This window comes from Burkholderia sp. MSh2 (assembly GCF_000731655.1).
Lineage (GTDB): Bacteria > Pseudomonadota > Gammaproteobacteria > Burkholderiales > Burkholderiaceae > Burkholderia > Burkholderia paludis.
The window spans coordinates 1-43,936 of the sequence record NZ_JPGM01000077.1; the positions used below are offsets into that span (position 1 = coordinate 1).

At 66.5% G+C, this 43,936-nt stretch carries 41 protein-coding genes; 25 read left to right on the forward strand and 16 right to left on the reverse strand.

What is annotated here, in order from left to right; genetic code table 11:
* Positions 1-271 precede the first annotated feature (271 nt).
* On the forward strand, positions 272-1,528 hold the full coding sequence (icd, locus tag GQ57_RS33165; protein WP_031398502.1) for an NADP-dependent isocitrate dehydrogenase: 1,257 nt from the start codon (positions 272-274) through the stop codon (positions 1,526-1,528).
* A gap of 278 nt (positions 1,529-1,806) precedes the next feature.
* Entirely contained in the window at positions 1,807-4,035 is a 2,229-nt protein-coding gene (locus GQ57_RS33170; protein WP_031398501.1) for an NADP-dependent isocitrate dehydrogenase, read from the forward strand.
* Between the two features lie 111 nt (positions 4,036-4,146).
* Here GQ57_RS33170 and GQ57_RS33175 read toward each other — a convergent pair whose 3' ends face one another.
* Positions 4,147-4,371 (reverse strand): hypothetical protein, encoded by a 225-nt coding sequence (locus GQ57_RS33175; RefSeq protein ID WP_031398500.1) that lies wholly within the window; start codon positions 4,369-4,371, stop codon positions 4,147-4,149.
* A gap of 639 nt (positions 4,372-5,010) precedes the next feature.
* Here GQ57_RS33175 and GQ57_RS33180 point away from each other — a divergent pair.
* Positions 5,011-6,618 carry a multicopper oxidase family protein gene (locus GQ57_RS33180; protein WP_031398499.1) on the forward strand — a complete coding sequence of 536 codons (1,608 nt, stop codon included), beginning with the start codon at positions 5,011-5,013 and terminating at the stop codon, positions 6,616-6,618.
* A gap of 182 nt (positions 6,619-6,800) precedes the next feature.
* On the opposite strand, the gene GQ57_RS33185 is transcribed toward GQ57_RS33180, so the two are convergent.
* Complete coding sequence (locus tag GQ57_RS33185; protein ID WP_006478030.1) at positions 6,801-7,004, reverse strand: cold-shock protein; 204 nt, start codon at positions 7,002-7,004, stop codon at positions 6,801-6,803.
* 545 nt (positions 7,005-7,549) lie between these two features.
* Here GQ57_RS33185 and clpS point away from each other — a divergent pair.
* From clpS to GQ57_RS33200, 3 genes are all read left to right on the forward strand, one after another.
* A complete protein-coding gene (gene clpS, locus GQ57_RS33190) occupies positions 7,550-7,864 on the forward strand; it encodes an ATP-dependent Clp protease adapter ClpS (protein WP_006398529.1) in 315 nt (104 codons plus the stop codon).
* Positions 7,861-10,161 carry an ATP-dependent Clp protease ATP-binding subunit ClpA gene (clpA, locus tag GQ57_RS33195; protein ID WP_031398498.1) on the forward strand — a complete coding sequence of 767 codons (2,301 nt, stop codon included), beginning with the start codon at positions 7,861-7,863 and terminating at the stop codon, positions 10,159-10,161. The genes clpS and clpA overlap by 4 nt, the downstream gene beginning before the upstream one ends.
* Before the next feature lie 103 nt (positions 10,162-10,264).
* The gene (locus tag GQ57_RS33200) at positions 10,265-11,644 is read left to right on the forward strand and encodes an amino acid permease (protein ID WP_031398497.1); all 1,380 of its coding nucleotides are present in this window, start codon (positions 10,265-10,267) and stop codon (positions 11,642-11,644) included.
* An 87-nt stretch (positions 11,645-11,731) separates the two neighbouring features.
* On the opposite strand, the gene dut is transcribed toward GQ57_RS33200, so the two are convergent.
* The 5 genes from dut to GQ57_RS33225 form a co-directional block, all read right to left on the reverse strand.
* Positions 11,732-12,178: a dUTP diphosphatase gene (gene dut / locus GQ57_RS33205; protein ID WP_031398496.1), complete on the reverse strand. Its 447-nt coding sequence runs from the start codon at positions 12,176-12,178 to the stop codon at positions 11,732-11,734.
* A gap of 52 nt (positions 12,179-12,230) precedes the next feature.
* Positions 12,231-13,442, reverse strand: a complete 1,212-nt coding sequence (coaBC, locus tag GQ57_RS33210) for a bifunctional phosphopantothenoylcysteine decarboxylase/phosphopantothenate--cysteine ligase CoaBC (protein WP_031398495.1) — start codon at positions 13,440-13,442, stop codon at positions 12,231-12,233.
* A 67-nt stretch (positions 13,443-13,509) separates the two neighbouring features.
* Entirely contained in the window at positions 13,510-14,010 is a 501-nt protein-coding gene (lspA, locus tag GQ57_RS33215) for a signal peptidase II (protein WP_031398494.1), read from the reverse strand.
* 3 nt (positions 14,011-14,013) lie between these two features.
* Positions 14,014-16,851 carry an isoleucine--tRNA ligase gene (gene ileS / locus GQ57_RS33220; protein ID WP_031398493.1) on the reverse strand — a complete coding sequence of 946 codons (2,838 nt, stop codon included), beginning with the start codon at positions 16,849-16,851 and terminating at the stop codon, positions 14,014-14,016.
* 101 nt (positions 16,852-16,952) lie between these two features.
* Complete coding sequence (locus GQ57_RS33225) at positions 16,953-17,945, reverse strand: bifunctional riboflavin kinase/FAD synthetase (RefSeq protein WP_031398492.1); 993 nt, start codon at positions 17,943-17,945, stop codon at positions 16,953-16,955.
* 122 nt (positions 17,946-18,067) lie between these two features.
* On the opposite strand from GQ57_RS33225, the gene purN reads away from it, so the two are divergent.
* The 6 genes from purN (at position 18,068) to nadC (ending at position 25,090) form a co-directional block, all read left to right on the forward strand.
* Positions 18,068-18,730 (forward strand): phosphoribosylglycinamide formyltransferase, encoded by a 663-nt coding sequence (gene purN / locus GQ57_RS33230; protein WP_031398491.1) that lies wholly within the window; start codon positions 18,068-18,070, stop codon positions 18,728-18,730.
* A complete protein-coding gene (locus GQ57_RS33235; protein WP_031398490.1) occupies positions 18,727-19,989 on the forward strand; it encodes an RsmB/NOP family class I SAM-dependent RNA methyltransferase in 1,263 nt (420 codons plus the stop codon). The genes purN and GQ57_RS33235 overlap by 4 nt, the downstream gene beginning before the upstream one ends.
* 18 nt (positions 19,990-20,007) lie before the next feature.
* Positions 20,008-21,390, forward strand: a complete 1,383-nt coding sequence (locus GQ57_RS33240; protein ID WP_031398489.1) for a mechanosensitive ion channel family protein — start codon at positions 20,008-20,010, stop codon at positions 21,388-21,390.
* A 217-nt stretch (positions 21,391-21,607) separates the two neighbouring features.
* The gene (locus GQ57_RS33245; RefSeq protein ID WP_031398488.1) at positions 21,608-22,804 is read left to right on the forward strand and encodes a DesA family fatty acid desaturase; all 1,197 of its coding nucleotides are present in this window, start codon (positions 21,608-21,610) and stop codon (positions 22,802-22,804) included.
* 205 nt (positions 22,805-23,009) lie between these two features.
* Positions 23,010-24,146 carry a quinolinate synthase NadA gene (nadA, locus tag GQ57_RS33250; protein WP_034200092.1) on the forward strand — a complete coding sequence of 379 codons (1,137 nt, stop codon included), beginning with the start codon at positions 23,010-23,012 and terminating at the stop codon, positions 24,144-24,146.
* Positions 24,143-25,090: a carboxylating nicotinate-nucleotide diphosphorylase gene (gene nadC, locus GQ57_RS33255; protein ID WP_425321990.1), complete on the forward strand. Its 948-nt coding sequence runs from the start codon at positions 24,143-24,145 to the stop codon at positions 25,088-25,090. Before nadA ends, nadC begins: the two co-directional genes overlap by 4 nt.
* A 91-nt stretch (positions 25,091-25,181) precedes the next feature.
* Here nadC and nadB read toward each other — a convergent pair whose 3' ends face one another.
* The 4 genes from nadB to radC all read right to left on the reverse strand — a co-directional run bounded on the left by nadB (position 25,182) and on the right by radC (position 28,358).
* Positions 25,182-26,768 carry an L-aspartate oxidase gene (gene nadB / locus GQ57_RS33260; RefSeq protein WP_034200089.1) on the reverse strand — a complete coding sequence of 529 codons (1,587 nt, stop codon included), beginning with the start codon at positions 26,766-26,768 and terminating at the stop codon, positions 25,182-25,184.
* Positions 26,769-26,928: 160 nt separating this feature from the next.
* Complete coding sequence (gene rpmG / locus GQ57_RS33265; protein ID WP_006478046.1) at positions 26,929-27,096, reverse strand: 50S ribosomal protein L33; 168 nt, start codon at positions 27,094-27,096, stop codon at positions 26,929-26,931.
* Between the two features lie 17 nt (positions 27,097-27,113).
* The gene (rpmB, locus tag GQ57_RS33270) at positions 27,114-27,347 is read right to left on the reverse strand and encodes a 50S ribosomal protein L28 (RefSeq protein WP_004186391.1); all 234 of its coding nucleotides are present in this window, start codon (positions 27,345-27,347) and stop codon (positions 27,114-27,116) included.
* A 237-nt stretch (positions 27,348-27,584) separates the two neighbouring features.
* Positions 27,585-28,358: a RadC family protein gene (gene radC / locus GQ57_RS33275; protein WP_031398484.1), complete on the reverse strand. Its 774-nt coding sequence runs from the start codon at positions 28,356-28,358 to the stop codon at positions 27,585-27,587.
* Between the two features lie 135 nt (positions 28,359-28,493).
* Here radC and GQ57_RS33280 point away from each other — a divergent pair, with 135 nt between their 5' ends.
* The 8 genes from GQ57_RS33280 to GQ57_RS33315 all read left to right on the forward strand — a co-directional run bounded on the left by GQ57_RS33280 (position 28,494) and on the right by GQ57_RS33315 (position 35,704).
* Positions 28,494-28,949 (forward strand): FKBP-type peptidyl-prolyl cis-trans isomerase, encoded by a 456-nt coding sequence (locus GQ57_RS33280; protein WP_031398483.1) that lies wholly within the window; start codon positions 28,494-28,496, stop codon positions 28,947-28,949.
* A gap of 2 nt (positions 28,950-28,951) precedes the next feature.
* Positions 28,952-29,932: a 4-hydroxy-3-methylbut-2-enyl diphosphate reductase gene (gene ispH / locus GQ57_RS33285; protein ID WP_031398482.1), complete on the forward strand. Its 981-nt coding sequence runs from the start codon at positions 28,952-28,954 to the stop codon at positions 29,930-29,932.
* 269 nt (positions 29,933-30,201) lie between these two features.
* Positions 30,202-30,879 carry a hypothetical protein gene (locus GQ57_RS33290; protein WP_034200090.1) on the forward strand — a complete coding sequence of 226 codons (678 nt, stop codon included), beginning with the start codon at positions 30,202-30,204 and terminating at the stop codon, positions 30,877-30,879.
* A gap of 211 nt (positions 30,880-31,090) precedes the next feature.
* Entirely contained in the window at positions 31,091-32,041 is a 951-nt protein-coding gene (locus GQ57_RS33295; protein ID WP_006488946.1) for a branched-chain amino acid ABC transporter permease, read from the forward strand.
* An 18-nt stretch (positions 32,042-32,059) separates the two neighbouring features.
* Positions 32,060-33,229, forward strand: coding sequence for an ABC transporter permease subunit (locus GQ57_RS33300; protein ID WP_031398480.1), 1,170 nt, complete (start codon positions 32,060-32,062; stop codon positions 33,227-33,229).
* A 24-nt stretch (positions 33,230-33,253) separates the two neighbouring features.
* Positions 33,254-34,030, forward strand: a complete 777-nt coding sequence (locus GQ57_RS33305; protein WP_031398479.1) for an ABC transporter ATP-binding protein — start codon at positions 33,254-33,256, stop codon at positions 34,028-34,030.
* Positions 34,030-34,746 carry an ABC transporter ATP-binding protein gene (locus tag GQ57_RS33310; RefSeq protein ID WP_031398478.1) on the forward strand — a complete coding sequence of 239 codons (717 nt, stop codon included), beginning with the start codon at positions 34,030-34,032 and terminating at the stop codon, positions 34,744-34,746. The genes GQ57_RS33305 and GQ57_RS33310 overlap by 1 nt, the downstream gene beginning before the upstream one ends.
* 286 nt (positions 34,747-35,032) lie before the next feature.
* Entirely contained in the window at positions 35,033-35,704 is a 672-nt protein-coding gene (locus tag GQ57_RS33315; RefSeq protein WP_031398477.1) for a DUF2278 family protein, read from the forward strand.
* 18 nt (positions 35,705-35,722) lie between these two features.
* Here GQ57_RS33315 and GQ57_RS33320 read toward each other — a convergent pair whose 3' ends face one another.
* The 3 genes from GQ57_RS33320 to GQ57_RS33330 form a co-directional block, all read right to left on the reverse strand.
* The gene (locus tag GQ57_RS33320; protein WP_031398476.1) at positions 35,723-36,181 is read right to left on the reverse strand and encodes a GNAT family acetyltransferase; all 459 of its coding nucleotides are present in this window, start codon (positions 36,179-36,181) and stop codon (positions 35,723-35,725) included.
* A 13-nt stretch (positions 36,182-36,194) separates the two neighbouring features.
* Positions 36,195-37,379: an acetylornithine transaminase gene (locus GQ57_RS33325; protein ID WP_031398475.1), complete on the reverse strand. Its 1,185-nt coding sequence runs from the start codon at positions 37,377-37,379 to the stop codon at positions 36,195-36,197.
* Between the two features lie 285 nt (positions 37,380-37,664).
* A complete protein-coding gene (locus tag GQ57_RS33330; RefSeq protein WP_031398474.1) occupies positions 37,665-38,696 on the reverse strand; it encodes a CDP-6-deoxy-delta-3,4-glucoseen reductase in 1,032 nt (343 codons plus the stop codon).
* A gap of 110 nt (positions 38,697-38,806) precedes the next feature.
* Between GQ57_RS33330 and GQ57_RS33335 the strand changes: the two genes are divergently transcribed.
* Complete coding sequence (locus tag GQ57_RS33335) at positions 38,807-39,844, forward strand: NAD-dependent epimerase/dehydratase family protein (protein ID WP_031398473.1); 1,038 nt, start codon at positions 38,807-38,809, stop codon at positions 39,842-39,844.
* Here GQ57_RS33335 and GQ57_RS33340 read toward each other — a convergent pair.
* Both GQ57_RS33340 and GQ57_RS33345 read right to left on the reverse strand, forming a co-directional pair.
* Complete coding sequence (locus GQ57_RS33340; protein WP_031398472.1) at positions 39,827-40,015, reverse strand: hypothetical protein; 189 nt, start codon at positions 40,013-40,015, stop codon at positions 39,827-39,829. The two genes, GQ57_RS33335 and GQ57_RS33340, sit on opposite strands and share 18 nt — an antisense overlap.
* A gap of 105 nt (positions 40,016-40,120) precedes the next feature.
* The gene (locus GQ57_RS33345; RefSeq protein WP_031398471.1) at positions 40,121-40,837 is read right to left on the reverse strand and encodes a pseudouridine synthase; all 717 of its coding nucleotides are present in this window, start codon (positions 40,835-40,837) and stop codon (positions 40,121-40,123) included.
* Positions 40,838-40,954: 117 nt separating this feature from the next.
* Between GQ57_RS33345 and copC the strand changes: the two genes are divergently transcribed.
* The 4 genes from copC to GQ57_RS33365 form a co-directional block, all read left to right on the forward strand.
* The gene (gene copC, locus GQ57_RS33350) at positions 40,955-41,329 is read left to right on the forward strand and encodes a copper homeostasis periplasmic binding protein CopC (RefSeq protein ID WP_031398470.1); all 375 of its coding nucleotides are present in this window, start codon (positions 40,955-40,957) and stop codon (positions 41,327-41,329) included.
* A gap of 57 nt (positions 41,330-41,386) precedes the next feature.
* The gene (locus GQ57_RS33355; RefSeq protein ID WP_031398469.1) at positions 41,387-41,902 is read left to right on the forward strand and encodes a DinB family protein; all 516 of its coding nucleotides are present in this window, start codon (positions 41,387-41,389) and stop codon (positions 41,900-41,902) included.
* Positions 41,903-42,065: 163 nt separating this feature from the next.
* A complete protein-coding gene (locus GQ57_RS33360; protein WP_031398468.1) occupies positions 42,066-42,839 on the forward strand; it encodes an SDR family oxidoreductase in 774 nt (257 codons plus the stop codon).
* Positions 42,840-43,026: 187 nt separating this feature from the next.
* Positions 43,027-43,936, forward strand: a 910-nt coding sequence (locus tag GQ57_RS33365) for a LysR family transcriptional regulator (RefSeq protein WP_034200091.1), incomplete at its 3' end; no start/stop codon positions are given.

Here is a 43,936-nt window from a genome sequence, read left to right on the forward strand (position 1 = left end):
GGGCGGCTGCCCGGCGCCGCGGGGCGCGGGGGCGGGCGGTCTATGGCAAATGGCGGAATCTTAATGCATAATACGGAACGGCAAGTCCTCTGTCTTATATAAGACATAAGTGGGGTCTTGATACGCAGCGCCGCGGTTCACGCCGAAGTGCCCGATTGGGGCGCTAGAATAGCGGCTCGCTGTTGCCGTCACGGGGTGGCCATGCCGCGCCCCCGCCGCGCGCGCAGTTTCGACCAGCATCACCTGCTCAGCCACGTCACTGGAGTCGATCATGCCGTATCAGCACATCAAGGTTCCGGAGGGCGGTGACAAGATCACCGTCAACAAGGATTTCTCGCTCAACGTTTCCGATCAGCCGATCATTCCCTATATCGAAGGCGACGGTACGGGCTTCGATATCACGCCGGTCATGATCAAGGTCGTCGATGCGGCGGTCGAGCATGCCTACAAGGGCAAGCGCAAGATCCACTGGATGGAGATCTTCGCGGGCGAGAAGGCGACGAAGGTGTACGGTCCGGACGTGTGGCTCCCGGACGAAACGCTGCAGGTGCTCAAGGAATACGTGGTGTCGATCAAGGGGCCGCTCACGACCCCGGTCGGCGGCGGCATCCGTTCGCTGAACGTCGCGCTGCGCCAGGAACTCGACCTGTACGTGTGCCTGCGCCCGGTCCAGTACTTCAAGGGCGTGCCGTCGCCGGTGCGCGAGCCGCAAAAGATCGACATGGTGATCTTCCGCGAGAACTCGGAAGACATCTACGCGGGCATCGAATGGGCCGCGGGTTCCGAGCAGGCGAAGAAGGTCATCAAGTTCCTGCAGGACGAGATGGGCGTGAAGAAGATCCGCTTCCCGGAAACCTCGGGTATCGGCGTCAAGCCCGTGTCGACCGAAGGCACCGAGCGTCTCGTGCGCAAGGCGATCCAGTACGCGATCGACAACGATCGCAAGTCGGTCACGCTGGTGCACAAGGGCAACATCATGAAGTTCACGGAAGGCCTGTTCCGTGACGCCGGCTACGCGCTCGCGCAGAAGGAATTCGGCGGCGAGCTGATCGACGGCGGCCCGTGGATGCGCGTCAAGAACCCGAAGACGGGCAACGAGATCGTGATCAAGGATTCGATCGCCGACGCGTTCCTGCAGCAGATCCTGCTGCGCCCGGCCGAATACGACGTGATCGCCACGCTGAACCTGAACGGCGACTACATCTCCGACGCGCTGGCCGCGCAGGTCGGCGGCATCGGGATCGCGCCGGGCGCGAACCTGTCGGATTCGGTCGCGATGTTCGAGGCGACCCACGGCACGGCGCCGAAGTACGCGGGCAAGGATTACGTGAACCCCGGTTCCGAGATCCTGTCGGCTGAAATGATGCTGCGCCACCTCGGCTGGACGGAAGCGGCCGACACGATCATCGCCGCGATGGAGAAGTCGATCCTGCAGAAGCGCGTCACGTACGACTTCGCGCGCCTGATGGAAGGGGCGACGCAGGTGTCGTGCTCCGGCTTCGGCGAAGTGCTGATCGAGAACATGTAAGTCCCCTTCCGGGGTGGGCCGGCGCAGTTCCGGCCGCCCCGGCGCCTACTGCCGGCGCCGGGGCGTTTCGTGGATGGCAGGTTTGTTGGCAGGGCGGTCCGGCATGCGGGCCGCGGCGCCGCACGGCGGCCGGGAGCCCCTGCAAGGTAGAACATGACGGCCCTCGCAACACCATCGCCCGGTTAAGCCGGCGCCCCTTTCGCGACCGACCCGGTCGCTCCCCGCCGGTTATCCGCCGGCGCTCCTCAGTCCCATTTTCACGTAGCAACGCATCGACCATGTCCACTTCGCCCAAGATCATCTACACCCTCACCGACGAAGCGCCGGCGCTCGCGACCTATTCGCTGCTGCCGATCGTCAAGGCCTTCACGCGCTCGTCCGGCGTCGCCGTCGAAACGCGCGACATCTCGCTCGCCGGCCGCATCGTCGCGGCATTCGCGGACGTTCTGCCGCCCGAACAGAAGGGTTCCGACGATCTGGCCGAGCTGGGACAGCTCACGCTGAAGCCGGAAGCGAACATCATCAAGCTGCCGAACATCAGCGCGTCGGTGCCGCAGCTCAAGGCCGCGATCGCCGAACTCCAGGCGCAGGGCTACAAGCTGCCGGCCTATCCGGAAGATCCGGCGACGGACGAAGAGAAGGCCGTCAAGGCGCGCTACGACAAGATCAAGGGCAGCGCGGTGAACCCGGTGCTGCGCGAAGGCAACTCCGACCGCCGCGCGCCGCTGTCGGTCAAGAACTACGCACGCAAGCATCCGCACAAGATGGGTGCCTGGAAGGCCACGTCGAAGGCGCACGTCGCGCACATGAGCGAAGGCGATTTCTACGGCAGCGAGAAGTCGGCGCTGATCGCCGATGCCGGCAGCGTGAAGATCGAACTCACGACGGCCGACGGCGCGAAGAAGGTGCTGAAGGAAAAGACGGCCGTCAAGGCCGGTGAAGTGATCGACGCATCGGTGATGAGCCGCAACGCGCTGCGCAGTTTCATCGAAGCGCAGATCGCCGACGCGAAGGCGCAGGACGTGCTGTTCTCGGTGCACCTGAAGGCGACCATGATGAAGGTCTCCGATCCGATCCTGTTCGGCCATTTCGTATCGGTGTTCTACCGCGACGCGCTCGCGAAGCACGCGGACGTGCTGGCGCAGGCCGGTTTCAACCCGAACAACGGCATCGGCGACCTGTACGCGCGCCTGAAGGACCTGCCGGCCGACACGCGCGACGCGATCGAAGCCGACATCAAGGCCGAATACGCGGCGCGCCCGCGCCTCGCGATGGTCAACTCGGACAAGGGCATCACGAACCTGCACGTGCCGAGCGACGTGATCGTCGACGCTTCGATGCCGGCGATGATCCGCGAATCGGGCGGCATGTGGGGCCCGGACGGCGAACTGTACGACGCGAAGGCCGTGATTCCGGATCGCTGCTACGCAGGCGTCTACCAGGCCGTGATCGAGGACTGCAAGCAGCACGGCGCATTCGATCCGGTCACGATGGGCAGCGTGCCGAACGTCGGCCTGATGGCGCAGGCGGCCGAAGAATACGGCTCGCACGACAAGACCTTCCAGATCCCGGCGGACGGCGTCGTGCGCGTCACCGACGAAGCCGGCAACGTGCTGCTCGAGCACGCGGTCGAAGCGGGCGACATCTGGCGCATGTGCCAGACCAAGGACGCGCCGGTGCAGGACTGGGTCAAGCTCGCGGTGAACCGCGCACGCGCGACCGGCGCACCGGCCGTGTTCTGGCTCGATCCGGCGCGTGCGCACGACGCGCAGATCATCGCGAAGGTCGAACGCTACCTGAAGGATCACGACACCAACGGTCTCGACATCCGCGTGATGACGCCGGTCGAAGCGACGCGCTTCTCGCTCGAGCGCATCCGTGCGGGCAAGGACACGATCTCGGTCACCGGCAACGTGCTGCGCGACTACCTGACCGACCTGTTCCCGATCATGGAACTCGGCACCAGCGCGAAGATGCTGTCGATCGTGCCGCTGATGGCCGGCGGCGGGATGTTCGAAACGGGTGCGGGCGGTTCCGCGCCGAAGCACGTGCAGCAGTTCGTCGAGGAAGGCTTCCTGCGCTGGGATTCGCTCGGCGAATTCCTCGCGCTGGCTGCGTCGCTCGAACACCTCGGCCACGCGTACCAGAACCCGAAGGCGGTCGTGCTCGCGAAGACGCTCGACCAGGCAACCGGCAAGTTCCTGGACGAGAACAAGTCGCCGGCGCGCAAGGTCGGCGGCCTCGACAACCGCGGCAGCCACTTCTACCTGTGCCTGTACTGGGCGCAGGCGCTGGCCGAGCAGACCGAGGACGCCGCACTGAAGGAGCAGTTCGAAGGCGTCGCGAAGGCGCTGTCCGACAGCGAAGCGCGTATTCTGGAAGAACTGGCGGCGGCGCAGGGCAAGCCGCAGGCGATCGGCGGCTACTACCGTCCGAACGTCGACCTGACGAGCCAGGCGATGCGCCCGAGCGCGACGCTGAACGGCATCGTCGACGCGGTCGCCTGACGCAGGCCGCGCGCGCGAGCGCGCCACCGCGGCGGGCGTGACGGCCCGTCGCCCGTGACAAAAGAAAACGCCCCGGCTGCCCCGGGGCGTTTTGCGTTGCAGGCTTGCCATTCAGACGTGAACGATTTCCCAGTCGGCGATTTCGTGCGGCACTTCGAGCGTCGCCGTGTCCAGTTCGGACAGTTGCTCGCAGTCGCCGCGGGAGATGTGGTCGGCCGCCACTTCGGGGCACGAGAACGCGCCGAGCAGGGCGTTGCCGAACGTCGCTTCCCAGCCGCCGTTACCCGGCAGGATGTAGAACGACCCGAGCGCTGAACCAAAGCGAAATCCCTTCATTTCCGTTCTCCCTTTCTGATCACAAGCGATTCTGTTGTGCCGTCGTGGCCCGACTGGCTGCTTGCGCCGGGTTCCGTATCGAACGTCGTGGCGAAGCGTCAGTGCATGGGACAAAGTCTACGTCCGGGCCCCGGTCGGATGGTGCGCGTAGAGTGCCTTCTCGAAAGAAAAATTTGTGTTTAAAAACAATGCATTATGTTGTGCGTTTTGTATTGCGGAACGATTTTTGGCATCGCGAAACAGGAATTTTGTGCCCTGCACCACGAATTTTTACAACGCAGAGACTTGTTCCGCATCGTGAAATATTGGCCGATTTGACGACGGGTGACGCGATCTGTGCCTGCGCGGGGCCGCACGGCAGGGGGCCGGCAATCGAAGGGAGGCTGCCAAGGACGTGCGCGTCACGGCGGCGTTGGCGGGCGCAGGGCGGGGCGCCCTGCGTGTCGAAGCCGGCTGAATCCGGCGGGTGCCGCTGCCCTGCGACGTATCGCCGCCCTCCGGGTGGCGGCGTATCGGGACAAGGGGCTGCAGTTATGATGACGCGGGCATCGGGTTTCGCGTCGCGCACCGGCATGCCAGCCGGCCGGCGCGGGCGTCGCGGCAGCCGCGCGACGCCGCATGGATAACGAGGATCGATTGATGATACGGAGAACCTTCCTGTCGTACGCCGTCGGCGTCGCAGCTGCATCGCTGTGGGCGCGCAGCGCGTGGGCGCAGCATGCCGGTCATGCGGGCATGGCCGGTATGGATTCGATGGACGACATGGCAGGCATGCCGAGGATGTCAGGGATGTCGGGTCACGCGCAGCATGGCAAGCCGGCACCGGCCGCGCTCGCGGCCGCCGATGCGTTGCCGGCCGGCGCGCCGCTTGCGGGGTTGCGCACGCTCGCGAACGAAAGCAGCGAGCCCGGTACGTTCCGGGCGACGCTGGTGGCGCAGCCCGTGGCGCGCCCGATGCTGCGCGGCGCACGGCCGACCACGTTCTGGCAGTTCGGCGAGGGTGCGCAAGGCCCCGTGGTCGGTCCGCTGATCGACGTGCGCGAGGGCGACACAGTCGAGATCAGGTTCGTGAACATGCTGCCGCAGCCGTCGACGATTCACTGGCACGGGCTGCCCGTGCCGCCCGATCAGGACGGCAATCCGTCCGATCCCGTCGCGTCCGGGGCGTCGCGCGTGTACCGCTTCACGCTGCCGAAGGGGAGCGCCGGCACCTACTGGTACCACCCGCATCCGCACATGATGACGGCCGAACAGGTGTTCCGCGGGCTGGCCGGCCCGTTCGTCGTGCGTGCCGCGGACGATCCGCTCGACGGCTGGCCCGAGCGCCATCTGTTCGTGTCGGACCTGAAGCTTGCGCGTAACGGCACGATTGCGCCGAACGACACGATGGACTGGATGAACGGCCGCGAGGGCCAGTTCGTGCTGGTCAACGGCGCGCGCCGGCCCCGGATCGATGTCGCCGGCGACGAGCGCTGGCGCCTGTGGAACGCGTGCAGCGCGCGCTACCTGCGGGTCGCGTTCGACGACGGCCGCCCGTTCGAGCACGCGGGCACCGACGGCGGGCTGTTCGACGCGCCGCGGCGCGTCACGTCGCTGCTGATTGCGCCGGGCGAGCGGGCGGAACTGCTGGTGCGCGCCGGCGATCGCGCGTCGCGCGCGGTGCTGCAGGCGGCCGAATACGACCGCGGCAAGATGGCGATGTCGCACGACGATGGCCACGGCAGCCTGCCGCCCGACCCGGCGCTGGCGCTGGCCGACGTCGCGTTCGCGCCCGCCGCCGCGCGTGCGCTGCCCGCCACGCTGCGCACGGTGCCGCCGCTCGGCGAGCCGGTTGCGCGCAAGACGGTCGCGTTCGGCGAGGAAATGGACATGGCCGCGATGATGAAGGGCGCGCCGCACGGCCGGCCGGCCGGCATGCGTTTCACGATCAACGGCGCGACCTACTCACCGCACCGCGCGACGCTGACGAGCCGCCGCGGCGACGTCGAGCGCTGGGAGATCCGCAATGCCACCGACATGGATCACCCGTTCCATCTGCACGGTACGCAGTTCCAGGTGATCGAGCGCGCGTCGGACGGCGCGAGTACGGCCGAGCCGTTCCGCGCATGGCGGGATACCGTGAACGTGCGCAGCGGCGAAACCGTGTCGATTCTCGTCACGCAAGACATGCCCGGCGAACGCATGTTTCATTGCCACATTCTCGAACACGAGGATCTCGGCATGATGGGCACGCTGAAGGTCGTGTAACGACGTGACGATTTTGTTTCACATGCCGGATGAGTATCCGATCTGCGCGCATGACAACACAATACGTGTTCAATTATCGGGATTGAACGAAAAGGCTGGCCAATCGATAATCGATTGGCCAGCCCGAAAAAAAAGAAACCCGGCGCAATGCGCCGGGTTTCTTCGTCCGATATCCGATGCCTTTATGCGGCCTGGATGTTCGACGCTTGCTTGCCCTTCGGTCCTTGAACGACGTCAAAGCTCACCTTCTGGCCTTCCTTCAGCGTCTTGAAGCCATTCATGGTGATAGCCGAGAAGTGCGCAAACAGATCCTCACCGCCCTCGTCGGGAGTGATGAAACCGAAGCCCTTCGCGTCGTTGAACCACTTAACGATACCAGTTGCCATTTCCTACTTCCCCTGTCACACAGTCGCTGCTACTTACCACGAGCACGCTCGAAAAGCTAAACGACCGGAAAATGCAGCCGTTCCCCCCTCACAAGCTCACCTCGGCCTCTTTCATTTTGCCGACTGGCAAATTGAAAAAAGTGCCAGCTTGATTGTTGGCGCTCTTTATTGGAGTGTCAAGAGGAATTTTTAGACGTTTAGAGGGACGTTGTAAAGAACCCATTTTCAGGGTTTTTCCGGCTTTGCTTTGCAGCACGTGGCCAAGCGCGAGGACTTGAAAAGCCGCATAATCGGCTCATATACCAGGCTCGGGTGACGCGCGTTCGAGTCGTCCCGGCTTGTGGGATACTGGATGCGGATACGACGTTCCGGTGCGGTTCCACCAGACGGTTCGTGTTCCGCGCCACGCGTGAAAGCCGGCACCGCAGCCGGCTTTCGCATGGCGCGAAGGCGGTCGCGTGTTCCGGGATTCCGGGGAGGGCGCCGGCCGGTCGGTCGGGTTATGGCAGGATTGCGGGCCTGTCCGAGTTGTTTAGAATGGGTGTATGGCGATTATCCCGGACAAGCAGGACAGTACCGTCCTGGAACGCAAGCAGCAGAAGCTCAAGCCGCCTTCGATGTACAAGGTGGTGCTGCTGAACGACGACTTCACGCCGATGGAATTCGTCGTGATGGTGGTCCAGGAGTATTTCAAGAAAGATCGCGAGACGGCCACGCAGATCATGCTGAAGGTCCATCGCGAAGGGCGAGGGGTTTGTGGGGTCTATACGCGGGACATCGCGTCGACCAAGGTTGAGCAAGTCGTTACCCATGCGCGGCAGGCCGGGCATCCGCTGCAGTGCGTGATGGAGGAAGCATGATTGCCCAGGAATTGGAAGTCAGCCTGCACATGGCGTTCATGGAAGCACGCCAGGCGCGCCATGAGTTCATTACGGTCGAGCATTTGCTGCTGGCCCTGCTGGATAATCCGACGGCAGCCGAGGTGTTGCGCGCGTGCGCGGCAAACATCGAGGACTTGCGTCAGAACCTGCGCAATTTCATCCACGACAATACCCCTACCGTCCCGGGTACCGACGACGTCGATACCCAGCCGACGCTCGGGTTCCAGCGCGTGATCCAGCGCGCGATCATGCACGTCCAGTCGACGTCGAACGGCAAGAAGGAAGTGACCGGCGCGAACGTGCTGGTCGCGATCTTCGGCGAGAAGGATTCGCACGCCGTCTACTACCTGCAGCAGCAGGGCGTCACGCGCCTCGACGTCGTGAACTTCATTTCGCACGGCATCGCGAAGACCAACAACGGCGAAGCCGCGAAGTCGACCGACGCAAGCGCGGAAAGTGAAGACGCGAACGCGCAGAAGGAAACGCCGCTCGCGCAATTCACGCAGAACCTGAACCAGATGGCGAAGGACGGCCGCATCGATCCGCTGATCGGGCGCGAGACCGAGGTCGAGCGCGTCGTGCAGGTGCTGTGCCGCCGCCGCAAGAACAATCCGCTGCTCGTCGGCGAGGCCGGCGTCGGCAAGACCGCGATCGCGGAAGGGCTCGCCTACCGCATCACGCGCGGCGAAGTGCCGGACATCCTCGCGAACGCACAGGTCTACTCGCTCGACATGGGCGCGCTGCTCGCGGGCACCAAGTATCGCGGCGATTTCGAGCAGCGTCTGAAGACGGTGCTGAAGGAGCTGAAGGAGCGTCCGCACGCGATCCTGTTCATCGACGAGATCCACACGCTGATCGGTGCGGGTGCGGCGTCGGGCGGTACGCTCGACGCGTCGAACCTGCTCAAGCCGGCGCTGTCGTCGGGCACGCTCAAGTGCATCGGCGCGACCACCTTCACCGAATATCGCGGCATCTTCGAGAAGGATGCGGCGCTGTCGCGGCGCTTCCAGAAGGTCGACGTGACCGAGCCGACCGTCGAGCAGACGGTCGCGATCCTGCGCGGGCTGAAGTCGCGCTTCGAGGAGCACCACGGCGTCAAGTACTCGTCGGGTGCGCTGTCGGCCGCGGCCGAGCTGTCGGCGCGCTTCATCACCGACCGCCACCTGCCGGACAAGGCGATCGACGTGATCGACGAAGCGGGCGCCGCCCAGCGCATCCTGCCGAAGTCGAAGCAGAAGAAGACGATCGGCAAGAGCGAGATCGAGGAAATCATCTCCAAGATCGCGCGCGTCCCGGCGCAAAGCGTGTCGCAGGACGATCGCAGCAAGCTGCAGACGCTCGACCGCGACCTGAAGAGCGTCGTGTTCGGCCAGGATCCGGCGATCGACGCGCTCGCCGCGTCGATCAAGATGGCGCGCGCGGGCCTCGGCAAGATGGACAAGCCGATCGGTGCGTTCCTGTTCTCCGGCCCGACGGGCGTCGGCAAGACCGAAGTGGCGCGCCAGCTCGCGTTCACGCTCGGCATCGAGCTGATCCGCTTCGACATGTCGGAGTACATGGAGCGCCATGCGGTGAGCCGCCTGATCGGCGCGCCGCCGGGCTACGTCGGGTTCGACCAGGGCGGGCTGCTGACCGAAGCCGTCACGAAGAAGCCGCACTGCGTGCTGTTGCTCGACGAAATCGAGAAGGCGCATCCGGACATCTACAACGTGCTGCTGCAGGTGATGGATCACGGCACGCTCACCGACAACAACGGCCGCAAGGCGGATTTCCGCAACGTCATCATCATCATGACGACGAACGCGGGCGCCGAGTCGATGCAGAAGGCGACGATCGGTTTCACGACGCGCCGCGAAACGGGCGACGAGATGACCGACATCAAGCGCCTGTTCACGCCGGAGTTCCGCAACCGCCTGGATTCGATCATCAGCTTCCGCTCGCTCGATGAGGAAATCATCATGCGCGTGGTCGACAAGTTCCTGATCCAGCTCGAGGAACAGCTGCACGAGAAGAAGGTCGACGCGCTGTTCACCGACGCGTTGCGCAAGCATCTCGCCAAGCACGGCTTCGACCCGCTGATGGGCGCGCGGCCGATGCAGCGGCTGATCCAGGACACGATCCGTCGCGCGCTGGCCGACGAGCTGCTGTTCGGCAAGCTCGTCAACGGCGGTCACGTGACGGTCGACGTCGACGAAAACGACAAGGTGCAGTTGTCGTTCGACAAGCTGGCGAACCCGCCGCACAAGCCGAACGAAGAGGCGGTCGAAGTCGAGTAAGCGATAATTCGAGGTTCATGCGAACGGCGCGGGAAGTTCTCCGCGCCGTTTCGTTTTATCTGGCGCCGGCGGCGCCACGGTGGTGCAGGGGAGTGGCAATACAGTGACACAACAACAACGGACGTTCGACGACATCGTCGCGCGCGAACAAGGGCTGCGCCACGCGCTGACGTCGGGGCAGATGGCGATGATCGCGATCGGCGGCGCGATCGGCACGGGGCTGTTCCTCGGCAGCGGGTTCGCGATCGGGCTCGCCGGCCCGAGCGTGCTGGTTTCGTATGCGATTGGCGCGCTGATCGCGTTGTTGCTGATGGGCGCGCTTGCGGAAATGACCGTCGCGCATCCGACGGCCGGCTCGTTCGGCGCGTATGCCGAGCACTACGTCGGCCCGCTCGCGGGCTTCCTGGTGCGCTATGCGTACTGGTTCGCGGTCGTGTTCGCCATCGGCACCGAGATCAGTGCGATCGCCGTGTTCATGAAGTACTGGTTTCCGGCCGTGCCGGGCTGGTACTGGGTGATCGGCTTCTCCGCGCTGCTGATCGCGGTGAACCTCGCGAGCGTCACGCTGTACGGCTCGGTCGAATATGCGTTCTCGCTGCTGAAGATCGCGGCGATCGTCGTATTCATCGTGCTCGGCGCGTATCTCGTGTGGTCCGCGCCGGCCGCGTCGGGCATCGGCTTCGCAAACTACACCGCGCACGGCGGCTTCATGCCGAAGGGGCCGTGGGGCACCTGGGTCGCGGTGATCGTCGCGATCTTCAGCTACATGAGCATCGAGGCCGTCGCGATCGCGGCCGGCGAGGCGCGCGATCCGCAGCACGCGGTCACGCGCGCATTCCGCTCGACCGTGTTCCGGCTCGTGCTGTTCTACCTGCTGACGCTGTCGCTGATGCTCGCGATCGTGCCGTGGACGCAGGCCGGCACCGACGAAAGCCCGTTCGTGAAAGTCATGGCCGCGACCCACGTGCCGTACGCGGCGGGCGTGATCAACTTCGTGCTGCTGATCGCGGCGCTGTCGGCAATGAACAGCCAGCTCTACGTGACGACGCGGATGATGTTCAGCCTGTCGCGCGCGCGGCTTGCCCCCGCGGTGTTCGGCCGGCTCGGCACGAACGGCGTGCCGCGAGCGGCGCTGTGGATCTCGACGAGCGGCGTCGCGGTGGCGGCCGTGCTGGTCGTGCTCGCGCCCGACACGGCGTTCACCGTGATGATGGCGATCGCGATGTTCGGCGCGCTGTTCACGTGGCTGATGATCTTCGTCACGCACCTGCGCTTCCGGGCGCGCTATCGCGGCCCGGCGCTTGCGTTCCGGATGTGGGGGCACCCGTTCGGCAGCCTGCTCGGTGCAGGGCTTGTCGCGTCGATCCTGTTCACCACGGCCTTCACGCGCGAATTCCGGATGACGATGGTGGTCGGCGTTGTATTCGCCGTGCTGCTCACGCTTGCTTACGTGCTGCACTACCGGCACCAACACGCACGCTGACGGCGCAGGCGTGACGCTCGCGCGAATCGCGCCGCCGACCGGAAAAAAAAGGGGCCTCGCGGCCCCTTTTCTTTGGCGATGCGCCGCTCAGTGGCGGCCGGTGCTGCCGAAGCCGCCTTCGCCGCGATCGCTCTCGGCAAACTCGTCGACGAGGTTGAACTGTGCCTGCACGACCGGCACGATCACAAGCTGCGCGAGCCGTTCGAACGGGTTCAGCACGAACTCGGTCTGACCGCGGTTCCAGGTCGAGATCATCAGCTGGCCCTGGTAGTCGGAATCGATCAGGCCGACCAGGTTGCCGAGCACGATGCCGTGCTTGTGGCCGAGGCCCGAGCGCGGCAGGATCAGCGCGGCATAGCCGGGATCGGCGAGGTGGATCGCGAGGCCGGTCGGCACGAGCGTCGTTTCGCCCGGCTGCAACGTGACCGGCGCGTCGAGGCACGCGCGCAGGTCGAGACCCGCGCTGCCGGGGGTGGCGTAGGCGGGCAGGTAGTCGCGCATGCGCGCGTCGAGAATCTTCAGGTCGAGTTTCATGCAGTCGTCGAATCGGTCGGGAAGGGCGCGGCGGCGGCCGCCGCGCGGTTGATCAGATCAGGCGGTTGTCGGGCAGGCGTTTCGCGATCTCCGCGACGAGCGTTTGCGCGAGCGTGTCTTTCGGCGCGCGCGGCAGGCGCGTGAGGCCGGCCGCCTCGAACAGCACGACTTCGTTGTCGTCGCGGCCGAACGTGAGCGGGCCGAGGTTGCCGACGAGCAGCGGCACGTTCTTGCGCTTGCGCTTCGCGTCGCCGTGCACGTCGAGGTCGCCGCTTTCGGCCGCGAACCCCACGCAGAAGGGCGGATCGGGCAGCGCCGCGACCGATGCGAGGATGTCCGGGTTCTCGACGAACGAGAGTGCCGGCATCTTGCGGTCGGCCGTCTTCTTCATCTTGTGCTCGGCCGGCTGGTCGACGCGCCAGTCGGCGACCGCGGCCACCGCGATGAAGATGTCGGCATTGGCGACGGCATGCATGACCGCGTCGTACATCTGCTGCGCGGTCTGCACGTCCTGGCGGTAGACGCCCCACGGCGTGTCGAGCGCTACCGGCCCCGCGACGAGATGCACGTCGGCGCCGGCCTGCTGCGCGGCGCGCGCGAGCGCGAAGCCCATCTTGCCGCTCGAGCGGTTCGTGAGGCCGCGCACCGGGTCGAGCGGCTCGAACGTCGGGCCGGCCGTGATCAGCACGCGCCGATGCGCGAGCACCTTCGGCGCGAAGTGCGCGACGATCGCTTCATAGATCGCCTCGGGCTCGAGCATGCGGCCGTCGCCGACCTCGCCGCATGCCTGTGCGCCCGAATCCGGGCCGAGCACCGACACGCCGTCCGCGCGCAGTTGCGCGGCATTGCGCTGGGTGGCCGGGTTCTGCCACATCTGGCGGTTCATCGCGGGGACGACGAGCAGCGGACAGTCGCGTGCGACGCACAGTGTCGACAGCAGATCGTCCGCGAAGCCGTGCGCGAGCTTCGCGAGGAAATCCGTCGACGCGGGCGCGATCACGATCGCGTCGGCTTCGCGCGACAGGTCGATGTGCGCCATGTTGTTGTCGATGCGCGCGTCCCACTGGCTCGTGTAGACCGGCCGGCCCGACAGCGCCTGCATCGTGACGGGCGTGATGAACTGGGTGGCGGCTTCGGTCATCGCGACCTGCACGGTCGCGCCGGCCTTCGTGAGCAGCCGGGTGAGCTCGGCGATCTTGTAGCAGGCGATGCCGCCCGTCAGGCCGAGAACGAGGTGTTTTCCTGCGAGTTCTGCGTGTGCCAACTCAGGCCTCCAAGGATCAAACGGAACGGCCGGCGCGAAGCCGGCCGTCGACGCCGAGTATGCGCGCCTAGCGCGAACCGCGCACGCGGCGCAGTTCGTCGTAGATCAGCAGCACCGCGCCGACCGTGATTGCGGAATCGGCGAGGTTGAACGCCGGGAAGTGCCAGGCGCCGAGGTGGAAATCGAGAAAGTCGATCACGTGACCGTAGATGAGCCGGTCGATCACGTTGCCGAGCGCGCCGCCGAGGATCAGCGCGAGCGACACGCTGAACAGCCGCTGATGACCGTGGCGCTTCAGCAGGAAGCAGATCACGAGCGTCGCGCCGATGCCGAGCGCGGTGAACGCCCAGCGCTGCCAGCCGCTCGCGGTCGACAGGAAGCCGAACGCGGCGCCGCGGTTGTACACCAGCACGAGGTTGAAGAACGACGTCAGCGCATGCTGCGCGCCGTACGCGAACGTTTTCAGGATCGCGATTTTCGACAACTGGTCGAACAGGATCACGATCAGCGAAATGCCGAGCCAGGGCGCAAGCGCGCCGCTGGCCGGTTTCGACAGGGTTTTCGCCATGGTTTAAGCAGCGCTCCGGATTTCGCCGTTTTCGAACAGGTTGGAGAAGCAGCGGCCGCACAGCGTCGGGTGATCGGCGTGCACGCCGACATCTTCGCGGTAGTGCCAGCAGCGTTCGCACTTCTGGTACTTCGACGCAGCCACGTCGACGCTCTCCTGCGCCTCGTCGTCGACCCTGACGACGGTCGCCGCCGATGTGATCAGCACGAACTTCAGGTCGTCGCCGAGGCTCGTGAGCGCGTCGTAACGCGCGCCGCTCGCATGCACGGCGACTTCGGCCTGCAGCGACGAACCGATGCGGTTCGCGGTGCGCGCTTCCTCCAGCGCCTTCGCCACGTTGCCGCGCACGTTGCGCAGCAGCGCCCACTTTTCGATCAGCGCGGCCGAGCCGGCGATTTCCGGATACGCGTAGTAGGTTTCCGTGAAGATCGTGTCGCTGGCCGGCTGGAACACCTTCCACGCTTCTTCCGCCGTGAACGACAGGAACGGCGCGAGCACGCGCAGCAGGCCCTGCGTCAGGTGGTACAGCGCCGTCTGCGCGGAGCGGCGTGCGCGCGAATCGGCCGCGCTCGTGTACAGGCGATCCTTCAGCACGTCGAGGTAGAAGCCGCCGAGATCTTCCGAGCAGTACGTCTGCAGCTTCGCGACGACCGGGTGGAATTCGTACTTCTCGTAGTGGCCGAGCAGATCCGCCTGCATCTGCGCCGAGAACGCCACCGCATAGCGGTCGATCTCGAGCCATTCGTCGACGGGCACCGCGTGCTGCGCGACGTCGAAATCCGACAGGTTCGCGAGCAGGAAGCGCAGCGTATTGCGGATGCGGCGATAGCCTTCGGTCACGCGCTTCAGGATTTCCTCGGAGATCGCGAGCTCGCCCGAGTAGTCGGTCGACGCGATCCACAGGCGGATGATTTCCGCGCCGAGGCGGTTCGCGACTTCATGCGGGTCGATGCCGTTGCCGAGCGACTTGCTCATCTTGCGGCCTTCGCCGTCGACCGTGAAGCCGTGCGTGAGCAGGCCCTTGTACGGCGCGCGGCCGTCGATCATCGACGCGGTCAGCAGCGACGAGTGGAACCAGCCGCGATGCTGGTCCGAGCCTTCGAGGTAGAGGTCGGCCGGGAACTGCAGCTGATCCTTGTGCGAGCCGCGCAACACGTGCCAGTGCGTCGTGCCCGAGTCGAACCACACGTCGAGCGTGTCGCGGTTCTTTTCGTACAGGTTCGCGTCGTCGCCGATCAGCTCGCGCGGATCGAGCGTCTGCCAGGCCTCGATGCCCGACTGCTCGACGCGTTTCGCGACTTCGTCGAGCAGCTCGAGCGTGCGCGGGTGCAGCTCGCCGGTTTCCTTGTGCACGAAGAACGCCATCGGCACGCCCCACTGGCGCTGGCGCGACAGCGTCCAGTCGGGACGGTTCGCGATCATGCTGAACAGGCGCTGCTTGCCCCACGACGGATAGAACGCCGTCGCATCGACGCCTTCGAGCGCCGTTTCGCGCAGCGTCTTGCCGCCGTCGCTCGGCGTCACGTCCATGCCGGCGAACCACTGCGACGTCGCGCGGTAGATGATCGGCGTCTTGTGGCGCCAGCAGTGCATGTAGCTGTGCGTGTACTTCTCGCTGCGCAGCAGCGAGCCGGCCGCGTTCAGCGCCTCGACGATCTTCGGGTTCGCGTCCCAGATCGACAGGCCGCCGAACAGCGGCAGCGATTCGATATAGCGGCCGTCGCCCATCACCGGGTTGATGAAGTCCGAGTCGGTCATCCCGTGCGCCTTGCAGGACATGAAGTCCTCGATGCCGTATGCGGGCGACGAGTGCACGACGCCGGTACCCGTGTCGGTCGTCACGTAGTCGCCGAGGTAGACGGGGGCGGTGCGCTTGTAGCCGGGGTGGGCCGACGCGAGCGGGTGGTGGAAGCGCAGGTTCGCGAGCTTCACGCCCGGCGCGGTCGCGACGACGCGGCCGGTCAGCTTGAAGTCGGCCATGCACGCGGCGACGCGCTCTTCCGCGATGATCAGCAGCCCGCGCTCGGTGTCGACCAGCGCGTAGACGATTTCGGGATGGAGGTTCAGCGCCTGGTTCGCCGGGATCGTCCACGGCGTGGTGGTCCAGATCACGATGCCGCCCTCGGCGCGCGGCAGCGCCGGCAGGCCGAACGCCTGCGCGGTCTTTTCCGGCTCCGCGAACGCGAACATCACGTCGATCGTCGGGTCGGTGCGGTCCTTGTACTCGACTTCCGCCTCGGCGAGCGCCGAGCCGCAATCGAAGCACCAGTTAACCGGCTTCAGGCCGCGGTACACGTAGCCCTTCTCGATGATCTTGCCGAGCGCGCGGATCTCTTCCGCCTCGTTGACGAAGTTCATCGTCTTGTACGGGTTGGCCCAGTCGCCGAGCACGCCGAGGCGCTTGAAGCCGACCTTCTGCTTCTCGATCTGCTCGGTCGCGTACGCCCGCGCCTTGCTCATCACCTCGGCCGCCGGCAGCGACTTGCCGAACTGCTTCTCGATCTGGATCTCGATCGGCATGCCGTGGCAATCCCAGCCCGGCACGTACGGCGCGTCGAAGCCGGCCATGTTGCGCGACTTGACGACGATGTCCTTCAGGATCTTGTTGACGGCGTGACCGAGGTGGATGTCGCCGTTCGCATACGGCGGGCCGTCGTGCAGGATGAACTTCGGCCGGCCCTTGCTGGCCGCGCGGATCTTCTCGTAAATGCCGCGCTCCTCCCATTCCTTGACCCACTGCGGCTCGCGCTTGGGCAGGTCGCCGCGCATCGGGAACGGCGTGTCGAGCAGGTTGACCGGATACTTGGCCTGCGGTTTCGAATCGGCTTTCTTGTTGCTCATGATGGGATCGCTATCAAATCGGGGGACGCGCGAGCGTCGTGAATCGGGGATGCGCGCGAGTGAGCGGCGCGAGGGTGCGGCGCGGGGCGCCGCCGGCCGGATCAGCTAATTCGGTCGGTGGCCGATGTCGAGAAGCCCGTGGCGCGGCTGCCGGGCGCACGGTCACGCTCGACGAAGTACGCGCGCGCATTCGCGACATCCAGCGCGATCGCGCGCGACAGCGCTTCGAGATCGTCGAATTTCGCCTCGTCGCGCAGCTTCTTCAGGAACTCGACGCGGATGAGCTTGCCGTATGCATCGCCGTGCCAGTCGAGCAGGTGGACTTCGAGCAGCACGCGGCCCGAATCGTCGACGGTCGGGCGCAGGCCGAGGCTGGCGACGCCCGGCAGCGGCGCGGGGCCGAGGCCGTGCACCTGCACGACGAAAATGCCCGCGAGCGCCGGCCGCTTGTGCGCGATCGGCAGGTTCAGCGTCGGGAAGCCGAGGTCGCGGCCGAGCTTCAGCCCGTGCGCGACGTGGCCGCTGATCGCGTAGCCGTGACCGAGCGCCTGCGCGGCCGCGTCGAGATCGCCGGCCGCGAGCGCGGTGCGCACGCCCGAGCTGGAGATGCGTGCGCCGTCGCTGCCGGCCACGGTGCCCATCTGTTCGACCTCGAAGCCGTACTGCTCGCCGGCCGCCTTCAGCGTGTCGAAGGTGCCCGCGCGCTTCGCGCCGTAGCAGAAATCGTCGCCGACCATCATCCAGCGCGTGTGCAGGCCGTTCACCAGCGTGCGTTCGACGAACGCTTGCGGCGACTGGCTCGCAAAGGTGTGGTTGAAGTGCTCGACGACCACGCGGTCGACGCCGTGATCGCGCAGCGCCTCGAGCTTGTCGCGCAGCATCGCGATGCGCGGCGGCGCGCCCGCCGGGTTGAAGAATTCACGCGGGTGCGGCTCGAACGTCATCACGCACACCGGCAGGCCGCGCGCGTCCGCTGCCGCGCGCACGCGCGCGAGCAGGGCCTGGTGGCCGCGATGGACACCGTCGAAGTTGCCGATCGTCAGCGCGCACGGGGCGCGGCTCTCGGCGTTGGGCAGGCCGCGGAAGACTTTCACGATAGCGGATGCAGCGTCGGGGAATGGGCGGTGGGATGCCGCAAAGCAGAAGATTATAAACGTTCGGGAGAGCCGGCGGCCGAGAAGGCGGGAAACGCGGGGGCGAATGGTAAAATTCGCGAATGAAAAAACTCGTGATCCTGATTTCCGGTCGCGGCAGCAACATGGAGGCCATCGTCCGCGCGTGCGCGCAGGAACGCTGGCCGGCCGAGATTGCCGCCGTGATCGCCAACCGGCCCGATGCGGCCGGACTGGCTTTTGCCGCGTCGCACGGGGTGGCGACGGCGGTGGTCGACCACCGGTCGTTCGATGGCCGCGACAGCTTCGATGCGGCGCTCGCCGCCGAGATCGACCGTTTCGCGCCCGATCTCGTCGTCCTCGCCGGCTTCATGCGCATCCTCACGCCCGCATTCGTCAGACGATACGAGGGCCGGCTGCTGAACATCCATCCGTCGCTGCTGCCAAGCTTCAAGGGCATCCACACGCACCAGCAGGCGCTCGAGGCGGGCGTCGCGGTGCATGGCGCGAGCGTGCATTTCGTCGTTCCGGAGCTCGACAGCGGCGCCATCGTCGCGCAGGGCGCGGTGCCGGTGCGTGCGGGCGACGACGCGGCGGCGCTCGCGCAGCGGGTGCTGGCGGTCGAGCATGTGCTGTACCCGCGTGCGGTGCGCTGGTTCGTCGACGGGCGTTTGCGCCTCGAGAACGGGCGTGCAGTGCTGGCGCCGGAAGAGGCGCGCTGGATTTTCGCGGATCAACCGCATACCGAAACGAGTGAGGGCGTATGAAGCTGCACGGATTCCTGATCGGCCAGACCGAGACATTGCTGGCCGAGGTGCTGAAGTTCGCCGGCCCCGCCGACGCGACGACGAGCCGGTTCTTCCGCGCACACCCGAAGCTCGGGCACGCCGAGCGCGGCGTGATCGCCGAGGCCGTGTTCGCGGTGCTGCGCCGGAAGATGGAGTTTTCGCACCTGGCCGAGAGCGGCACGGGCACGCCCGCGCGGCGCCTCACGCTGCTCGGCCTGATGCAGACGGTCGGCCGCAATGCGCTGAGGCCGTTCCTGTCCGATGCCGAGTCCGCGTGGCTCGAGCACGTGTCGAAAATCGATCCGGCGAGCCTGCCGGTGCGCGTGCGCACGAACCTGCCGGACTGGATCCTGCAGGCGCTGGCGGCCCGTTTCGACGCCGATGAGCTCGCGCAGCTCGCCGCCGCGCTGAACTACCCGGCGCCGCTCGACCTGCGCGCCAACGTGCAGAAGGCCAATCGCGACCAGGTGATCGATGCGCTGCGCGCGAGCGGCATCGACGCGGGCGCGACGCCGTTCGCGCCGAGCGGCGTGCGTGTCGTCGGCAAGCCGGCGCTGACGCGGCTGAAGCTGTTCGAGGAAGGCCAGATCGAGGTGCAGGACGAGGGCAGCCAGCTGCTGTGCTCGCTGGTCGCGCCGCGCCGCGGCGAGATGGTCGTCGATTTCTGCGCGGGCGCGGGCGGCAAGACGCTCGCGCTGGGCGCGATGATGCGCTCGACCGGGCGCCTCTATGCGTTCGACGTGTCGGAGAAGCGCCTCGCGAAGCTGAAGCCGCGCCTCGCGCGCAGCGGGCTGTCGAACGTGAACCCCGTGCTGATCGACAGCGAGCACGACGCGAAGATCAAGCGGCTCGCCGGCAAGATCGACCGCGTGCTGGTCGACGCGCCGTGCAGCGGCCTCGGCACGCTGCGCCGCAATCCGGACCTGAAGTGGCGCCAGACGCGCACGGCGATCGACGAACTGACGCCGAAGCAGGCGTCGATTCTCGCGAGTGCCGCGCGCCTGGTGAAGAAGGGCGGCCGGCTCGTCTATGCGACCTGCAGCGTGCTGGACGCCGAGAACGAGCGCATCGTCGAACAGTTCCTGGCCGACCATCCCGAGTTCGTGCTGGTGCCGGCGCAGAAGGTGCTGGACGAGCAGCGCATCGAGATCGAGACGGGCGACTACCTGTCGCTGTGGCCGCATCGCCACGCGACCGACGGCTTCTTCGCCGCGGTGCTCGAGCGGCGCGCGCAGTAACGGCGGCCCGGACGGACGATGGAGAATCTGCAGAGCCGCCTGCTGTCGCACCGGTTGGCGTCGGTCATTCGCGATTTCCACCAGCCGGTGATGATCTGGCAGGCGGCGATCCTGGTCGGGGCGCTGTGTTTCGCATGGGTGGCCGCGCGCTTCGTGCACGGCCGGATCGATGCGCGCCGCCGGGCGGCCGGACGCGCGCCCGGCGCGGGCGCGCACAGCCTGAAGCGCGCGCTGTTTCCGCTGTTCGGCGGCGTGTTCGCGGGCGGCGCGCAGCTCGCGTTCGACCCGTTCATGTCGACGTCGCTGTTGTCGCTCGCGCTCGTGCCGCTGTTCGGCATCGGGCTGATCTACGTGCTGTTCTTCTTCGCGCGGCGCGTGTTCGCGCGCGACGGCCATACGCATGCGTGGCTGTCGATCGTCGAGAAGATCGTGTCGACCGTCGTGTGGGCCGCGATGGTGCTGACCGTGCTCGGCATCCAGCGCGACGTGCTCGGCTGGCTCGACAGCGTGCAGTTCCGCGTCGCGAACGCGCACCTCACGCTGCTGTCGCTGATCTCCGGCGCGCTGTGGGTCTGCGTGACGCTGATGGTCGCGATGTGGCTCGGGTCGGTGCTCGAGGATCGCCTCACGCGTTCGAGCACGCTCGACGTCAACCTGAAGGTCGTGCTGTCGCGGGTCGGCCGCGCGCTGCTCGTGTTCGCGGCGGTCCTGATCGGGCTGTCGCTCGTCGGCATCGACGTGACGGTGCTCGGCGTATTCGGCGGCGCGGTCGGGGTCGGCCTCGGTTTCGGGCTGCAGAAGATCGCCAGCAACTACGTGTCGGGCTTCATCATCCTGCTCGACCGCTCGCTGCGGCTCGGCGACGCGATCAGCGTCGGCGGGCTGCAGGGCGTCGTCACGCAGATCCGCACGCGCTACACGGTCGTGCGCGGCCTCGACGGCAACGAGACGCTGATCCCGAACGAGAAGCTGATCACCGACGTCGTGCAGAACCAGTCGTCGTACCTGACGCGCGGCTATGCGAAGGTCGCGGTGCAGGTTGCGTACACGAGCGACGTCGAGCAGGCGCTCGCGTTGCTCGCCGACGCCGCGAAAGGCGTGCCGCGCGTGCTGGCGGAGCCTGCTCCGACCCCGTATCTGGTGGGTTTCGGTGCGGACGGGATCGATCTGGAACTCGGCTTCTGGATCGAGGATTCCGCGAAAGGCACGTCGGGCGTGCGTTCGAGCGTGAACCGCAACATCTGGCGGCTGTTCGGCGAGCATGGCGTGTCGATTCCGTTCCCGCAGCGCGAAGTGCGCGTGGTCGGGTGGCCGGACGGCGTTGCCGCCGCAGGCGAGGCCGCTGCGCCCGGCCCGGTGGCCGGCAACGGCGCGGCGGACGGGCGCGCACCGGCCGTGTAGCCTGGCGGCCGCCAATCGCGTCGGCCCGCGGCCGGAACCGGATCGCGGGCCCTTCCAAGTCCGCCCATGGACTGCGCCGGTTGCGTCAGGGCAAGAAAATGTTCATTTTTTACAAAGACTTGGAACGGTTGAAGTAAAATTCTGGTCTACACGCGGTATGCTTTCATTTTTCTGACGTCTGCGCGAGCCGGCGTCGCTCTCATCACGGGTAACTGCCTTGTTGAATTCCCTGCTCGATTTTCTTTCCCACGGGCTCCTGCGTTTTTCGTGGTGGCAGGTCGCGCTGTTCGCGCTTGCCGTCACGCACGTCACGATCATCGGCGTGACGGTCTACCTGCATCGCTGCCAGGCGCACCGCGCGCTTGAGATGCATCCGATCGCGAGCCACTTCTTCCGCCTCTGGCTGTGGATGACGACCGGCATGCTGACCGGCCAGTGGGCCGCGATTCACCGCAAGCACCACGCGAAGTGCGAGACCGAGGAAGATCCGCACAGCCCGCAGACGCGCGGCATCTGGAAGGTGTTCCTCGAGGGCGCCGAGCTGTATCGCGCGGAAGCGAAGAACGAAGAAACGATGCGCAAGTTCAGCCACGGCACGCCGAACGACTGGATCGAACGCAACGTGTACTCGAAGTACCCGATCCTCGGCGTGAGCATGATGATGGTGATCGACGTCGCGCTGTTCGGCGTGCTCGGCCTGACCGTGTGGGCCGTGCAGATGGTCTGGATTCCGTTCTGGGCGGCCGGTGTCGTCAACGGTTTCGGCCACTTCTGGGGCTATCGCAACTTCAACTCGGCCGACGCGAGCACGAACCTGTTCCCGTGGGGCATCGTGATCGGCGGCGAAGAGCTGCACAACAACCACCACACGTTCGCGACGTCGGCGAAGCTGTCGAACAAGTGGTACGAGTTCGACATCGGCTGGATGTATATCCGCATCATGTCGGCATTCGGTCTCGCGAAGGTGAAGAAGGTCGCGCCGACGCCGCGCCTGAACAAGCCGAAGACCGTGCTCGACCAGGAAACGCTGCAGGCCGTGCTGTCGAACCGCTACGAAGTGATGGCGCGCTACGGCAAGGCCGTGAAGCGTGCGTATCGCCAGGAACTCGCGCACCTGAAGGAACTCGGCTCGAGCGAGAAGTACCAGCTGATGCGCGGCGCGCGCAAATGGTTCCACAAGGATGCCGACGGCCTCGACGAGCCGCAGAAGAAGCTGCTGCCGGAAATCTTCGCCAACAGCCAGAAGCTGCATACGTACTTCCAGCTTCGCCAGGATCTCGCTGCAATCTGGGATCGTTCGACCGCCTCGCGCGAACAGCTGCTCGCGCAATTGCAGGATTGGTGCCATCGCGCAGAACAAAGCGGCATCAAGGCGCTGCAGGAATTCGCGACGCGCCTGCGCCGCTACGCCTGATTCGAAATCGATTAGAATCTAAGGACGTCACAAACCCCGCGTTGGCGGGGTTTTTTTATTTCGGCCGCCGGTTTCGATACATGACCGGACGGGCCGGATTCCGTCCAAGCCTTGGGGCGGCGTTGAAGCAACGCCCCGGGGCGAGCGCAGGGGATGAGGCCTGAGCGCGCCAAAGCGCCGGCTCGGGTCGACAGGAGATATGGAGATGCAATCGACGATCAAACCCGTCGAATACGACCGGCCCGTCGCGGCGGGGACCGTGTGCGGTGTGGGGCAGGCGTGGGCCAAGGTGCCCGATGCCCCGTCCGCCGAAGAGCGCGCCGCACTGAAGGCGCGCATCAAGGCGTTGCTCGTGCGTGAAAAGGCCGTGCTGGTCGCGCACTACTATGTCGATGGCGAACTGCAGGAACTGGCTGACGAAACCGGCGGCTGCGTTGCCGATTCGCTCGAGATGGCCCGCTTCGGCCGCGATCACGACGCGCAGACCCTGGTCGTCGCCGGCGTGCGCTTCATGGGCGAAACCGCGAAGATCCTGAGCCCGAACAAGCGGATCCTGATGCCCGATCTCGATGCGACCTGTTCGCTCGACCTCGGCTGCCCGGTCGACGAGTTCTCGGCATTCTGCGACGCGCATCCCGACCGTACCGTCGTCGTCTACGCGAACACCAGCGCAGCCGTGAAGGCACGCGCGGACTGGATGGTCACGTCGTCGATCGGCCTCGAGATCGTGGCCGACCTGCACGCGCGCGGCGAGAAGATCATCTGGGCGCCCGATCGCCATCTCGGCAATTACATTCAGAAGAAAACCGGCGCGGACATGCTGCTGTGGCAGGGCTCGTGCCTCGTTCACGACGAATTCAAGGGGATCGAGCTCGATCTGCTGCGCGCCGAGTATCCGGACGCGAAAGTGCTCGTCCACCCCGAATCGCCGGAAAACGTCGTTGCGCTGGCCGATGCCGTCGGCTCGACCACGCAACTGATCGACGCGGCCGTGAAGCTCGACGCGACGCGCTTCATCGTCGCGACCGATCTCGGCATCCTGCACAAGATGCAGCTCGCGGCACCCGGCAAGACCTTCATCGCCGCGCCGACGGCCGGCAACAGCGCGACCTGCAAGAGCTGCGCGCACTGCCCGTGGATGGCGATGAACGGCCTCGCGAACCTCGCCGAAGTGCTTGAACGAGGTCATAACGAGATCTTCGTCGATCCCGCGATCGGCGAGCGTGCGCGCCTGCCGATCGACCGGATGCTCGGTTTCGCCGCCGCGCACAAGAAGCGCGTGCAGGCGAGCGGCGATCTGCAGCGCGACCAGCAACTGTTTGCAAACGTGGGGGCCGCATGATGAACAGCCTCCACGCGCAGGTTCAATCGTCGTCCGCCGATGAAGCCGCCGTCCTCGAAGGGGGCGCGAGCGCCGTTTCGCCGCTGTTCGGCAGCGTTCGCGAGCAATACGGCGCGGCGTTCGACGCGGCGATCGCGCGCAACGTGGCCGATGCGATCGCGGAAGACGTCGGGGCCGGCGACCAGACCGGGCGGCTCGTGCCGGCCGGCGGGCGCCGCCGTGCGCGCATCATCGTGCGCGAGGACGCCGTGCTGTGCGGCGTGCCGTGGTTCGAGGCAGTGATTGCCCGCATCGATCCCGCGATCGTCGTGCAATGGCGCTATCGCGAAGGCGACCGCATGACGCCCGATTCGACCGTCTGCGAGCTCGAAGGGCCGGCACGGTCGCTGTTGACGGCCGAGCGCAACGGGCTGAACTTCCTGCAACTGCTGTCGGGCGTCGCGACCGCGACGCGCCGCTACGTCGATCGCGTGGCAGGCACGCGCACGAAGATCCTCGATACGCGCAAGACGCTGCCGGGCCTGCGGCTCGCGCAGAAGTACGCGGTGCGCGTGGGCGGCGGCGAGAACCAGCGGCTCGCGCTGTACGACGGCATCCTGATCAAGGAAAACCACATCGCGGCGGCGGGCGGTGTCGGCCAGGCGCTCGACGCGGCGTTCGCGCTGGAGTCGGGCGTGCCCGTGCAGGTCGAGGTCGAGACGCTTGCGCAACTCGACACGGCGCTCGCGCATCGCGCGCAGTCGGTGCTGCTCGACAACTTCACGCTCGACATGATGCGTGAAGCGGTGCGCGTGGCGCACGGCAAGGCCGTGCTCGAAGTGTCGGGCGGGGTCAATTTCGACACGGTGCGTGCGTTCGCGGAAACGGGTGTCGACCGCATCTCGATCGGCGCGCTGACGAAGGACGTGCGCGCGACGGACTATTCGATGCGGATCGTCGACTGAGCGGGCGTCCGCGTCCGAACAGAAAAGCCGTTGGCACGTGAGTGCCAACGGCTTTTTTCCTGTGCGGGCCGCAGCCCGGGAGGGGGGGCGCTTAGCGGCGCGCGCGCGGCGTGAGCACGCTCGGCAGCGCCTTCGGCAGCGTGTGCGGCCAGTCGCGGCTGTAGTGCAGCCCGCGGCTTTCGCGGCGCGAGTGCGCACTTTTCACGATCAGCGTCGCCACGTCGACGAGGTTGCGCAGTTCAAGCAGGTCGCGCGTCACGCGGAAATTCGCGTAGTACTCGTGGATCTCGTCGCGCAGCAGCGACAAGCGGTGCTTCGCGCGTTCGAGACGCTTGTCGGTGCGCACGATGCCGACGTAGTTCCACATCAGGCGGCGCAACTCGTCCCAGTTGTGCGCAACGACGACTTCCTCGTCCGCATCCGATACTCGGCTCTCGTCCCATGCCGGCAGCTTGGCCGGCGTTTCGGCGTCGAAGCCGGCCGCCTCGATCGCTTCGGCGGCCGCACGGCCGATCACGAGACACTCGAGCAGCGAGTTGCTGGCGAGCCGGTTGGCGCCGTGGAGCCCCGTGTACGACGTTTCGCCGACCGCATACAGGCCCGTCAGGTCGGTGCGCCCGGCGAGATCGGTGACGACGCCGCCGCACGTGTAGTGCGCGGCCGGCACGACGGGAATCGGCTCTTTCGCGATGTCGATGCCGAACTCGAGGCAGCGTGCGTGAATCGTCGGGAAGTGTTCGCGCAGGAACGCTTCCGGCTGATGGCTGATGTCGAGGTACACGCAGTCGATCCCGCGCTTCTTGATCTCGAAGTCGATCGCGCGCGCGACGATGTCGCGCGGCGCGAGTTCGGCGCGGGGATCGTGCGCGGGCATGAAGCGCGTGCCGTCGGGCAGCTTCAGCAGGCCGCCTTCGCCGCGCACGGCTTCCGAGATCAGGAACGACTTCGCATACGGATGGAACAGGCAGGTCGGGTGGAACTGGATGAATTCCATGTTCGACACGCGACAGCCCGCGCGCCACGCCATCGCGATGCCGTCGCCGGTCGCGGTGTCGGGGTTCGTCGTGTACAGGTAGACCTTGCCGGCGCCGCCCGTCGCGAGCACCGTATGCGGCGCCTCGATCGTGATCGTGCGGTCGTTGTCGACATCGAGCGCGTACAGGCCGTGACAGCGGCGGCCGGGCAGGCCGAGCCGGTCGGACGTGATCAGGTCGATCGCGTGGTGATTTTCGAAGAACGTGATGTTCGGATGCTGGCGCGCACGTTCCGACAGTGTCGCGAGCACCGCGTGGCCGGTCGCGTCGGCCGCGTGGATGATCCGGCGATGGCTGTGACCGCCTTCGCGCGTCAGGTGGAAGCCGAGTTCGGCCGCGTCGTCCTTCGTGAACGGCACGCCTTGCGAGATCAGCCATTCGATCGCCTCGCGGCCGTGCTCGACGATGTATCGCGTGGCGGCTTCGTCGCACAGGCCGCCGCCGGCGACCAGCGTGTCGTCGACGTGGTTCTCGATGCTGTCCGTCGAGTCGAGGACGGCCGCGATGCCACCCTGTGCGTTATCGCTTGCGCCCTCCATCATCGAGCGTTTCGCGATCAGCGCGACACGTCGCGTGCTGGCCAGATTGAGTGCGACCGACAGCCCTGCCAGGCCGCTGCCGACGATCGCCACGTCGAATTTCATGCTGCATCTCCATCGTTACGCTTTTGATCTTGTGCGTTCCGGCGGCCAAGGCCGCGGAAAGGGGAGAGCATACCGCGTCGGGCCAAAGCGTGCGCGCAAAACAAAAAGCCCCGCAAATGCGGGGCTTTTCGCTTGTCAGCGGGCTCGCAGAAACCGGAGATTACTTGATCTTGGTTTCTTTGTATTCCACATGCTTGCGGACGACGGGATCGAACTTCTTGATCGCCATCTTTTCCGGCATGTTGCGCTTGTTCTTCGTGGTCGTGTAGAAATGACCCGTACCAGCAGTCGACTCGAGCTTGATCTTGTCGCGTGCGCCTTTTGCCATGATTGTGCTCCTTGGGCTTAGGCTTCGCCGCGTGCGCGCAGGTCAGCGAGCACGGAATCGATGCCGTTCTTGTCGATCAGGCGCAGGCCGGCGTTCGAGACGCGCAGGCGCACCCAGCGGTTTTCGCTCTCTACCCAGAACCGGCGGTTTTGCAGGTTCGGCAGGAAGCGGCGCTTCGTCTTGTTGTTTGCGTGGGAAACGTTGTTGCCGCTCATCGGCGCTTTCCCAGTTACTTGGCATACGCGTGCCATGAGAGCACTCCTAATACGCTAAATTCGGGGTTCGATCGCCGATGAAGGTTCCATCGCACCGCCACGTGATCCATGGCTGCACTCAGAACGCCGAAGCCCTTACAGACAAGGCCCTTCGATGGCTAGAACTGGTTGGAAAAAAGACAGACGGCGATTCTAGCAGAAAAAGTTCAGAAAAATCAAACCTAATTTCGCTTCACCGTTGCGGCGCCCGTTGGCGGGCCGCCGCGCCACAGTCTACAGCCAACCGGCACGTGCGAACGAAAAAGTATCGCCGGTGCCGATGACGACATGATCGAGCAGCCGCACGTCGACGAGTGCGAGCGCATCGTGCAGCACGCGGGTCAGGCGGCGGTCTTCCGCGCTCGGCTGCACCGCGCCGGACGGATGGTTGTGCGCGACGATCAGCGCCGCGGCGTTGTGCTGCATCGCGCGGCGCACGATCTCGCGCGGGTAGACGGCCATGCGCGTCAGCGAGCCGCGCGTGATTTCCTCCGTTTCGATCAGGCCGTTGCGCGCATCGAGGTAGACCGCGGCGAACACTTCGTACGGGCGCGCGCCGATCTTCAGCCGCAGATAATCCTCGACCGCGCCGGGCGAATCGATCGGCGTCGTCTCGCGCGCCTTCTCCTTCAGCACGCGCCGCGCGATCTCGGTGACCGCCATCAGCCGCGCCGACCGCGCGGGGCCGATGCCGGCGTGCGCCTGGAAATCGGCGTCGCTCGCCTCGAGCAGCCCGCGCAACGTCTTGAACTGCGCGACCAGGGCGCGCGCGATGACGAACACATCGTGCTCCGGCGTGCCGGTGCCGAGCAGCAGTGCGATCAGTTCGTCGTTGGTCAGCGCGGCCGGCCCGCGTTCCAGCAGCCGCTCGCGGGGGCGTTCGGGGCACCAGCCGCGCGGGAGGCGCCCGCACCGGCCGACAGGGAGGGCGCAGCCGGGCGCGGCGGCCGGCCGGTCGTGGGCGTCGCGGCATTCGAGCGGCGGCGGGGCGAGGCAGGGTGACAGCATGCTTGGAACTCCATTGGCGGCGGGCGGTGTGCGCGACGTCGTCGCACTTTCCGCCTTGCGCGCTCAGGTGACTTACAATATTGGCTTTGCGCCGGGCCTTTCGGCCGTTTCGGGCGCCGACTGAACGAGTAATTCATGAGCCTCATCGATCTATCCGAAGTGAAGCCCGGTTCCCACGTCACGTTGCATTACCGCCTGGCACTGGCCGACGGCGCCGACATCGTCAACACCTTCACCGACAAGCCGGCCACGCTGCTGCTCGGCGCGGGGCAGCTGGCGCCGTCGCTGGAACAGATTCTGCTCGGGCTCAGGGTCGGCGACCACTCGACTTATCAGCTAACGCCCGAGCAGGGGTTCGGTCCCCGTAATCCCGACATGCTCCAGCGCGTGACGCTGTCGACGCTGCGCGAGAACGGGATGGTCGGCGACGATTTCACGCCGGGCGAGCTGATCGAGTTCAATGCGCCGGACGGCGGCCGGTACGCGGGGGTGCTGAAGGAAGTCAGCGAAACCTCGGCGCTGTTCGACTTCAATCATCCGCTCGCGGGCCAAGCGCTCACGTTCGAAGTGAAAATCATCGGAATCCTGTAATCATGAGCACCACCGATACGCTGTCCGGGCAGACCGTCGCCGCCGACGCCGAAATCCTGCTGGCCCAGCCGCGCGGTTTCTGCGCAGGCGTCGATCGCGCGATCGAGATCGTCGAGCGGGCGATCTCGATGCACGGCGCGCCGATCTACGTCCGTCACGAAATCGTCCACAACAAGTACGTGGTCGAGGATCTGAAGAAGAAAGGCGCGATCTTCGTCGAGGAGCTCGAGGAAGTGCCGGCCGGCAACACCGTGATCTTCAGTGCGCACGGCGTGTCGAAGGCCGTGCGCGACGAGGCCGACGTGCGCGGGTTGCGTATTTACGACGCCACCTGCCCGCTCGTCACGAAAGTGCACGTCGAGGTCGCGAAGATGCGCCAGGACGGCGTCGACATCGTCATGATCGGGCACAAGGGCCATCCGGAAGTCGAGGGCACGATGGGGCAGGTCGAGCGCGGCATGCATCTCGTCGAGAGCGTCGAGGATGTCCTGAAGCTGCAGCTCGCCGATCCCGAGCGCATCGCGCTCGTCACGCAGACCACGCTGTCCGTCGACGACGCGGCCGAGATCATCGCGGCGCTGAAGGCGAAGTATCCGAAGATCCGCGAGCCGAAGAAGCAGGACATCTGCTACGCGACGCAGAACCGCCAGGACGCGGTGAAGTTCATGGCGCCGCAGTGCGATGTCGTGATCGTCGTCGGCAGCCCGAACAGTTCGAATTCGAGCCGCCTGCGCGAAGTGGCCGAGAAGCGCGGCGTCGACGCCTACATGGTCGATGCGCCCGACCAGATCGATCCGGCATGGGTCGCGGGCAAGCGCCGCATCGGCGTGACGGCCGGCGCATCGGCGCCCGAGGTGCTCGCCCAGGCCGTGATCGCGCGGCTGCGCGAGCTCGGCGTGCGCAACGTCCGCGCCCTCGACGGCATCGAGGAAAACGTGTCGTTCCCGCTGCCGCGCGGGTTGAACCTGCCGCCCGCCGCCTGATTGACGCATTGCACCCGCGGAACACCGAAGCGCGCCTCCCGGCGCGCTTTTTTTTGCCTGTCGAAATTGTAATCGCAACCATTATTCGTGTTCGCGGTGCAACCGGGTTGCCCTGCGTGTTTCCAAGCGTCTCTCAAAATTGGTTGCAATGCAGGAAAACCCCATCGAATCAGGATTATTGGCGTCCTATAAATGGAGTTACAATGCGCCCGTTTTCAGGCCTGAATGGCTTTGAGATCGGGTTTGGGCAAGGCGCGGGAGACCATTCAATGCATGTGAAGTTGGCGTACGCCATGTCCGTCGCCGCACCGGTTGCAATGCTTGCCGGCTGCAGCAAAAAGAGCGACGACGGGGCGGGCAGGGAGGCTGCGGCGTTCGCGGCACCGCCGGCCAGCGGCGTGCGCGTCGCCGGAGCCGGTCGTGTGGCGCCATCCGTGTGCCGCAGCGCGCAATTGGGCAAGGACAAGGAAGACGGGGCACGTTTGGCGATCGAGGAATTCAACGCGCCTGGCCTGGCGATCGGCCGGGCAGCGGGCATGCAGGTTGCATTGCAGTACACCGCCGGCCATGGTGCCACGGCGACCGGGCGTGCCGGCCGACGGCAGCCGGCAGCAGCGCCTGGCGCTGCGGGCCGCGTGCGGAAGTCACCGGCCCCCTTTCATTTCGATTCGACGAAACTGCGCGTTGCCGCGATCGGTGGTGTTGCGACGCGCAGTCTGGTTCGTACGATGGATTCCGACGCAGTCCTGACGAATGTCGGGTGCGGTCTTCGCGGCGCCCGGACGGGCGGCGCGGCACGGAATCCGATCCGCCCGGGTGCGGGGTTTGCCCCGCACCGGACGGAAACAGGCACGGATGCCGGGCAACCGGACGAAGGCCGTCTCGGCATGCTGCCCTACGACTTCAAGGAGGCCACGAACACCGTCCTCGATGTCGTGACGATTTAGCGACGGGACTCATGACGGCACCGGAACAGTGCGGTGCCGTTTTTGTATCCGCTCCGGCGGCAGGTCCGGCCGTACAGGCCGGGCGGCGCGCGCCGGGACGATCCACCCTTACCGGTATCGACTAGTACCCGCAGTGTCGCCGAGAAGGCGCGATTCCTCGCTTACCCGCGGGGCGCAACGTCCTCCGGCAGCACGGGCCAAGGAGCTTTAAATGGATATTTTCGTCCAGCAGGTTCTCAACGGGCTGGTGCTCGGCAGTGTCTACGCCATCATCGCGTTGGGCTACACGATGGTGTACGGCATTCTCGGCATCATCAACTTCGCACATGGCGACGTGCTGATGATCGGCGCGATGGTCGCCCTGTCGGCCATCACCGTGCTGCAGAACCACTTCCCCGGACTCGGCAACGTCGCGACGCTGACGATCGGCCTGGGTATTGCCGCGGTCGTCTGTGCGTTCGTCGGCTTCACGATCGAACGCGTCGCCTACCGGCCGCTGCGCCGCGCGCCGCGCCTCGCGCCGCTGATCACCGCGATCGGCGTGTCGATCCTGCTGCAGACGGCTGCGATGATCATCTGGTCGCGCAACCCGCTGCCGTTCCCGCAATTGCTGCCGACCGATCCGATCAACGTGATCAAGGCCACCGACACGACGCCCGGCGCCGTGATCTCGGTGACTGAAATCGTGATCATCGCGGTTGCGTTCATCGTGATGGGCGGCCTGCTGCTGCTCGTGCACAAGACCAAGCTCGGCCGTGCGATGCGCGCGATCGCCGAAAGCCCGAACACCGCCAGCCTGATGGGCGTGAACCCGAACTTCGTGATCTCCGCGACGTTCATGATCGGCTCCGCGCTCGCCGCGCTGGCCGGCGTGATGATCGCGTCCGAATACGGCAACGTGCACTTCTACATGGGCTTCATCCCCGGCATGAAGGCATTCACGGCCGCGGTGCTCGGCGGGATCGGCAACCTCGGCGGCGCCATGGTCGGCGGCGTGCTGCTCGGCCTGATCGAGCAGCTCGGGGCCGGCTACATCGGCAACCTCACGGGCGGCGTATTCGGCAGTAACTACCAGGACGTGTTCGCCTTCATCGTGCTGATCATCGTGCTGGTGTTCCGTCCGTCCGGCCTGCTGGGCGAACGGGTCGCGGATCGCGCGTAACGGAAGGGAGCAAACGACATGACATCCATTCAACCGATCGAATCCTCGACGTCGCTCGTCGAAGAGCGCAACACCGCCAAGACCGTCATCATCGGCCTCCTGACCGCGGTCTTCGTGATCGCGGCGCCGATCATCATCGGCTCGGCCGGCGGCAACTACTGGGTCCGCGTGCTCGACTTCGCGATGCTGTACGTGATGCTCGCGCTGGGCCTGAACGTGGTGGTCGGCTTCGCCGGCCTGCTCGACCTGGGTTACATCGCGTTCTACGCGGTGGGCGCGTACACGGCGGCATTGTTGAGCTCGCCGCACCTGAGCTCGCAATTCGAGTGGATCGCGGCGCTGGCGCCGAACGGGCTGCATGTGCCGTTCCTGATCATCGTGCCGATCGCGATGGCGCTGGCGGCCACCTTCGGGATCCTGCTCGGCGCGCCGACGCTGCGCCTGCGCGGCGACTACCTGGCGATCGTGACGCTCGGCTTCGGTGAAATCGTTCGGATCTTCATGAACAACCTCGACCGTCCGGTGAACATCACCAACGGCCCGAAGGGGATCACGGGCATCGATCCGGTGCACCTCGGCGACTTCAGCCTTGCCCAGACGCACTCGCTGTTCGGGATCCAGCTGCCGTCGGTCTACATGTACTACTACCTGTTCGTGCTCTGCTCGCTGCTGGTGATCTGGGTGTGTACGCGCCTGCAGCACTCGCGTATCGGCCGCGCATGGGCGGCGATCCGTGAAGACGAGATCGCGGCGAAGGCGATGGGCATCAACACCCGCAACGTGAAGCTGCTCGCATTCGCGATGGGCGCGTCGTTCGGCGGCCTGTCGGGTGCGATGTTCGGTTCGTTCCAGGGCTTCGTGTCGCCGGAATCGTTCACGTTCTGGGAATCGATCGTCGTGCTCGCGTGCGTGGTGCTCGGCGGCATGGGCCACATCCCGGGCGTGATCCTGGGTGCGGTGCTGCTCGCGATCTTCCCGGAATTCCTGCGCTCGACGATGAGCCCGCTGCAGCACGCGCTGTTCGGTCACGACATCGTCGACACGGAAGTGATCCGTCAGGCGCTGTACGGCCTCGCGATGGTGGTCATCATGCTGTACCGCTCGGAAGGTCTGTGGCCCGCGCCGAAGCATGAGGACAAGATCGCGAAACTGGCGAAGCGCAACAGCAAGAAGCCGGTGCGCGCTTAACCTACGGACACAGGGGATACACACATGAGCGACAAGCAAATCCGACTGTCCGTGCAGGGCGTGAACAAACGCTTCGGCGGCCTGCAGGCACTGTCCGACGTCGGCCTGCAGATCAAGGAAGGCGAGATCTACGGCCTGATCGGCCCGAACGGTGCCGGCAAGACCACGTTCTTCAACGTGATCACGGGCCTCTACACGCCGGATTCGGGCGACTTCAAGCTGGACGGCCAGAACTACACGCCGACGGCCGTGCACCAGGTGGCCAAGGCCGGCATCGCGCGCACGTTCCAGAACATCCGCCTGTTCGGCGGGATGACCGCGCTCGAGAACGTGATGGTGGGCCGCCACGTGCGCACCAAGCACGGGCTGCTCGGCGCGGTGTTCCAGACGCCGGCCGAACGCCAGGAAGAGCGCGAGATCAAGGAACGCGCGATCGAGCTGCTCGACTACGTCGGCGTGCTGCAGTACGCCGACTACACGTCGCGCAACCTGTCGTACGGCCACCAGCGCCGGCTGGAAATCGCACGCGCGCTGGCGACCGATCCGAAGCTGCTCGCGCTCGACGAGCCGGCGGCCGGGATGAACGCGACCGAGAAGGTCGAACTCACGCGCCTGCTCGACAAGATCCGTTCGGACGGCCGCACGATTCTCCTGATCGAGCACGACGTGAAGCTCGTGATGGGGCTGTGCAACCGGATGACGGTGCTCGATTACGGCAAGGTGATCGCCGAGGGTCTGCCGCAGGACGTGCAGAAGAATCCGAAGGTGATTGAGGCATATCTCGGCGCAGGGGTGCACTGATGGCAGCGGCAATGTTGAAAATCAAGGGCTTGCAGGTCAACTACGGCGGCATCCAGGCCGTCAAGGGCGTTGACATGGAAGTCCGTCAGGGCGAGCTCGTGACGCTGATCGGCGCGAACGGCGCGGGCAAGACCACGACGATGAAGGCGATCACGGGTCTGAAGGCGTATTCGGCGGGCGACATCGAGTACGACGGCAAGTCGATCAAGGGCGTGCCGTCGCACGAGTTGCTCAAGCGCGGCCTCGCGATGGTGCCGGAAGGCCGCGGGATCTTCGCGCGGATGTCGATCATCGAGAACATGCAGATGGGCGCGTATCTGCGCAACGACAACGACCAGATCAAGAAGGACGTCGACCGCATGTTCGGCTTCTTCCCGCGCCTGAAGGAGCGTGCGACGCAGCTCGCGGGCACGCTGTCGGGCGGCGAGCAGCAGATGCTGGCGATGTCGCGCGCGATCCTCTCGAAGCCGAAGCTGCTGCTGCTCGACGAACCGTCGATGGGCCTGTCGCCGATCATGGTCGAGAAGATCTTCGAGGTGGTGCGTGAAATCTCGAAGGAGGGCATCACGGTGCTGCTCGTCGAACAGAACGCACGGCTTGCGCTGCAGGCGGCCGACCGCGGCTACGTGATGGATTCGGGCACGGTCACGATGGAAGGCGACGCGAAGCAGATGCTCGACGATCCGAAGGTGCGTGCCGCGTATCTGGGTGAATGAGCGAGTGAATGAGCGGGCCCGGTAGCGCGCGACGGCGAGTGCCGGGCGCGTCGCACGCGGGCTTTCGAAAGGCTGTCACGGAATGCCGTGACAGCCTTTTTTTTCGTCTTCCGGCGATTCGCGGCGAACTTGTCCGTGCGGAAGCGACTCCATGCGACTGTTGCGCCGGGCCCGCGGCGGCCGTTCGATGCCGGCCGCCGGCCGCCGGCCGCCGGCAGCGGGTTGCCGGCAAATCGACACACGGGCCGCGTAGCATCGAAGGCCCGGCGAAATACGGAGCGCACGCATGAGTCTCGACTATGGTTTCGTGAAGGCGAAGGTGACATCGGTGGCGAAGCTGAAGGGCTCGCCGCACGGCAACGAGATCCAGTATCACATCCACCTGACGCTGGCGCTGCCCGGCGGCGACTGGGACGTCGCGATCAACGTCGGCACCAGCGACGCGGACGACCTGCTGAACTACAAGCTCGTCTACGATTTCCACCACCCGATCACGCAGACGCTCGCGGATGCGGCCGAAGGCTATACGGACCTGACGGGGCAGGCGGCATTGCCCGCGCTCGACTACCTGCGCAGCGACATCCTGAGCGAAACGGGCGCGTGGCGCGCGAGTGAGGTGATGGACGGCACCGAAAACCCGGAGCCGATCCCGTCGCTGCTGCGGCTCGTGAACGCCGCGCAGTCGCAGGGGCTCGACGTCGTCGTGTTCGGCCGCTCGTATGCGGAAGGCAACGGGATCCACGACACGCACATGAACCAGGGCTCGACCGGCTCGAACTATCTGCACCGCGAGGGCGACGACCACAACGACCACAACGACGTCTGGCAGGACGGCGCGCTGATCGTGCGCGTGAACGACACGCAATGGGCCGCGTATTTCGCGGCGTTCGAGCAGCAGGCCGTGCCGACCGACGCGCTCGGCAATCCGCTGCCGGGCGCGGGGCCGATCACGCGCTGAGTCGGGCCGGCGGCGGTATTACGCAGCCGGCAGCGTCTTGCCGAACGAGATGCGCTCCTCGACGCGATAGCCGAGGGCCGCATAGAAGCGGCACGCATCGTCGTTGCCGGGCAGCACCTGAAGGTTGATCTTCAGGCAGCCGCGTGCGGCGAGCGCGCGTTCCGCATGCGCGATCAGCGCGCGGCCGACACCGAGCCGCCGCGCGTCGTTCGCGACGCCGAACGAGTAGAGCCAGCCGCGATGTCCGTCGAAACCCGCCATCAGCGTACCGACGACGCGCGTGCCGCTCGTCGCGACGAAGAACAGCTCCGGCTGCGTCGCGAGCTTCAGCGCGATCGATCGCAGCGGGTCGCGGTGCGGCGGCGCGCCGTCTTCGTCGTACTGCGGGAACGCGTCGCGCCATACCGCGAGCACGGCGTCGGTGTCGGCGCGTTCGAACGGGCGGATGGCGATTGCGTCGGTTGCGGCGGCGTCCATCGCGGCGGTCTCCTTAGAGCGTGTCGAGGATCGACCGCAGCATCGCCATCATCTGGTCGATTTCCTCGGTCGTCACGTTCAGGGCGGGCATGAAGCGCAGCAGGTTCGGCCGCGCGGCGTTCAGCAGCAGGCCGTCCGGCTGCATGTCGCGCGCCTTCTCGACGATCTGCGGGCCGATGTCCTTGCCGAGCAGCAGCGCGCGCAGCAGGCCTTCGCCGCGTTCGCCCTCGAAGCCGCGCTCCTCCGACAGCTCGAGCAGCCTGCGCTTCAGGTATTCGCTGCGTTCGCGCACGCCTTCGAGGAAGCCCGGTGCGACGAGCTGCGAGATCACCGCATGGCCGGCCGCCGTCATCAGCGGGTTGCCGTTGTACGTGCCGCCCTGGTCGCCGGCCTCGAACACCGCGACGTCGGCCTTCGACAGCAGCGCGCCGAGCGGCACGCCGCCGCCGATGCCCTTCGCGAGCGTCATGATGTCCGGCTCGATGCCCGACAGTTCGTAGGCGAACAGCGTGCCCGCGCGGCCGCAGCCGCTTTGCACCTCGTCGACGATCAGCAGCAGGTTGTGCTGTTTCGTCAGCGCGCGCAGCGCCTGCATGAATTCACGCGTCGCCGGAATCACGCCGCCTTCGCCCTGGATCGGTTCGAGCATCACGGCGACGGTCTTGTCGGTGATCAGCCGCTCGACCGAGTTGATGTCGTTCAGCTCGGCCTTCGGGAAGCCCGGCACCTGCGGGGCGTAGATCGTGTCCCAGCCCGGCTTGCCGCTGGCCGACATCGTCGCGAGCGTACGGCCGTGGAAGCTGTGGTCGAACGTGATGATCTCGTACGCGCCGTTCCTGAACTTGCGCCCCCACTTGCGTGCGAGCTTGATCGCGCCTTCGTTAGCCTCGGCGCCGCTGTTCGTGAAGAACACCTTGTCGAACACGCTGTGCTGCGTGAGCAGGCCCGCGAGCTTCGCCATCGGCTCGTTGTAGAACGCCGGCGACGGGTTCAGCAGCTTGTCCGCCTGCGTCTTCAGCGCCTCGACGATGCCATCGTTGCAGTGGCCGAGGCTGTTGACGGCCCAGCCCTGGATGAAGTCCAGATAGCGCTTGCCGGTGTGATCGTAGAGCCACGAACCCTTGCCGTGCGTAAACACGATGTCGGGGCGGTTCGTGATGTACATCAGCGAGTCGATCGGATAATCGTTCAGGGGCATGGCAGCAGACTCCAGCGGACGTTGAAAGGGAAACGGGCAATAAAAAAGCCACGGAAGGCCGTGGCTGGTGGGTTCGAACAGCTTGTGCGTAACCGGTGAAGCGGTGGGGGTTACGCGCGAGTCCGTGACGAGCCTGCGGCATCCGGGCGGAGCGGCGAGCGGCGACGTCGGAGAGCGGACAGGAAGCGGTTCATGTGCGCAAGCATAAGGCATCCCGCGCCCCACTGTAAACCGCCGCGATGCCACGGATGTGACATCGCGGCGCGGGACGCGGGCGCGCGGGCGTCAGACCGGATGCGCGAGATCGGCGGCGCTCGTGAACGAGTCCGCGTAGAACTCGTCGGCTGGCAGCGCGTGGTGCTGCGTGAAGTCGCGCTGGGCGGACTCGACCATCACCGGCGCGCCGCATGCGTACACCTGGTGACCCGACAGGTCGGGCAGGTCGTCGATCACCGCGCGATGCACGAAGCCCGTGCGGCCCGTCCACTGATCGGCGGCGTCCGGCTCCGAGAGCACCGGCACGTACTTGAAGTTCGGGATCTCGCGCGCCCACTGCTCGGCGAGTTCGCCGAGGTAGATGTCCTTCTTGCGGCGGGCGCCCCAGTAGAGCGTCATCGGGCGCGTGATGCCCGTATGCTTCACGTGCTCGATGATCGCCTTGATCGGCGCGAAGCCCGTGCCCGATGCGAGCAGCACGATCGGCTTGTCGGAATCCTCGCGCAGGAAGAACGTGCCGAGCGGGCCCTCGAAGCGCAGGATGTCACGCTCCTTCATGGCGCCGAACACGTGGTCGGTGAACTTGCCGCCCGGCATGTGGCGGATGTGCAGCTCGATCGGGCCTTCCTCGTGCGGCGCGTTCGCCATCGAGTAGCTGCGGCGCGAACCGTCCTTCAGGATGAACTCGACATACTGGCCCGCGAGGTACTGCAGGCGTTCGTTGGCGGGCAACTGCAGCTTCACGACCATCACGTCGTCGGCCTTGCGCTCGAGTGCGGCGATCCGGCACGGCAGCTTCTTGACCTGCACGCCGTCGACGCCGGCGATCTCGCGCACGTCGATCTCGAGATCGCACTGCGCCTTCGAGCAGCACAGCAGCGCGAGGCCGCGCGTCCGTTCGTCGTTGGACAGCGCCGACGCGGCGTGCGGGCCCTGTTCGATCTGTCCCGACACGATCTGGCCCTTGCAGGAGCCGCACGCGCCGTTCTTGCAACCGTACGGCAGATGGACGTTCTGGCGCAGCGCGGCCGCCAGCACGGTTTCGTCCGACTCGACCTGGAATTGCCGGCCGCTTTGCTTGAGAGTGACGTTGAATGCCATAGAACCAAACTAGAACAAAATGTGGGGACCGTGCATTTGGAGCACGGCAGCTACAATGCAAACCCGTTGCGCGCCGCGCAACGATGGCTACTGATTTCTTCGCAACCAATATGATCGCGACACGAATCCTGCGCCGGCCGCGCGCACTGATCGTCGGCTGCGGCGACGTCGGCATGCGTTGCGTCGCGCAATGGCGCGAGACGCGCCGCAACCTGCGGATCTTCGCGCTGACGAGCCACCCGGCCCGCCGCGACGCGCTGCGCGCCGCGGGCGCGACGCCGATCGTCGGCGACCTCGATCGCCGGGCGACGCTTGGCCGCCTCGCGGGGCTGGCCCGCACGATCCTGCACCTCGCGCCGCCGCAGTCCGACGGACGCGACGACAGGCGCACGCGTGCGCTGATCGCCGCAACGACCGTGCCTGCACGGCGGCCACCGGCGCCCGCAGCACCGGCGGTCGGCCGGCTCCGGACGCTGCGCACCGCTGCCCGGCGGGCCGGCGCGCCCGTTCGGGCAGCGCGTATTGTACCCGACGGCCCTCGCGCGCCGAGGCTCGTATACGCCAGCACGACGGGCGTGTACGGCGACTGCGGCGGCGCGTGCATCGACGAGACGCACCCGCTGCGTCCCGCGAATCCGCGCGCGTTCCGGCGCGTGTCGGCCGAGCGGCAACTGCGCGCGGCGACGGTGCGCGGCGTGCTGTCCGCACGCATCGTGCGGATCCCCGGCATCTACGCGGCGAACCGTCTGCCGGTCGCACGGCTCGAGCGCGGCACGCCGGCGCTCGAGCCGGCCGACGATGTCTATACGAACCACATCCACGCGGACGATCTCGCGGCGATACTGCGCCGCGCGGCCGAGCGCGGCAAGCCCGCGCGGGCCGTGCACGCGTCGGACGACACCGAACTGCGGATGGGGGAGTATTTCGACCGGGTCGCGCAGGTGCTCGGCCTGCCGAAGCCGCCGCGCGTGAGCCGCGCGGACGCCGAACGCCAACTGGAACCGACGCTGCTGTCGTTCATGCGCGAATCGAGGCGACTGTCCAACGCACGGCTCAAGGCCGAATTGTGCGTGACGTTGCGGTATCCGACCGTAGACGATTTCCTTCAAACGCTCGCGCCGGGCAGCGCGTCAGGTGAGCGCCGGTAACGCCTCGATCAGCAGGAAGCACAGCAGCGCCCCGATCAGCGCGCCGATCAGGTTCGGATGATATCTGTGCCTCAGGTGCATCGCGGCCAGCAGGCCGCCGATCCCGACGACGCCGATGACCGCGAACGCGATCATCACGTATGACAGTTCCCAGGTGTGGTTGATGTTCATGATGTCTCCCCCGCATCGCTGCTCGTACAGCTTGTGATTTCAGTATAGCGGGGGATCATGCGGCCGGGACGCGGCCGGACACCGAACGGTCGTGCGGATTTTCCCTTACAGGGTTTTGACGGGATTGCGCAGCGCTGAAAGGTCGGCGGCATCGAGCCAGCGCCACGCACCGGGTGCGAGGTCGTCCGGCAGCGCGAAGCCGCCGATGCTTTCGCGGTGCAGCAGCTCGACGCGGTTGCTCGCCGCCGCGACCATGCGTTTGACCTGGTGATACTTGCCTTCGAGGACGGTCAGCGCGAGCGCATGCGGGCCGCGCGCGTCTGCGGCGACCGCGGCGATCGGCTTCGGCTCGCCGTGCAGCTGCACGCCGGCGCGCAGCGCCTGCAACTGCGTATCGTCGAGCGGATGGCGTACGGTCGCCACGTAGGTCTTCGGCACCTTGCGCTTCGGCGACGTGTACGCGTGCACGAACTGGCCGTCGTCGGAGAGCAGCAGCAGGCCCGTCGTGTCCTGGTCGAGCCGGCCGACGCACTGCACGCCGCGCGCGACGAACGGCGCGGGCAGCAGGCTGAACACGCTGGCGTGGTGTTGCGGATCGCGCGAACACTCGTAGCCGGCCGGCTTGTTGAGCGCGAGGTATGCCTGCGCGTGGAACGGCCACGCCGTATCGTCGACCGAGAACACGAGGCCTTCGGTGTCGAACGCGGCGTCGGGATCGGTGGCGCAGGCGCCCGCGACGGCCACGCGGCCCGCTTCGATCAGGCCGCGGCACTGGCGGCGCGAGCCGAAACCCTGGGTGTAGAGAATGCTTTCGAGATCCATAGCGCGCGCATTCTATCAAGCGGCGCCGCGCCGCGGCCGGCATGAACGCATTTGCGCTGGTAAGCTGCCGTAACGCCGCGCGGTGCGCGGCGCCCGTTCATTTTTCACGGAAAGCCCATGCTCATCGCTTCGTTCCCGTTCGGCCGCCAGGCGGCCGCCGCCATCCTTGCCGCGACCGTTTCGTCGGCTGCGTTCGCGCATGCGCATCTCGCGACGAGCGACCCGGCGGCAGGTGCTGCGGTGGCAGCCGCACCGGCCGCCGTCACGATCGATTTCACCGAGCCGCTGGAGCCGGCGTTCAGCTCGATCGTCGTCGTCGACAACGCAGGCAAGACGGTGTCGGACGGCAAGGCGCGCATCGACGCGTCGAACCGCAAGCGGATGACGATACCGCTCACCGCGGTCGGCACGGGCGCCTATACGGTGAAATGGGTGGCCGTCGCGGCCGACGGGCACCGCACGCAGGGTTCGTACGGTTTCAACGTGAAGTAACGCAGCGGCGGCAGGGCCGTGCCAGGGCCGCCGCCCGCATCCGACAGGGGAATCCGCATGAACCCGACGACGCTCGCCGCACTCGCCGATTTCCCCCGGCTGCTCGAAGCCCATTTCGCCGCCGTGCCCGACGGCTATGCGCGCTGGACGCCCGACGACTGGGCCGGGATTCCGAGCGAACATTTCTCGCCGCTCGGGCAGCTCTGCCACGTGCGCGATATCGAAATCGACGGCTACCACGTGCGGCTGCGCCGCATGCTCGACGAAGACCGGCCGCTGCTCGTGTCGGTCGACGGCGATGCGCTCGCGATCGAGCGTCGCTATGACGATGCCGATTCGTCCGACGTGCTTGCGGCCATTCGAGAAGCGCGGCGCGAGACGCTGGACCTCGTGTCGCGCCTGACGCCCGAACAGCTGGCTCGCACCGGCGAGTTCGACGGCTACGGGGCGCTGACCGTGCGCGGGCTCGTCCATTACCTGTGCAGCCACGACCAGCAGCATCTGGCCGGCATGCAGTGGCTGCTCGGCAAGATCGACGCGGCGCGGCACGCGCGCGAAGCCGGCCGGCAATAGCGCGGTCGTGCGTGGAATCCGGGGCGCTTGTCGGTACGGCAGCGCACGGTACGCGACTCCGATTGGCCGGTTTTTATGGATAATCCATCCAGCCGCGACCGGCTGACCGGCGTCTTGCGCGTGCCTACACTGCTAGCTTCGTTCACCGAAAAAGGAGTTACCCGTGGCAAATCATACGCTCGCAGACAAGGTCGTCCTGATCGCAGGCGGCGCAAAGAATCTTGGAGGGCTGATCGCCCGGGATCTGGCGAGCCACGGCGCGAAAGCGGTGGCGATTCACTACAACAGCGCGGCGTCGCAGGCGCAGGCCGAGGAGACGGCCGCCGCGGTGCGCGCGGCCGGCGCGCAAGCCGCCACGTTCCAGGCCGACCTGACGACGGCCGCCGCGGTCGAGAAGCTGTTCGACGACGCGAAGCGGCACTTCGGCAAGATCGACATCGCGATCAACACGGTCGGCAAGGTGCTGAAGAAGCCGTTCACCGAGATCAGCGAGGCCGAATACGACGAGATGTTCGCGGTCAACAGCAAGTCGGCGTTCTTCTTCATCAAGGAAGCCGGGCGGCACCTCGAGGATCACGGCAAGCTCGTCACGCTCGTGACGTCGCTGCTCGGCGCATTTACGCCGTTCTATGCGGCGTACGAGGGGTCGAAGGCGCCGGTCGAACACTTCACGCGCGCGGCGTCGAAGGAATACGGCGCGCGCGGGATCTCGGTGACGGCCGTCGGGCCGGGCCCGATGGACACGCCGTTCTTCTATCCGGCCGAAGGCGCCGATGCGGTCGCGTATCACAAGACGGCCGCCGCGCTGTCGCCGTTCAGCAAGACTGGCCTGACCGACATCGAGGACGTCGTGCCGTTCATCCGCCATCTCGTGACCGACGGCTGGTGGATCACGGGCCAGACGATCCTGATCAACGGCGGCTACACGACCAAGTAACCCGCCGTGCAGCGGGCCGCGCCGGCAACCGGCGCGAGCGCGCGGCGCGCCGCAATGGCGCGTTTGCGTGGACAATGGACGGGTGCGCCGCCATCGGGCCGCGCACCCTCTCCCGGTGCCGCCGGGCCTTGCCGCGCCGTGCGCGACGGCGGGCGGCGGCGATCGTCCGAACCTACGTTTCCCGTCGATGGACAAGCTGGACCAGGTCAGAATCTTCCTGCAGGTTGCCGAAATGGGCAGCTTCATCAAGGCCGCGCATGCGCTCGACGTGCCGCGCGCCACCGTATCGGCGGCCGTCCAGCAGCTCGAGACGGGGCTCGGCACGCGCCTCCTGCATCGCACCACGCGCCAGGTGCAACTGACTGCCGACGGCGCGCTGCTGCTCGAGCGCGGCCGGCGTCTGCTCGCGGAGGCCGACGAACTCGACCGGTTGTTCCGCCGCCGCGAGCGCGACGTGATCGGCCGGCTGAGCGTCGACGTGCCGAGCCGGATCGCGCGCCGCGTGGTCGCGCCCGCGCTGCCTTCGCTGTTTCAGCGTTACCCGAAGCTGCAACTGTCGCTCGGCTCGACCGACCGTTCGATCGACCTCGTGCAGGAGGGCGTGGACTGCGCGATACGCGTCGGGCGGCTCGCGGACAGCAGCCTCGTCGTGCGGCCGCTCGGACAGTTCACGCTGATCAACTGCGCGAGCCCCGACTACTTGCGCGAATGCGGCGTGCCCGAGCACCCGGATGCGCTTGTGCGCGGGCACTGGGCGATCGGCTATGCGTCGCCGACGACGGGGCGCGAGCTCGACTGGGAGTACTGCACGGACGGCCAGCGGCACGCGCTGACGCTGCCGAGCCGCGTGATCGTCAACAACGCCGAAACCTATATTGCCGCCTGCATCGCCGGGATGGGGCTGATCCAGATCCCGCGCTTCGACGTCGCGCACCTGCTCAACAGCGGCGCGCTCGTCGACGTGATGCCCGGCTATCGCGCCGCGCCGATGGACGTGTCGGTCGTGTATCCGCACCGGCGCCACCGGTCGCGTCGGCTCAACGCATTCATCGAGTGGTTCGGGGAGCTGATGGCGGGTGCGCTGACGGCGGGCGGGG

Excerpts from the sequence above, each read along its gene's own strand:
- GQ57_RS33175 (WP_031398500.1), bottom strand. The coding sequence starts at position 4,371 with ATGAAGGGATTTCGCTTTGGTTCAGCGCTCGGGTCGTTCTACATCCTG.
- nadC (WP_425321990.1), top strand. The coding sequence starts at position 24,143 with ATGATGAACAGCCTCCACGCGCAGGTTCAATCGTCGTCCGCCGATGAA.
- icd (WP_031398502.1), top strand. The coding sequence starts at position 272 with ATGCCGTATCAGCACATCAAGGTTCCGGAGGGCGGTGACAAGATCACC.
- ispH (WP_031398482.1), top strand. The coding sequence starts at position 28,952 with ATGAGCACCACCGATACGCTGTCCGGGCAGACCGTCGCCGCCGACGCC.
- nadA (WP_034200092.1), top strand. The coding sequence starts at position 23,010 with ATGCAATCGACGATCAAACCCGTCGAATACGACCGGCCCGTCGCGGCG.
- GQ57_RS33315 (WP_031398477.1), top strand. The coding sequence starts at position 35,033 with ATGAGTCTCGACTATGGTTTCGTGAAGGCGAAGGTGACATCGGTGGCG.
- GQ57_RS33290 (WP_034200090.1), top strand. The coding sequence starts at position 30,202 with ATGCATGTGAAGTTGGCGTACGCCATGTCCGTCGCCGCACCGGTTGCA.
- dut (WP_031398496.1), bottom strand. The coding sequence starts at position 12,178 with ATGAAACTCGACCTGAAGATTCTCGACGCGCGCATGCGCGACTACCTG.
- GQ57_RS33295 (WP_006488946.1), top strand. The coding sequence starts at position 31,091 with ATGGATATTTTCGTCCAGCAGGTTCTCAACGGGCTGGTGCTCGGCAGT.
- GQ57_RS33305 (WP_031398479.1), top strand. The coding sequence starts at position 33,254 with ATGAGCGACAAGCAAATCCGACTGTCCGTGCAGGGCGTGAACAAACGC.
- GQ57_RS33185 (WP_006478030.1), bottom strand. The coding sequence starts at position 7,004 with ATGGCAACTGGTATCGTTAAGTGGTTCAACGACGCGAAGGGCTTCGGT.
- GQ57_RS33280 (WP_031398483.1), top strand. The coding sequence starts at position 28,494 with ATGAGCCTCATCGATCTATCCGAAGTGAAGCCCGGTTCCCACGTCACG.
- radC (WP_031398484.1), bottom strand. The coding sequence starts at position 28,358 with ATGCTGTCACCCTGCCTCGCCCCGCCGCCGCTCGAATGCCGCGACGCC.
- GQ57_RS33310 (WP_031398478.1), top strand. The coding sequence starts at position 34,030 with ATGGCAGCGGCAATGTTGAAAATCAAGGGCTTGCAGGTCAACTACGGC.
- GQ57_RS33330 (WP_031398474.1), bottom strand. The coding sequence starts at position 38,696 with ATGGCATTCAACGTCACTCTCAAGCAAAGCGGCCGGCAATTCCAGGTC.
- clpS (WP_006398529.1), top strand. The coding sequence starts at position 7,550 with ATGGCGATTATCCCGGACAAGCAGGACAGTACCGTCCTGGAACGCAAG.
- rpmG (WP_006478046.1), bottom strand. The coding sequence starts at position 27,096 with ATGGCAAAAGGCGCACGCGACAAGATCAAGCTCGAGTCGACTGCTGGT.
- purN (WP_031398491.1), top strand. The coding sequence starts at position 18,068 with ATGAAAAAACTCGTGATCCTGATTTCCGGTCGCGGCAGCAACATGGAG.
- GQ57_RS33340 (WP_031398472.1), bottom strand. The coding sequence starts at position 40,015 with ATGAACATCAACCACACCTGGGAACTGTCATACGTGATGATCGCGTTC.
- GQ57_RS33325 (WP_031398475.1), bottom strand. The coding sequence starts at position 37,379 with ATGCCCCTGAACGATTATCCGATCGACTCGCTGATGTACATCACGAAC.
- rpmB (WP_004186391.1), bottom strand. The coding sequence starts at position 27,347 with ATGGCACGCGTATGCCAAGTAACTGGGAAAGCGCCGATGAGCGGCAAC.
- clpA (WP_031398498.1), top strand. The coding sequence starts at position 7,861 with ATGATTGCCCAGGAATTGGAAGTCAGCCTGCACATGGCGTTCATGGAA.
- GQ57_RS33235 (WP_031398490.1), top strand. The coding sequence starts at position 18,727 with ATGAAGCTGCACGGATTCCTGATCGGCCAGACCGAGACATTGCTGGCC.
- GQ57_RS33300 (WP_031398480.1), top strand. The coding sequence starts at position 32,060 with ATGACATCCATTCAACCGATCGAATCCTCGACGTCGCTCGTCGAAGAG.
- nadB (WP_034200089.1), bottom strand. The coding sequence starts at position 26,768 with ATGAAATTCGACGTGGCGATCGTCGGCAGCGGCCTGGCAGGGCTGTCG.
- copC (WP_031398470.1), top strand. The coding sequence starts at position 40,955 with ATGCTCATCGCTTCGTTCCCGTTCGGCCGCCAGGCGGCCGCCGCCATC.
- GQ57_RS33335 (WP_031398473.1), top strand. The coding sequence starts at position 38,807 with ATGATCGCGACACGAATCCTGCGCCGGCCGCGCGCACTGATCGTCGGC.
- ileS (WP_031398493.1), bottom strand. The coding sequence starts at position 16,851 with ATGAGCAACAAGAAAGCCGATTCGAAACCGCAGGCCAAGTATCCGGTC.
- GQ57_RS33345 (WP_031398471.1), bottom strand. The coding sequence starts at position 40,837 with ATGGATCTCGAAAGCATTCTCTACACCCAGGGTTTCGGCTCGCGCCGC.
- GQ57_RS33170 (WP_031398501.1), top strand. The coding sequence starts at position 1,807 with ATGTCCACTTCGCCCAAGATCATCTACACCCTCACCGACGAAGCGCCG.
- lspA (WP_031398494.1), bottom strand. The coding sequence starts at position 14,010 with ATGGCGAAAACCCTGTCGAAACCGGCCAGCGGCGCGCTTGCGCCCTGG.
- GQ57_RS33355 (WP_031398469.1), top strand. The coding sequence starts at position 41,387 with ATGAACCCGACGACGCTCGCCGCACTCGCCGATTTCCCCCGGCTGCTC.
- GQ57_RS33320 (WP_031398476.1), bottom strand. The coding sequence starts at position 36,181 with ATGGACGCCGCCGCAACCGACGCAATCGCCATCCGCCCGTTCGAACGC.
- GQ57_RS33240 (WP_031398489.1), top strand. The coding sequence starts at position 20,008 with ATGGAGAATCTGCAGAGCCGCCTGCTGTCGCACCGGTTGGCGTCGGTC.
- GQ57_RS33180 (WP_031398499.1), top strand. The coding sequence starts at position 5,011 with ATGATACGGAGAACCTTCCTGTCGTACGCCGTCGGCGTCGCAGCTGCA.